Consider the following 57,334-nt stretch of genomic DNA (forward strand, 5'->3'; position numbering starts at 1 on the left):
ATGACGGCGATAACGACTTGCCAAAGGGGCGCACGTTGGATGTGTTTGTAATGCATGGCGGCCAGACGAAAATCGTTAAGAACCTCAAAAATCTATCAATTTCCTCAATAAATTGATGAAATTAATAATTGATATTCTCTTGATTCTCAACACGTTCGTCTATCCGCCACGTGGCGTACGCCTTATGGCATATGGCGCTCGGCTTATGCCGCTTGTTTATGCATTGGGGGAGGCGGGGTCCCCGTTTCAGGCTCAGGCCTCGTTGCGCTTCAATCGCTCGCTTTTCCAATACGCATCATCGCCACCATTCAAGCGGTTAAGCACGCGGGCCAAGACGAACATGAGGTCGCTCAGTCGATTTAGGTATTGGCGGGGGGCTTCGCCTATGGCTTCTTCGTTGCCTAAGGCCACCACCGCACGTTCGGCACGCCTTGCCACGGTGCGGCAGACATGAGCATGCGCGGCGCCCCGAGTGCCGGCGGGCAAGATGAACTCTAAAAGTTTGGGCAGTTGGGCGTTGTGAATCTCGAGCGCGTCGTCAAGCGCTTGCACAGCTTCTTCTTTGAGCAGTTCAAAGCCGGGAATGGACAGTTCGCCACCGAGGTTAAATAACTGGTGCTGGATTTCGACCAACAGGTCGCGCACCTCATGAGGCATGTCCTCGCAAAGCAATACGCCAATGTTGGAGTTGAGTTCATCCACCTCGCCCATGGCGTGCACGCGCAGGCTGTTTTTGGACACCCGTTGGTTGTTGCCTAAGCCGGTGGTGCCAGCGTCACCGGTGCGTGTGGCGATTTGTGTAAGTCGGTTGCTCATGTGGTGTGCCTTGTGATGTTTCTAGCTTTAGTTATTTCCACTGCAAGTTCAGCTTGCGATGTGATGCAGCGCAGTCGCGCAAATACAAGTTGATCAGGCTTTGGTATGGAATACCCACCTGATCTGAAATGCCTTTGAAGTACGTAATGGCGTCTTCATCTAAACGTATGGTGATTTGCTTTTTAAGCTGCGATGCGTAAGGGTTCTTACGTGCGTTTGAAAAGTCGTATTCTTTTTTCATGTTGCACCTTATGGGTAAAACTTGGATTCGCTGGCGGTTGCCTTACGTGCGGAGATGAGACGAATGATGTTGCCAGAGCTTCGATTGCAATGACAAACCACCATGACTCGCAAAGAACTACTTAACCCTAGCAAGATGAAACAATCTTCATCTTCTGAGTGTTCAGGATCACCAATCAACTTGGCACGCTCATCAAAAAACACAGTTCGCGCCTCGTCAAAACTAACGCCATGTTTCTTAAGATTTGCTCCTGCCTTGCTTTCATCCCACTCAAACTTCAAAGTATTCATAATTACATTGTATGTATGCTGCGGCTTTTGGCAAGTCATCCATAAAATCAGTGAATACTCAGGAGACACACCGTGAACGCACCTACCCACCCCCACCTTCTCACGCCCGCCGTGTCACAACGCAACGTGCCTGCCGACATGCTTGCTGCATTGCAGGTGCGTTTTGGCGCGAACTGCTCAACCGCACAGGTGATTCGTGAGCAACATGGCCGCGATGAATCGGCGTTCACGCACGTGCCACCACCGGCAGCGGTGGTGTTTGCCGAGAGCACGCAAGATGTGGAGGATGCGGTCAAGCTAGCTGCGCAATTCAAGGTGCCCGTGATTCCGTTTGGTGTGGGATCTTCACTCGAAGGCCACTTGCTGGCGGTGCAAGGCGGCATCAGCGTGGACGTGAGCCGCATGAACCAAGTGCTGAGCATCAACGCCGAGGACTTGACGGTGACGGTGCAGCCCGGTGTGACGCGCAAGCAATTGAACGAAGAGATCAAAAGCACGGGGCTGTTTTTCCCCATTGACCCTGGCGCGGATGCGTCGATTGGCGGCATGAGCGCCACGCGTGCCAGCGGGACGAACGCGGTGCGTTACGGCACGATGCGCGAGAACGTGTTGGCGCTCGAGGTGGTCACAGCCAGCGGCGAGGTGATTCGCACGGGCACGCGGGCCAAAAAATCGGCGGCGGGATACGACTTGACGCGGCTCTTTGTGGGCAGCGAAGGCACGTTGGGCGTGATGACCGAAATTACATTGCGCATTTACCCGCTGCCCGAGGCGGTGTCTGCGGCGGTGTGTTCGTTCCCCAGTATCGAGGCTGCCGTGCACACCACCATTGCCATCATTCAAATGGGCGTGCCTATCGCACGGGTAGAGCTGTTGGACGGCAACACCATTGGCATGGTGAACAAGTACGCCAAACTGAATTTGGCCGAAAAGCCGATGTTGTTGATGGAGTTTCACGGCTCACCCGCGGGCGTGAAAGAGCAAGCCGAAACGGTACAAGAAATTGCGGCCGACCATGGCGGTCTTTCGTTTGAGTGGGCCACCACGCCGGAAGAACGCACACGGTTGTGGACTGCGCGACACAACGCCTACTTTGCAGCCATTCAAAGCAAGCCCGGATGCCGCGCGATCAGCACCGACACCTGTGTGCCGATCAGCAGGCTGGCCGATTGTTTGCTCGACTCCATCGTCGAGGCAGATGCCACAGGCCTGCCCTACTTTTTGGTAGGACATGTGGGTGATGGCAATTTCCATTTTGGGTATTTGATTGACCCCAACAACCCCACCGAGTGCGCCACCGCAGAAGACTTAAACCACAAACTGGTGATGCGCGCCTTGGCCTTGGGCGGCACCTGCACTGGCGAACACGGAATAGGTTTGCACAAGATGGATTTCTTGCGCGCCGAAACGGGTGAAGGCGCGGTGGACATGATGCGCACCATCAAACGGGCATTGGACCCGCACAACATCATGAACCCAGGGAAGATTTTTTCTCTCTAAGCATTTCGTCAACCTGTACGCAGAGTTTGTTTGCATCAAATGGTTTGAGCACAACAGAGTTCACACCGGCTGCGGCAAAACGCTCTAGGTCCAGAGGGTTCACGTTGGCGGTGAGGCCCAACACTGGCGTGTCGCGCGTGGGCTGATCAAAGGTCAGCCGCAAGGAAGTGGTGGCTTCGATGCCGTCCATCTCGGGCATGACCATGTCCATCAAGATCACGTCAAAGTCTTGTTGACGCAAAGCTTCTAACGCTTTAAGTCCGTTCTCGGCCTCAACAAGCTCGCAGTTTTTCCAATGGTTTTTAAGGATTTGGCGAACCAACAAACGGTTGATGGGGTGATCGTCCACCACCAAAAATCGCTGTACAGCTTCCACTGGCGTGCTGCGCTGGACCGAGTGTGACACGTCCGCTGGCGGCGGCGCCACCTCTACCAAAGGCAAGGTAAACCAAAAAATTGAACCCACGCCTAATTTGCTTTCAAAGCCGACGTGACCCCCCATGATCTCCACCAAACGCTGGGTGATGGACAGCCCTAAGCCGTTGCCCCCGTAGCGCGATTGAATGTCATCATCGGCTTGTACAAAGCGCTGAAAAATTTTGGGCTGCTGTGCTTGTGAAATACCAATGCCGCTATCGCGGACCGAAAAATGCACGCACAAGGGCTGCTGACGCACATGCAATGTGACATGCCCTTGGTGCGTGAATTTGATGGCGTTGCCCAGCAGGTTGACCAAAACTTGCATCAAGCGATGGCGGTCCGCATACACCCATTGCGGCACGGTGTCGTCGATGGTGCAGGTGTAGTTCAGGTGCATGCTCTCAACGCGTTGGGCGAATAGGTCGAACGCTGTGTGAACCGTATCGCGAAGCGCAAAGGTTTCGCTTTGCACCTTGATCTTGCCTGCTTGCAACTGTGAGTAGTCCAACACGTCGTTGATAACAGTCAACAGGTGGTCCGCTGACTGACGGGTGTGGTTTAAGATTTTGAGTGCCTGCGGGTTGTCTGTCGATCGTGCGAGCAGCAGATTGTTGAAACCCAAAATGGCGTTCATCGGTGTGCGCAATTCGTGGCTGACCGTGGCGATAAATTGCTCTCGCAAGGCCAAGGTGCGTAAGAGCTCTTTGCGGTTTTCGTCGAGTTCTAGGTTGCGTTGCGCGCTGGCTTTGTAGGCTTGGCGAAACAAATTGTCGAACAGAAACGGAACCGTGAAAACGATCAACGTAACCACCGTATAACTGGCGTACGCCGACATGACTTGCGCCGCACCCATGTTGGGGTTGTGGGGCAGCCAACCCTGCCACGTGACATAGGCCATGGCAAGATCAGTCAACATTACCAACACAAACCATACCAAGCCAGACTTGCGGCTGACGGCATAAAAGGGAATCATGGGAATGGCCACCATCCAGGCCATACGCGGCGAAAAAATACCACCCGACATCGACGCTGCGTAACACACCTGCAACAAGGCGGCCAATAAACCGATATTGACCGCAACTGAAAACGGCAAACCCAAAATGAACAAGACTTGCAACACCAACAGCACACCGGCAAAGAATAAAGGAACAGGCACGCCATTGGGATAGGGCGTGATCAAGGCCAAGATGACCATGGCAACAATCAGCAACCAAATCACAAAGAAAAGGTAGGGCATGCGCCCATCCCTGAATTTGACAGGCAACCTTGGCACGGTCCAAGCGGTTACGCGATAAAGCAGCCCGCGACTCATAACTGGTCCCTTAGAGTGTGCTGTGCGAGTGCGTGGGAGATTTTTGAAATTAGTTGCTGCTCATCCAAGGGTTTGTGCAGCACATCGTTCATACCCGAAGCCAAACAACGGTCATGGTCGACCGGGTTGGCACTGGCAGTGAGTGCCAGCACGGGCGTGTGGCAGGTGGGCGCCGCATAGTCGCGTCGCAGCCGCTCGGTTGCTTGCATGCCGTCCATCTCTGGCATGACCATGTCCATGAGACATAAATCAAAGTGTTGTGTGCGCAATTTTTCTAAGGCAATGGCGCCACTGCTTGCCTCGACAATCTTCGCTTCGGGAAAGCATTTTTTTAGCATCATGCGAGCGACCAACAAGTTCACCGCGTTGTCGTCAACCAACAAAATGTGAAAAGGCTGATCCACCAACTGACGCGCCATTTGTGCTGCAGCTTGTGCCTCTTTGACGGCGATGCTGCGCAATGGCAGCGAAAACCAAAACCGCGAGCCTTGCCCCTGCACGCTACTCACACCAAGGCTGCCTCCTTGCAGGCTGACCAAACGTTCGCAAATGGACAAGCCCAAACCCGTGCCACCGTATTGGCGATTGGTTTGTACATCGGCATATTCAAACCCAGCAAAAATTTGCTTTTGTCTGTCTACGGCGATGCCGATGCCAGAGTCTTGCACTTCAAACAAAACACCGCCGCCTAAGCTTTGCGCACGGATTGCCACCGTGCCTTGGGCCGTGAACTTGATGGCGTTGTCTAACAAGTTCTTGAGCACTTGCAGCAAGCGCCGGCGATCGGCTTTGACCCACATGTTGTGCACAGCCGAGGCTTCTAGATTGAGCGTCAGGCCTTTGGCTTGAGCCTGTTTGTCATAGCTTGCAACGAGCGCGGTCAGGGTTTCGCGCAAGGCAAAGTCTTCAAGGTGAAGCGTCAGGCGCCCGGCTTGCAGCTGTGAGAAATCTAAAATATCGTTAACCACTTGCAAGAGCTGTTCGGTCGATTGGCGAATGTGGTCTACCACTTCTGCGTCTTCTGGGCGGGCCGCCAGTTCGGCACGCAAGATGCCGTTGAGCCCCAATATCGCATTCATAGGGGTGCGAAGCTCGTGGCCCACAGAGGCAATAAATTCTTCTTTGTGTGCCTGTGCCCGAATAAGCGCTTGCTGCGTTTGCTCTAGCTCGGCATTGCTTTGGTCCATTTCCTCTGCTTGGCTGCGGTGCATGCGCTCGGTCACAAACACTACATACATCGCCAAGCTGATGACAAACAATTTATTGGCCAGCGTCCAAGCCATGACGTCGTTGGCCATGTTGATGTCGCTGTTAACCAAACCATACTTGCTAACAAGTAGCAGCAATAGATTGGCACACAAAACGGCCACCATCCAAAACATGGCACCCGCTCGCTCGAGAAACAAAATTCCGGGCAGGACCACAGCAACCATCCACACCATCATGGGCGAGTTGATGCCGCCCGTCATGGCCGCTAAATAAGCGACATATGAAATTGACCACAGCAGTGTCCCGTGTGCAACCAGCACCAAAGGGGCGTGGCACAAAAGCAATACCAACAACCACCAATAACCCAACGTGCCCACCAAATTAGCAACGTGGTCGTAGTCCGGCTGATAAATATAATAAAACGGCAATGAACAGGCGCCCACCACAAACAACATAAACATCAACAAACTGCGACGACGCTCTAACTGAGAGCCTTGAAAAAAGCTCTTGGGCAAGAAGACGTTGTGCAGTTTGTCAAGCATGTTTTTTTATGGCCTGCGCAGTTTGTCAATCAGTCCGTTGAGTTCGTCGATGGAGCCAAATTGAATGGCTAGCTCTCCCAACTCCTCTACTCTGCCATGACGCTTGACGCGTTTTTTAACGCGCACTTCCACTTGTGCGGTGAGCAAGTCGGAAAGTTCTTCTTCCACGCGTTTAATGTCGCGTGACTTTTCGCTCTTAGGCTTTTGCGGCACGAGGTTGAACTCGGCGCTGAGTTTTTTGACCAAGCTTTCGGCTTCGCGCACCGACATTTTTTTGGCGCTAATTTGATTGGCCGCGGTAATTTGCGTGCCACGGTCAAGCGACAACAAGGCACGGGCGTGGCCCATGTCGATGTCGCCAGCCATCAGCATGGACTGCACGGGCTCGGCCAAATTAAGCAAGCGCAGCAAGTTGCTAGCGGCACTGCGTGAGCGGCCCACGGCTTGAGCGGCCAGCTCGTGCGTGAGCCCAAATTCTTTGATGAGGCGTTGCAGGCCTTGGGCTTCTTCGAGCGGGTTGAGGTCTTCGCGCTGAATGTTTTCAATCAACGCCATGGCCGCGGCGGATTCGTTGGGCACGTTGCGCACCAACACGGGCACGCTGTCTAGGCCCGCTATTTTGGCGGCGCGGCTGCGGCGTTCGCCCGCGATGATTTCGTATTTGCCAGCGTTGGGCCCATCGGTGAGTTGACGCACAAGAATAGGTTGCATGATGCCTTGTGCTTTGATGCTTTCGGCCAGCTCATACAAAGCGCCCTCGTCCATGCGTGTGCGTGGCTGATACATGCCAGGCACAAGTTGGCTAAGCAATAAGGCATTTGGAAGACCATCCGCAGCCGCGGCTTGAGCGGCAACGCTGTCGTCCACTTTGGGGCCGAGCAAGGCTTCAAGGCCGCGTCCTAAACCTTTTGTTTTTTTAGTGACCATGGGGAGTTTCTTCTTTCAATAAATCTTGTAAAAGGGCAAAGCCTTCGGGCCAATCGCCTAGGCGTGAATCGGTGTTGATGTGGCCGCACATGCCACAGTCGACCAAGCTCGAACCCCAGGCGTGGGCCATCGCGCTGGCTCTCATGAGGGAGCAATAGGGGTCATTGCGGCTGACGGCGACGGTGCTTTGAAACGGCAAACGCTCGCGCACGATGGGGCTCCAACTGTGCAGCAAATGTTGCATTTCGGAGCGCTCAACATCTGCAGGGGCCACCAACAAAGCACCTTTAACCTTGTGTGCATGCTGAGAATGGGCGGCCCAAGCAGCCACCAACACGCAGCTTAAGCTGTGCGCGACCAGAACAACGCCAGGGCTTTTGAGCACGGTTTCTTCGAGTTGCATCATCCAGTCACCGCGCAACGGGAAATCCCAGTTGTGCTGCTCGATTCGAGCGTACCCGTGCGTGCTCTGCCACAGGCTTTGCCAGTGGTCAGGCCCGCTGTTGTGCCAACCGGGGAGGATGAGGGCGGTAGATGCCACGGCTAGGGTTAAAGCGTTTTGACGCGCTCAACCATTTCTTGCGCAAAGTCCACAAAGGCATGGCTGCCTTTGGCTGTTGGATCAAACACCACGCCCGGCAAACCGTAGCTTGGCGCTTCGGCCAAACGGACGTTGCGAGGTATAACGGCGGCAAAGACTTTGTCACCAAAGTGATCCATGAGCTGATCGCTCACTTGCTGTTGAAGGGTGATGCGGGGGTCAAACATCACGCGCAACAAGCCAATGATTTTGAGTTCGCGGTTGAGGTTGGCATGCACTTGTTTGATGGTGTTGACCAAGTCGGTCAGCCCTTCAAGTGCAAAGTATTCACACTGCATCGGCACGATCACGCCATGCGCGGCGCACAGGCCGTTGAGTGTGAGCATGGAAAGCGAGGGCGGGCAATCGATCAACACAAAGTCATATTCGGCGTCCACCACAGCCAAGGCTTGCTTGAGGCGCGCTTCCCGCCTCTCCAAAGACACCAGCTCAACTTCGGCTCCAGCCAAATCGCGGTTGGCGCCCAGCACGTCGTAAGTGGGGATTTTGGCGCGTACACCATCTGTGCCCCAATTGCTTCGGAGGCGGGCTTCGGCGATCGTGGCTTCTTCTAACAGCACATCGTAGATAGAAAGTTCCATTTCGCGCTTGTCCACGCCCGAGCTCATGGTGGCGTTACCTTGTGGGTCCAGGTCAATCATCAAAACGCGCTGACCCACAAAGGCCAAACCAGCCGCCAAGTTGACGGTGGTGGTGGTTTTACCAACGCCACCTTTTTGGTTGGCTACGCAAAATATTTTGGCCATTCAGAGCTTTCGAAAGAGACAGAAAATAATTAAAACAAGGCCAGCTTGATGGCAAAGCCCATCAACAAGGCGCCCGCAACTTTGTTAAGCATGGTGGTTGCTAGCGGGTTGGCGCGCACACGCTCGGCCAGATGATGGGCCAACAACACGACGACCAAACCATACGCCAAAGTGAGCGCCGCAATGGTGGCCGCCATCACAGCGAACGTGATGAGCCCTTGATGGATTTTTGGATCCACAAACAAGGGAAAGAATGCCATGTAAAACACAATCGCCTTGGGGTTGAGCACGGTGATGAGCAAGCCCTGGCGAATGTACTGCTCGGACTTCATTTCCAGCACAGGTGCATCGCCCGGCTTGGCATTGAATAAGGAGTAGCCCAATCCCATCAAATAAGCAGCGCCCACCCATTTGAGCGAGCTGTACAAACTGGGATAGTTAATCAACACCGCCGACAAGCCCGCCACCGCCAACCACAGTAACACCTGGTCGCCGACGATCACACCCAGCGTAGCGGCCATTCCCGCACGAATACCGCCCTTGCCTGTTGCGGTGAGCAAAGCCAAGTTACCGGGGCCGGGTATGGCCAAAAAGACAATGATGGCCACGACGAAGGCGCCGTAGTCCGCGATACCAAACATAGATGACTCAGATGTAAAACTGAGAGGAGTTTAACCGCGCATCCAAACGATACAGCGCTCGGCATCCAAGCCGGGCACATGGAGCTGTTCCACGTGAAACACATTGACGCTTTCGGGCAGCGCGGCCAGCTCTTGATCTGGATGCCTGCCTTTCATGGCCATCCAAACACCATGTTTGGTCAAGGCGTGTTGAGACCAACAAGTGAAGTCGTGCAGCGAAGCGAATGCGCGTGAGCACACCACGTCATAGGGATGGGTCAAGCTTTCAACCCGGGCGTGCAGCCCTTTGAGATTAGGCAGCTTAATGGCGGCCGCCACCTGTTGGACAAAGGCTGCCTTTTTGGCCACCGCATCGACGCATGTCACCGAGACTTCGGGGCAGGTGATGGCAATGACTATGCCGGGCAGGCCGGCGCCGGCGCCGACATCGAGCAAGGAAAATTTGTCTTCTCGGCCTTTGGCGTCACCCAAAGCTTCGACGGCCACAGAGCTTGCAGCCAAATCCGAAGTGGGCCGGCTTAACTTTGCCAACTCTCGTCGCAACGGCGCAACAACGGCCAAGCTGTCGAGCAAGTGATGCGTGAGCATCTCGTTGGCATCACGAACTGCGGTCAAGTTGTAAACCTTGTTCCACTTACCGATCAAATCCATGTAGGCCAACAACTGAACTTGCTGAGTTTCGGTCAAAGACAAGCCCAAAGCGTCTAAGCCTTTTTGCAAGGCTGGCAACAGCAAATGCATCAGACAGCCTCGGCCGAATTGTTGGCTGAGACCGGTTGAGCAAAGCCTTTGACGCGGGCGCGCTTCAAATGAATAAGCAACAAAGAAATAGCAGCCGGCGTGATGCCCGACATTCGCGACGCCTGGCCCAAAGTTTCGGGCCGCTGGCGGCTCAGACGTTGTCGCGACTCAATCGAAAGCGCGGCGACTTGGTTGTAATCTAAATCTTCGGGCAGCTTGAGGTTTTCATAATGCGCCGCCCTCTCTACTTCGTCGCGCTGCCGATCGATGTAGCCAGAGTATTTGGCGGTTATCTCAATCTGCTCAATAATGGCGCGAGTGGTTTCACGTGAAACATCGTCGCCCGCAAAACCTTCGACCACCTCTTGGCTTTGATATTTGGCGCCATCCAAAGACATCAGGCCTTGGTAGCTTACGTCAGGGCGGCGAAGCAAGTCGGCCAGGTTGTACTCGCGGTCAATCGCCTTACCCATCACGCGCTCGGACTCGGCAGCAGGCAGGTTGCGCGGGCTGACCCAGGTGGATTTAAGCCGTTCTGTTTCACGTGAAACAGCCTCTTGCTTGCGGCTGAAGGCCTCCCATCGGGCGTCGTCCACCAGACCCATTTGGCGGCCCGCTTCGGTCAAGCGAACGTCGGCATTGTCTTCGCGTAGCTGCAGGCGAAATTCTGCTCGGCTGGTGAACATGCGGTAGGGCTCTGTCACGCCCTTGGTGGTGAGGTCGTCCACCAACACGCCCAAGTAGGCCTGGTCGCGGCCCGGCGTCCAAACGCCACCAAAATCGTTGGCCGCGCCAACCAAACTGCGGCATTGCAGGGCGGCGTTGATACCGGCATACAAACCTTGGGCGGCGGCCTCTTCATAACCCGTGGTGCCATTGATCTGGCCGGCAAAGAACAGGCCTTCGATGGCGCGAGTTTCAAAGCTACGCTTAAGCTCGCGCGGATCAAAGTAGTCGTATTCGATGGCGTAACCGGGACGAATAATGTGTGCGTTTTCCAAACCCTTCATGGAGCGAACCAAGTCGTACTGAATATCAAATGGCAGGCTGGTGCTGATGCCGTTGGGGTAGTACTCGTGAGTTGTTAAGCCTTCGGGCTCTAAGAAAATTTGATGGCTGTCTTTGTCGGCAAACCGATTGATCTTGTCCTCCACGCTAGGGCAATAACGCGGGCCCACGCCTTCGATTTTGCCGGTGAACATGGGGCTGCGATCAAAGCCAGAACGAATGATGTCGTGCGTGCGCTGATTGGTGTGGGTGATCCAGCACGGCATGTGTTGTGGGTGCATAGACGCACGACCCATAAAGCTAAACACAGGCACCTCGCCCAACACGCCCGCCGAACGCGCACCTGTTTCGGTTTGATTCGCCACGCCGTCACCCGGTTGCTCAGTGCATTGGTTGAAGTCAATCGTACGGCCGTCAATGCGCGGGGGCGTGCCAGTTTTTAAGCGGCCTTGAGGCAACTTGAGTTCTTTAAGTCTTGCCGACAGGCTAAGTGCGGGCGGATCACCGGCGCGACCCCCTGCGAAGTTACTCATGCCCACATGGATCTTGCCGTCCAAGAACGTACCCGCCGTTAGCACCACCGTCCGGCTGCGGAAACGAATGCCTGCTTGGGTGCAAGCGCCGACCACGCGACCGCCCTCCACCATCAAGTCGTCCACTGCTTGTTGAAAGAGCCACAAGTTGGGCTGATTTTCCAGCATGCGACGAATGGCCGCCTTGTACAAAATGCGGTCCGCTTGAGCGCGCGTTGCTCGCACGGCAGGCCCTTTGGAGCTATTGAGAATGCGGAACTGAATGCCCGACTCGTCCGTGGCCAAAGCCATGCCTCCACCCAAAGCGTCAATCTCCTTGACTAGGTGACCTTTGCCAATGCCGCCTATGGACGGGTTGCAGCTCATCTGGCCTAAGGTTTCGATGTTGTGGCTTAAAAGTAGCGTTTTGGCGCCCATACGTGCCGCAGCCAATGCGGCTTCGGTGCCTGCGTGGCCACCACCGACAACGATGACATCAAACTCTTGGGGATACAACATATAAACCAACCTTTGATGTGCCAAACACAAATATGCAGTGGCTATACGCAGCACTGCTTAACAGCAGGCGATTTTACTAGGGCGCTCTTGCGAATGAAGCGAGTGCGGTTTCTAGGTCAGAATTAAAGCCTTGACCCAGAAGTTAAAAGCATAAACAGCAGCAGACTTCGCCAATATAGCGACGCAGAGGTTACATCTTTCAAAGGACCACTTCATGGACAAGACAAGCCAAATGAACACAATCAATCACGCGCGCGGCGTCGAGCGGCTGGTGGTGGGGTTCGATACACAGGACGGTGCGGGTGTGCGACTAACGCGATTACTCACCCAAGATTTACAAAAACGCCTCGACCCGTTTTTGATGCTAGATGCATTTGGAAGCGACAAGCCCGGCGACTACATTGCCGGCTTTCCTAACCACCCACACCGAGGTTTCGAGACAATCACATACATGATCGCGGGTCGCATGCGCCACAAAGACAGCGGCGGACATGAGGGCCTTCTACAAAACGGCGGCGTGCAGTGGATGACCGCAGGTCGTGGACTGACACACAGCGAAATGCCCGAACAAGAGGAAGGTGTGATGGAAGGTTTTCAGCTGTGGCTGAACCTCCCAGCTAAAAACAAACTGTGCGCCCCAGGTTACCGCGACATTCAGAGTGAAAACATTCCTGAAGTCACCACCAAGAGTGGTGTGCTGGTGCGGGTCATTGCTGGCACCACACATGGCACAGACGGTGCCATGCTGAAAGAAGACACAGACCCACAGTTCTTTGACCTGCACTTTCCCGAAAGGACGGGTGCTATTTTTGAGCAGACATTACCGACCGACTACAACGCCTTTGTGTATGTGTACCGAGGTAGCTTAGATGTGATGCAAGGGGACGTGACGACCGCTGTCCCCTGCAAGCGCATGGCGATACTTTCAAATGAAGGCGACGGCATCAAGCTACGTGCAAATGAAAACTCTCGCGCAATCTTGATTGCGGGGAGGCCCTTAAACGAGCCCATCGCACAACACGGGCCCTTCGTGATGAACACACGAAAAGAACTGATGCAGGCGATGGACGATTTTCGTGCGGGCCTGATGGGCTGAACCCTATCGATTAAATATCGATGTTAGCGGCGCGCAGGGCGTTGCTTTCAATGAAGTTGCGGCGGGGCTCGACCTCGTCGCCCATCAGCATGGTAAAGACACGATCCGCTTCAATAGCGTCGTCAATTTGCACGCGCAACAAACGTCGTACCGTAGGGTCCATGGTGGTTTCCCAAAGTTGCGCAGGGTTCATCTCGCCCAGGCCCTTGTAACGTTGACGCGCCGTGGCATTTTCGGCTTGCCCAATCAGCCACTTCATAGCTTGGCGAAAGTCAGACACTTTTTCTTCTTTGGCTTTCTCACCTTCGCCGCGATGCACCTTTGAGCCCTCACCCACCAGATCACGAAAAGTCAAGGCAGCCTCGGCCAAGGCTGCGTAATCAGCACCGTGAACAAAGTCTTGACTAATCACACTACTCTTGACGTTGCCGTGATGGCGACGGCTAATGCGCAAAATAGGTTTGTCAGTGCGCACATCAAACTCACCCGTGGCTTCTGAACCACTACCAAGTTCGCGCAATTTTTCTTGCATAGCTGCCGCAGATACTTCAGCATCTGCCACGGTGTCAAGGTTCACCGACACGCCATCAGCCATGGCACGTAATGCCTCGGCATCCATAAAGCCACTCAAACGAGAAATGACAGCTTCTGCTACTTGGTGTTTGCGGGCTAACTCGTTCAAAGTATCACCACTCAAAACTTGAGCGCTGGCACCACCTGTTGTGATACTGGCGTCTTTCATAGCAATGCGCAGAAGGAAACCATCAAGCGCCGACGCGTCTTTGAGATACAACTCTTCCTTGCCGGCTTTTACCTTGTACAAAGGAGGTTGAGCAATGTAGATGTGACCGCGCTCAACCAACTCTGGCATTTGACGATAAAAGAAAGTGAGCAACAAGGTTCGAATATGGGCTCCGTCAACGTCCGCGTCAGTCATGATGATGATGCGGTGATAACGGAGCTTTTCAACATTGAAGTCATCGCTTGCGGCTTTACCTGATTCAGCGCTAACCTTACCAATGCCCGTTCCTAAAGCTGTGATTAGCGTCAAAATTTCATTGCTAGTGAGCAATTTTTCATAGCGCGCTTTTTCAACGTTCAAGATCTTGCCACGTAAGGGCAAAATAGCTTGAAATTTACGATCGCGACCTTGTTTGGCTGAGCCGCCGGCGGAGTCACCCTCAACGATATAAATTTCACAAAGGGCTGGGTCTTTTTCTTGGCAATCGGCCAACTTACCGGGTAAGCCCATACCGTCGAGCACACCTTTGCGGCGCGTCATTTCTCGGGCCTTACGAGCTGCCTCACGGGCGCGTGCTGCATCCACAATCTTGCCGCAAATAATCTTGGCATCATTAGGGCGTTCTTGCAAATAGTCGGTCAATGTTTTGGCCACGATGTCTTCAACGGGTGCACGCACCTCACTCGAAACTAATTTGTCTTTCGTTTGGCTGCTGAACTTTGGTTCTGGCACTTTTACCGACAACACACAGCACAAGCCTTCTCGCATATCGTCACCCGTGACCTCGACTTTGGCTTTTTTAGCAAAGTCGTTTTCTTCGATGTACTTGTTGATGACGCGTGTCATGGCCGCACGCAGGCCTGTCAGATGAGTCCCGCCGTCACGTTGAGGAATGTTGTTGGTAAAACAAAGCACGTTTTCGTTGTATCCATCATTCCATTGCATAGCCACTTCGACGCCAATGTGTGTCCCTGGAATACCACCATAGGTCTCAGCAGGACGCTCCCCTTCCGAGTAGAAAGCGTTGGGGTGCAAGACTTTTTTTCCTGAATTGATGAAGTCAACAAAACCCTTTACACCACCAGCGCCGGAAAAATCATCTTCTTTACCTGTGCGTTCGTCGATCAAACGAATACGGACACCATTGTTCAAAAAGCTAAGCTCACGCAAACGTTTGCTTAAAATTTCATAGTGAAAATCTGTGTTCTGAGTGAAGATTTCTGTGTCGGGCAAAAAATGAACTTCGGTGCCGCGTTTTTCGGTTGTTCCAGTTACGCGCATGGGAGAAACTTCAACACCATTAACCACTTCGATCAATCGGTTCTGAACAAAACCTCTGGAAAACTCAAGTGTGTGCACCTTGCCATCACGTCGCACAACTAATCTCAATGATTTAGAAAGCGCGTTAACGCAAGACACACCCACACCATGCAGGCCACCAGAAACTTTATAGCTGTTTTGATTGAACTTACCGCCCGCATGTAGCTCAGTTAACGCAATCTCAGCGGCACTTCGCTTGGGCTCATGCTTATCATCCATCTTCACGCCAGTAGGAATGCCACGACCGTTGTCAGTAACGCTAATGGAGTTATCGCTATGAATGGTCACAACGATGTCATCACAGTGCCCTGCTAAGGCTTCATCGATAGAATTGTCAACGACCTCAAAAACTAAATGATGCAAACCTGAACCATCCGATGTATCACCGATGTACATGCCGGGACGCTTACGGACAGCTTCTAATCCTTCTAGAATTTGAATTGACCCTTCACCATAGCCTTCGCCTGCAGGAAGTGTTAATGATGTTTCAGGCATTTGTATCGGTTCAGTCATAGCAAGTTATCGTACGAGGGAAAAAAGTTTCCCACGATTTCAATCAGGAAAAAAAAGAGAAAAAGCAAAGCGTTAAATACGCATTGGCATCACCACATATTTGAAGGTGGTGTTATCTGGAATAGTAATGAGCGCTGAACTATTGGAATCAGCCAAATCAACTTGAACCATCTCCTGATCCATATTAGTCAAAGCATCAATGAGGTAAGTAACATTAAAACCAATTTCAATAGCGTCGCCGTTGTAGTCAATTTCAAGCTCGTCAACAGCTTCTTCTTGTTCAGCATTGTTTGATGCTACGCGCAACACACCTGGCTCCAAATTAAGGCGAACACCTTTAAATTTTTCGCTGGTCAAAATTGCTGTGCGCTGAAGGGTGGCCAACAATGCGGTGCGACCCATGGTGATGGTGTTTTTGTGATTCTTTGGAATCACACGGTTGTAATCTGGGAACTTACCTTCCACTAACTTGGTCACGAATTCCATGCCATCAAAAGTAAATTTTGCCTGATTGCCAGCAAACTGCATTTCAATGGCGCCTTCTTTATCGCTCAACAAACGCTGCATTTCCAGAACTGTTTTGCGGGGCAATATGACTTCTTGACGAGGAACCTCAACATCAAGTGTGGCCGAAGAGAAAGCTAAGCGATGGCCGTCTGTAGCAACTAAGCTGAGTTGCTTACCTTCAGCTACAAACAAAATACCGTTCAGGTAATAACGAATATCGTGCACCGCCATAGCAAATGAAACCTGGTGCAACAACTCTTTCAAAGTCTTTTGAGGAACACTAAAAGAGGGCCCAAAATTAGCAGCTTCTTGAACCAACGGAAAATCTTCTGCAGGTAAGCTTTGTAAAGTAAAACGACTTTTACCGCCTTTCAGAATTAATTTATTTTGGTTCGATTCCAAACTCACGGTTTGATCTGCGGGCATAGTGCGCAAAATGTCAATCAACTTGCGCGCACCCACTGTAGTGGTGAAGTTACCTGCATCACCCCCTAATTCAGCGGTAGTACGAATTTGAATTTCTAAATCGCTGGTAGTTAGTTGCAAAAAACTATCTGTTTTTCGAATCAACACATTTGCCAAGATTGGCAATGTATGGCGACGTTCTACGATACCTGCAACAGACTGCAGAACTGACAAAACCTTGTCTTGTGTTGCTTTCAGTACGATCATCTCTTCCTCTTGTTTTCTTTATTTAAAGTAGTAGTAGTAGATAAGCAAAGCATCTTTCTGTGGACAACAGCATTTTCCTCTTTTTTTTCAAGTACTTGTAGCCGCGACGAAGATGTTGGTAAGCTTGGTTTTTGCTGTCATTCAAATGTGGACAACTTCTGGCTTTCTACTTTTCTGTGGATAACTCTGGTGTTATCCAGAAACTATCCCCAAAGTTGTTAAGTTTGTTTTTTAGCCTTTGAGTGTTTGTTCTAGGACATGCAATTGTTGGTTTAAATCAGCCATCTGCTGTCGCTCCGCAGTAATTTTGCGTACCGCATGTAGAACCGTGGTGTGATCACGGCCACCAAACAGCTCACCGATCTCCGGAAGGCTCTTTTGTGTGAGCTCTTTGGCTAGATACATAGCGATTTGCCGTGGCCTTGCAATCGATGCAGGACGCTTCTTGGAGTACATGTCTGCTACTTTGATCTTGTAATAGTCAGCGACAGTTTTTTGGATGTTCTCTACGGAAATCTGACGATTTTGAATAGAAAGCAGGTCGCGCAGGGCATCACGTGCCAGTTGAATTGAAATTTCTTTTTGGTTGAAGCGTGAATAAGCCAAGATTTTACGTAGCGCTCCTTCAAGTTCCCGCACGTTAGACCTTACGTTCTTGGCCACGAAAAAAGCCACCTCTTCTGGCATTTCAGATCCTTCAGCGCGTGACTTACTGATCAAAATCGCAACCCGCATTTCGAGTTCTGGTGGCTCAATGGCCACGGTTAAACCAGCATCAAAGCGAGATACCAGACGTTCATGAATATCGGTAAGACCCTTAGGATAGGTATCACTCGTCATGATGATGTGAGACTTTTTGGCCAGCAGCGCCTCAAATGCGTTGAAAAACTCTTCCTGAGTCCGCTCTTTGTTAGCAAAGAACTGAACATCATCGATCAAAAGCAGATCAAGAGAGTGATAACGCTCTTTGAACTCATCAAAAGTTTTACGCTGATACGCTTTAACCACATCCGAAACAAATTGTTCCGCATGGATGTAGAGAACTTTGGCATCTGGCCGCTCTGACAGTAGCCTGTTACCAACGGCGTGCATCAAATGCGTTTTGCCTAAACCAACGCCGCCGTAGATGAACAAGGGGTTATAAAGTTGCCCTGGCATTGTGCCGACATGCATTGCCGCTGCGCGTGCCATTCGGTTTGCCGTACCCTCAACCAAAGAATCAAAAGTCAGGGCGGTGTTAAGGCGTGTACGGGGCCCACTAGGTATGCCCTCTTCAAGGCCCACAAAACTTTCTGGCAAGGACTCAAGCTCTTGAGAGAATGAGATAGGTTTACTCCTAACAGGCGATTCTTTGGGAGTGATCGCTAACTCAACCAGAATAGGTTGACCATGTAGTTGTTGAAGCAAGCCAGCCATACGATTGGCATATTGAGCGCGAATCCAGTCTAATTTGAATCGATTGCCGACAAAAATAATAACCTTGCTGAAGTCATCAGCCACGTTCACAACAAGCGGCTTGATCCATGTATTGAACTGTTGTTCTGGCAACTCTTGTGCCAATTGATCAACGCAAGCCTGCCACAAGCCTTCACCCGAAGGGGTATTTAGGCCGTCAACGGCAGAGAAAGGCAAGCCCTGATTCATGAGATATTTTTCTGTGGATAGCCACCTTTAAAAGGTGAGCAATAGAGCACTTTATCAAAAAATTATCCACAGGACGCAGATATTTGTAAGTCTTTTGCCGAAGCTGAACAAAAATTTGAGATAATCATTGGTTTCCCTGATCTCTCAGGGCATAGTTTTTTGGAAACATCATGAAACGCACTTACCAGCCATCTAAAACCCGTCGCGCCCGTACTCACGGCTTTTTGGTTCGCATGAAAACACGCGGTGGCCGCGCTGTAATCAATGCGCGTCGCGCCAAAGGGCGTAAACGTCTGGCTGTCTAATTTTTGACCGGCAACCAGACCCGCGACCCGAGCGCCGTGGAACGTCTGAAACAGTGGTCAGATTTTAAGGCGGTTATGTCTGCAGAATCTATAGCCCGAACACCGCACTTCGTGCTGCACCAGTGGCAACCCGTAGCCAAAGTGTCATTAGATTCTGAGCTTCCAGAAAGGCCGTCTTTGTTTATTGACGGCGTGCTGATGTTGGGTGCACTTACCCCTAAACGATGGGCCAAGCATGCGGTTACGCGCAATCTGATTCGCCGACAAATTCATGCGGTATCGCGAGAATTTGAAAACGCCTTAGCGCCTACCGCTTATGTAGTTCGATTACGAGCCACTTTTCACCCGCAAAAGTTTGTCAGCGCGTCTTCAGACTTGCTCAAAAAAACAGTTCGTGAAGAACTGAAACAATTGTTTAACAAAGTAAGCGCTGCATGATGCAGACTGTATTAATGACATTGGTGCGGGGTTATCGGCTGCTGCTAAGCCCTTGGCTTGGTTCGTCGTGTCGCTTTGAACCCACATGTTCTGTGTATTCACTTCAAGCTTTAGAACTTCATGGCGCAACAAAGGGAAGCTACTTAACCTTACGCCGGTTAGCCCGTTGCCATCCCTGGTGCGCCGGTGGGCATGATCCTGTGCCCGCTGCTTTGTTTAACGCTTTGACCTCTTCCACCTCAGGAAAGAAAACTTCATGAATGACATTCGCCGCACCATTTTGTGGGTGATCTTTGGTTTCTCTATGGTTCTTTTGTGGGACCAATGGCAAGTTCACAACGGGAACAAAGCTACATTTTTCCCAACACCTGCTCTACCCGCCAAAGTTGAAGCGGATGCGAGATCTGCAGCGCCTCAGGCAGCGGGAGTGCCGGCGGCAGTTTTGCCACCAGGTACAACAGCGGTTGTGCCCGTCGTTGAAACACGCTCACCCACCAAAGAGTGGATTCAAGTCGAAACTGATGTGGCCAAGCTCAGCTTTGACACAGAAGGCGGCACCTTGGTGCGCGTTGAGTTGTTGAACCACGCGGATGAGCACAAACCCGGCAGCAATATTGTCTTGCTGGATGACAGCAAAGACCGAATCTACACCGCTCAAACGGGTTTAATTTCAAGTGTCGCAAACGTGGCCTTGCCCACGCACAAGACGCTCATGAACGTACGTCCTGGAGTTCGCAAGCTAAAACAAGGCACTGACGAGCTCAACATCACCTTTGACTCACCCGTTCTGGGCGGTGTGAAATTGGTCAAAACCTACACCATCAAACGTGGCGCCTATGACATGGTGGTCAAGCACGACATCGTGAATATGGGTCAGCAAGACTTGATGCCACAGTTGTATTTCCAGTTGGTGCGAGACGGCAACAAACTGGCCGGTGAGTCGTCCTTTTATTCCACTTTCACGGGCCCGGCGGTGTACACCGAAGCACAGAAATACCAAAAGGTGGAGTTCGCTGACATTAAGAAGAAAAAAGTTGAGATTGAAAAACAATCCACAACGGGCTACATCGCTATGGTGCAGCATTACTTTGCAAGCGCCTGGATTCTGCCTGATGGCATGAGCCGCAACATTTCAATGGATGCTGTGGACATTGGTTCTAACATGGCCGACTGCTGCTACCGCGCCACCTTGATTGCTCCTTTGGACGTCATCAAACCAGGCCAAACACAAAGCGTGACTGCCAAACTTTTTGCAGGCCCACAAGAAGAAAAGAAACTAGAAGCGCTCTATCCAGGCTTGGATTTGGTTAAAGACTATGGCTGGTTGACTATTCTGGCCAAGCCATTGTTTTGGTTGTTGGACCAACTCTTCAAGATCTTGAACAACTGGGGCTGGTCAATCGTGGCGTTGGTGGTGTTGCTAAAAGCGGCTTTTTATTGGTTGAACGCACACGCTTACAAAAGCATGGCCAAGATGAAAGCCATCAATCCAAAAATCATGGACATGCGTGAGCGTCTCAAAGATAACCCACAGCAAATGCAAACTGAGATGATGAAAATGTACCGCGAGGAAAAAGTCAACCCCATGGGCGGTTGCGTTCCTATTGCGCTTCAAATTCCTGTGTTCATTGCCTTGTATTGGGTGTTGTTGTCTACCGTTGAAATTCGCAATGCACCATGGGTGGGTTGGATTCACGACTTGTCTGCACCCGATCCTTTCTTCATTTTGCCTTTGGTCATGACGCTGACTACCATGTTGCAAACCGCATTGAACCCGGCTCCACCCGACCCGATGCAAGCCAAGTTGATGTGGATCATGCCGCTGGCCTTCAGCGTGATGTTCTTCTTCTTCCCTGCGGGTTTGGTGCTCTACTGGATCACCAACAACGTGTTATCAATTGCGCAGCAATGGCTCATCAACGTGCGCATGGGCGTACCACCTCAATTCAACTTGCCCAAGTTTTAATTTAGAAATATGGTCAAACAAAACCCGCCACCCTTGGATGGCGGGTTTTTTTCTGGACAATCAAATCATGCTAACTCTTCAAGACGCACCCATCATTGCCATCGCCACAGCCCCCGGTCGTGGTGCCGTGGGCATTGTGCGCGTCAGCGGTAAAAGCTTAGGCAACTTGGTCGTCGCTTTGTGTGGCCGGCCCCTCAAACCGCGCGAAGCTTCTTACTTACCGCTGTTAGATGAAACAGGCGCCCCTATCGATCATGTGCTAGCCCTTCACTTTCCGGGCCCCAACAGCTACACAGGCGAAGACGTATTGGAGTTGCAAGCCCACGGAGGGCCAGTGGTGCTGCAACTCATCGTGGCGCGGTGCCTAAGTGTGGCGGCTGTGGGGAGCGAACACCACAAACCACTGCTCAGTGGCTTGCGGTTGGCGCAACCGGGCGAGTTTACGCAGCGTGCGTTCTTGAACCACAAACTCGATTTGGCTCAAGCTGAAGCCGTAGCAGATTTGATCGATGCGAGTACCGAAGCGGCGGCACGTGGTGCAAGTCGATCATTGGCCGGTGCTTTTTCAAATGAAATTCATCAACTGCGCGATTCATTGATTCACTTGCGCATGTTGGTCGAAGCAACGCTGGATTTTCCTGAAGAAGACATCGACTTTTTAAAGCAAGCCGACGCGCAAGGTCAACTGGATCGTTTGCAGCAAAATCTCGCACGCGTGATGGCGCAAACCAAGCAGGGCGCGCTATTGCGGGAGGGTATTCGCGTGGTCATAGCGGGTCAGCCTAATGCAGGCAAAAGCTCGTTGCTCAATGCATTAGCAGGCGCAGAGCTAGCCATCGTCACGTCCATTGCGGGTACGACAAGAGATGTGGTGCAACAAACCATTCAGATTGAGGGCGTGCCCCTGCATGTGGTGGATACGGCAGGCTTGCGCGATCACCCCGATGTGGACGAAGTAGAGCGCATCGGAATTGCCCGCGCGTGGAACCAAATTGGGCAGGCCGACGCAGTGCTGCTCTTGCATGACCTCACACGCAAAGACGATGCTGCCTATGCCGCCGCCGACGCGCAAATTGAAAAGACTCTGAAACAAAAACTCGACAGCCATGTGCCTGTGTTGCACCTGTGGAATAAAGCCGATGCATGCAGCCTAACAACACCTACAAGGACGACTAGTAAAAAATCCACAGCCCTTTCAGTTGGGCAGGGCAACACAAACGAAACAACCCACCTCACTTTGTCCGCCAAAACCGGCGATGGTCTGCCAGCCCTGCGACAACAACTGTTGCAGATGGTGGGCTGGCAGGGCGGCAGTGCCGAGGGTATGTTTATGGCCCGCGAACGTCATGTGCAAGCGTTGCTCGAGGTCGACGAGCACTTGATGCAAGCCAACGCTAGCCTGCAAGCCCAAGTGCCAGCCCTTGACTTGTTGGCTGAAGAATTGCGCTTGAGTCAAAACGCCCTCAACACCATCACGGGCGAGTTTTCGTCTGACGATTTGCTGGGTGTGATTTTCTCTAGCTTTTGCATTGGCAAATAAGCCAGCACCACCGATAAAATGAACAAATGACTCAAAACCAAGCTCATACCGCCAGCGCTGCTGCGCAGGTGGACGACCAGCGCATTTTGCAACTGGCCCACGAGACTTTAGAAATCGAAGCGGACGCTGTGCGTCACTTGCGCAACGGTTTGTCACCAAGTTTTGTGCAAGCGGTGCATGCAATTCTCAAAGTCACAGGTCGCGTGGTGGTAATGGGCATGGGAAAAAGTGGCCATGTAGGCCGCAAGATTACGGCCACTCTTGCCTCAACGGGCACACCCGCTATCTTTGTGCATCCCGCCGAAGCCAGTCATGGCGACCTAGGTATGGTCAAAGACACCGACCTGGTAATAGCAATTTCCAACAGCGGTGAAAGTGACGAACTCGCTGCTATCTTGCCTGTTCTCAAGCGCCAAGGCGTGCCTTTGGTGGCGCTTACCGGCGGCGCGCAATCCACGCTGGCCAGTCATGCGGACATCGTGCTCAACACGGGCGTGCTGAAAGAAGCATGCCCACTCAACCTTGCCCCAACGGCCAGCACCACCGCACAAATGGCGATGGGAGACGCCTTGGCCGTTGCCTTGCTTGATGCACGTGGTTTCAAGGCCGAAGACTTTGCACGTTCACATCCAGGAGGCTCATTGGGCCGTCGACTGCTGACGCATGTCAGCGATGTCATGCGCAGTGGCAACGAGGTGCCCAGCGTGTTGCTAACAGCCAGCTTTAGCGACTTGATGCGTGAGATGAGCGCCAAAGGCTTGGGCGCATCCGCCGTTGTGGATATGAACCAAAAAGTGCTGGGCATCTTCACCGATGGTGACCTGCGCCGCTTGATCGAAACCGGCACGGACATGCGACAACTCACGGCGCAGCAGGTCATGCATGCCAGTCCTCGCACCGTGCGTGCCAGCGCCTTGGCAGCCGAAGCGGCAGAACTGATGGAGCTGTACCGCATCACCAGCGTGCTTGTGGTGGATGAGCAAGGCACATTGAACGGTGCCATCAATACCAACGACTTGATGCGTGCGAAAGTTATTTGATGCAGAACCAGACCTTGAACTTTGATCCCGCGTTGCTGCACAAAGCACAAGGCGTACGCGTGGTTTTTTTCGATGTGGACGGTGTGCTCACCGATGGTGGCTTGTTATTCACAGAAGATGGCGAAACCATCAAACGCTTTAGCACCCTTGATGGACATGGCTTGAAGATGTTGCAAAAAGCAGGCATCACCCCCGCAGTCATCACCGGTCGCGACAGTGAGCCTTTGCGTGTGCGCCTCAAAGCGTTGGGTATTAACCATGCACGATACGGTACCGAAGATAAAGCACCGGCGGCACAAGAAATACTCAACGAACTAGGCCTTGATTGGTCACAGGCCGCCCATATGGGCGACGACTGGCCCGACATAGCCGTGATGACGAGGGCCGCGTTTGCCTGTGCGCCCAGCAATGCACATATCGAAGTGAAAGCTATTGCACATTACGTGACCCAGCGCGAAGGCGGCAATGGCGCAGCCCGTGAGTTCTGCGATTTATTGCTAATGGCTTGCGGTCGCTATGCCGAACTCTTACAAAGCTATCGTGTATGAGTGCAGCCGAGGGCTTGAATTTGTGGACAAAACTTCGGCGATGGTTAGATCGTTTTGCGGCTTATTTGCCCATCTTATTGATGGGGCTGATGGCCATGACCACGTATTGGTTGCTTCGCAATGCCCCGGTGATACCAGAGGCGACATCTGAGCTCGCCCCGCGACATGTGCCTGATTACTTCATGCACGATTTTTCGGTCAAAGTCTTTGGTGCTGATGGCAGGCTCAAAAGTGAGGTGGTGGGAAAGGAAGGCCGGCATTTTCCTGATACGGACACCCTAGAGATTGACGAGCCGCGCATCCGCATCCTCAACACGGACGGACGTCTTACAACGGCGGTTGCAAAGCGCGGTTTGATCAATGCCGACGGGTCAGAGGCGCAGCTGTTTGAAAAAGCGGTGGTTGTACGCGAAGCCACCACCAATAAACAAGGCACATCGGTTCCGCGCACAGAACTTCAAAGCGATTTTTTGCATTTGTTTTCTAACACCGAAGAAGTGCGCTCGCACTTACCCGTGGTTCTCGTGCAAGGTGCAGGCAATCGTTTTACGGGCGATGGGCTGTCCTATGACAACTTGGCACAAGTCATTCAGCTGACGGGACGTGTGCGCGGCACACTGCCACCACGGCAAGACAAAGAAAAGAAATGAAATGAAAAAGGCTCCCGCGGGAGCCTTTTGATTTGCAGTGAAGCGCGTCGATCAGTAGCTATTGCCGCCACCAAAACCGCCACGACCACCACCGTCGCCTCGGCCGCCGCCACCGCCGCCGCCTTCACGACGCCCGCCGCCGCCATCACGGCCACCACCACCACCACCGCCGTAAGGACTGCGAAAGCCGCCGCCACCGCCGCCGCCACCTTCACGTCCGCCACCATAGCCGCCACCGCCGCCTTCACGGCCACCGCCGCCACCGTAGCCGCCACCACCACCGCCACCGCCAAAACCGCCAGAGCGAGGAGGGCGTGCTTCCATGGGCCGTGCTTCGTTCACAACCAAATTACGACCACCCAAAGGCGCGCCATTCATGCCTTCAACGGCCGCCAGAGCTTCGGCATCGCTGCCCATCTCGACAAAACCAAAACCTTTGGAGCGACCTGTTTCGCGCTCCATCATGACTTTCGCGCTGGTCACCGTGCCGAACTGTCCAAATGACTGCTCGAGATCGCTATCGCGCACTTGATATGGCAAATTGCCGACGTACAGTTTGTTGCCCATGAATGGGACTCCTTAAAACACATAAACAAAGCGATGGAGTCCCGAACCGAAACTGACCGATCACCAAACACGACCCTTTAAATGACGTGCATTTAGAAAGTCTAAAATATTATGGAGCACAAGTTAAGTAAATATCCAAGCGTTTACCTGTATTTAGGGCAACTCATGCCCGAAAAACCACACTTGATGTGGCTTACCAGCTAGCTTCGCGATCGGGGGATGACGTGATTCTGTGAATGGTTAGATCGGCCCCTTCAAACTCTTCTTCTTGGCTCATGCGCAAACCCATGGTCATTTTGAGCACGCCATAAACCACAAAACCACCCAATAATGCCCACGCCACACCTAGCAAGGTGCCGGCCAATTGGGCCATTAAGTTGATGCCGCCAAGGCCACCGAGAGCCTGGGAGCCAAAAATACCAGCGGCAATGCCGCCCCAAGTACCGCACAAACCATGCAGCGGCCACACGCCAAGCACGTCGTCAATGCGCCACTTGTTTTGTGTGAGCGTGAACATCACCACAAAAATACCACCTGCCACGGCGCCGACCACCAGCGCACCCATGGGGTGCATCAAGTCAGAGCCCGCGCACACCGCCACCAAACCAGCCAAGGGGCCGTTGTGCACAAAGCCTGGATCATTGCGGCCGGCAATCAGGGCCACCAAAGTACCCCCCACCATGGCCATCAAAGAGTTCACGGCAACGAGGCCAGAAATTTTGTCTAGGGTTTGTGCGCTCATGACGTTAAAGCCAAACCAGCCCACGATCAAAATCCATGCGCCCAAGGCAAGGAAGGGAATGCTGGATGGTGGATGTGCAGAAATCGCACCGTCTTTGCGGTAACGGTTGCTACGAGCGCCCAGCAGCAGCACGGCAGGCAAAGCAATCCAGCCGCCCAGGGCATGCACCACTACCGAGCCCGCAAAATCGTGAAACTCATCACCTGTTACTTCTTTGAGCCAGGCTTGAAAACCGAAATGTTGGTTCCATGCGATCCCCTCAAAGAAAGGGTAGACAAAACCAACAATCACAGCAGTCGCAATCAGCTGGGGCCAAAATTTTGCGCGTTCTGCAATGCCGCCCGAAATGATGGCGGGAATAGCGGCAGCAAATGTAAGTAAGAAAAAGAACTTGACCAGTTCATAGCCATTTTTCGCAGCCAACGACTCCGCACCGATCATGAAGCTTGCACCGTATGCCACGCCGTAACCCACCACAAAGTAGGCGAGCGCCGACACACAAAAGTCCACCAAAATTTTGACCAGAGCATTGACTTGGTTTTTGCGGCGAACGGTGCCCAGTTCTAAAAATGCGAAACCCGCATGCATGGCAAGCACCATGATGGCGCCTAGCAGAATGAACAAAGCATCTGCGCCCTGTTTGTGTGCATCCATAAATCTAATCCTTGGAAAATGAACTTATTTGGTGCGGCCGTGCACCATTTATTTGTATGACACCAGAATTAAGCAAAAAATGCACCAAATCAAATTGAAGGTCGAAAGGCAAAGCCATTAGGATAAACCCATGGAAGCATTTCTGATCTCAACGGGCATCGTCGCCCTCGCCGAAATGGGCGACAAGACGCAACTTTTATCGCTCGTACTCGCCGCTCGTTTTCGCAAACCTTGGCCTATCGTGTGGGGCATTTTGGTGGCGACTTTGGCCAACCATGCCTTGGCCGGTGGCTTTGGGACATGGGTGACCAGTTTCATGGGCCCAACCGTTTTGCGTTGGGTGCTAGGTGTGTCGTTCTTGGCCATGGCCGTATGGATGCTGGTGCCCGACAAGTTGGACGAGAACGATGCCAATGTGGCACCTAAATTCGGCGTGTTTGGCACAACTGTTGTGGCATTTTTCTTGGCAGAAATGGGCGACAAAACGCAAATTGCTACTGTGATGCTGGCGGCAGAATACCAATCGTGGCTATGGGTGGTGATGGGTACCACCTTGGGCATGATGTTGGCCAACGCGCCAGTGGTGTGGTTTGGCGAACGTATCACGCAACTGGTGCCTCTCCCTTGGGTGCACCGCATCAGCGCGGCGGTATTCGTGGTCTTGGGTCTGTTGGTGTTATTTGGCGAGGACGCGCACCATCTCCAAACACTTGTTTGAGTAGCCCCACTCGTTGTCATACCAGCTGACGATTTTGACGAAGGTGCTGTCCAGCGCCAAACCAGCACCCGCGTCAAACACCGAGGTGCAAGGCTCGCCACGGAAGTCGGTGGACACCACTTTGTCTTCGGTGTAGCCCAGCACGCCCTTCATCGCGCCTTCGCTTTGTGCTTTCATTTCGGCACAAATCTCGGCGTAACTGGCTTCGTTGATCAACTCCACAGTCAGGTCAATCACGGACACGTCAGAGGTGGGCACGCGAAACGCCATGCCTGTGAGTTTGCCTTTGATGCTTGGAATCACCTCGCCCACAGCTTTGGCGGCGCCCGTGCTGGACGGAATGATGTTTTCCAAAATGCCGCGTCCTCCGCGCCAGTCTTTGTTGCTTGGGCTGTCCACGGTTTTCTGTGTGGCGGTGGTGGCATGCACGGTGGTCATCAGTCCGCGCTTGATGCCCCACTTGTCGTTCAACACTTTGGCAATGGGGGCCAAGCAGTTGGTGGTGCATGAGGCGTTCGAGATGATGGCCTGGCCCGCGTAGCTGGCGTGGTTCACGCCGTACACAAACATGGGTGTGTCGTCTTTGGATGGCGCGGATAGCAACACTTTCTTGGCGCCTGCAGCCAAGTGCTTTTCAGCGGTGGCTTGGTCTAGGAACAAACCCGTGGCTTCAACCACCACGTCTGCACCGATCTCGTGCCACTTTAAAGCCGCTGGGTCGCGCTCTTGGGTGAGTCGAATTTGTTTGCCGTTCACCACTAGTTGGCCGCTGACCACGGACACCTCGCCTTGGAATCGGCCGTGAACGCTGTCGAACTTGAGCATGTAAGCCAAGTAATCGGGCTCTAGCAAGTCGTTAATGGCCACGACTTCGATGTCATGGAAATTTTGAATGGCGGCGCGAAACACCATGCGTCCGATGCGGCCAAAGCCGTTGATGCCAATTTTGATGGTCATGTCAGTCTCCTAAAGTGGCTTAATTCTATGAAACTTTATTACATGATTTAAAGAGAATTGATGTATTTTTTTTACAATGAACAAGCGTAAAAAAAGCGCCCTAAGGCGCTTTTGGCACAACGCATAGAAAATTATTTCTTCTTAGCCACCACGCGAACCATCTCAAGGCACTGCTTGGCATAGCCCCATTCGTTGTCATACCACGCCACAATTTTGACAAACGTCTTGTCCAAGGCGATGCCAGCTGTAGCGTCGAACACAGATGCGCATGATTCGCCTCGGAAATCGGTGGACACCACTTTTTCGTCGGTGTAGCCCAGCACGCCCTTCATCGCGCCTTCGCTTTGTGCTTTCATTTCGGCACAAATCTCGGCGTAACTGGCTTCGTTGATCAACTCCACAGTCAGGTCAATCACGGACACGTCGGACGTGGGCACACGAAACGCCATACCCGTGATCTTGCCCTTGATTTCTGGAATCACCACGCCCACGGCCTTAGCAGCACCCGTGCTGGACGGGATGATGTTTTCTAAAATACCTCGGCCGCCGCGCCAGTCTTTGCGGGACGAGCTATCCACTGTGGCTTGACTGGCCGTGGCTGCATGCACGGTGGTCATCAAACCGCGCTTGATGCCCCACTTGTCGTTCAACACTTTGACCACGGGGGCCAAACAGTTGGTGGTGCAGGACGCGTTAGACACGATGGTTTCACCTGCGTATTTTTTGTGGTTCACACCGTACACAAACATGGGGATGGTGTCTTTGGAGGGCGCAGAAATGACCACCTTTTTAGCGCCTGCCGCGATGTGCATTTGGCTGGTGGGCTCGGTCAGATAGTGACCCGTGCATTCGAGCACGATGTCTACGCCCATGGCGCCCCATTGGAGGTTGTGTGCGTCGCGCTCATGGGAGAGTTTGATTTTCTTTCCATTGACGATAAGCGCATCTTCGGTGTGCTCCACCGTGCCATCAAATCGTCCGTGCACGCTGTCGTACTTGAGCATGTAAGCCAAGTAGTCAGAAGATTTGGGGTCATTGATGCCGACGATTTGGATATCGGTGTAGCCGTGCTTCAGCGCAGCGCGCAAAGCCAAGCGACCGATACGGCCGAAACCGTTGATACCTAATTTGATGGTCATGGAAGTGTCTCAGGAGGAAGTTAAAAACTTGTTTGGCTTAAGCCTGCTTTTGCAAGGCGGCTTGAACCGTGTCGGCCACGTTTTCTGGTGTGAAGCCAAAGTGTTTGAATAAAACAGGTGCTGGTGCAGATTCGCCGTAGGTGTCAATGCCCACCACGGCAGACACGCCGTATTTCCACCAGCCATCGGTCGAGCCCATTTCCACCGCAATGCGGGGCACGCCAGCGGGCAACACAGCCGCTTTATAGGCCACGCTTTGACGGTCAAAGGTGGTGGTGCTAGGCACAGACACCACACGAACCGCAATCTGGCGCTCGGCCAACAAGGCCTGAGCCTTCATCGCCAAATGCACTTCAGAGCCGGTGGCCATGATGATGGCTTGCGCCTTCTTCTTCATGCCCACTTCGCTTGGCTCGGCCAACACGTAAGCACCTTTGTTGATGGCGTCCAAGCCCGAGATGTCGCCAGCGGCCAAGGTAGCCTTGCTGTGCACGGCTTCGCCTTTTGGCAAGTAAGGCAGGTTTTGGCGGCTCAGCAACAGCGCTGTTGGGCGGTTGGCGTTTTGCAAAGCCACAGCCCAAGCCACAGCGGTTTCAGCGGTGTCAGCGGGGCGCCACACATCGAGGTTTGGAATTAAGCGCAACGAAGCCGCATGCTCAATAGACTGGTGTGTTGGGCCATCTTCGCCCAAGCCAATCGAGTCGTGGGTGAACACATGAATGATGCGTTGCTTCATCAACGCGGCCATGCGGATGGCGTTGCGCGAGTAGTCGCTGAACGTCAGAAATGTGCCGCCGTAAGGAATGAAACCACCGTGCAAAGCTACGCCGTTCATGATGGCGGCCATGCCAAACTCGCGCACGCCGTAGTTGATGTGACGGCCACCGACACCGGCTTCGTTTTTCACCACATGGCCTGCTGCGTCAAAGCGCAGGTTGGGGGTAGATTTGGTGTTGGTCAGGTTAGAGCCTGTTAAGTCGGCGCTTCCACCCAAGAGCTCGGGCAAGGCGGCGGTGAAGGCCTCCAAAGCCAATTGGCTGGCTTTGCGGCTGGCTACAGTTTCGGCTTGGGTGTGGGCGCCAATGACGGTGTCGACCACGGTCTGGGCAAAGTTCTTGGGCAACTCGCCAGCCATGCGGCGCAGCAACTCTTTGGCCAAGGCGGGATGAGCTGCTTTGTAAGCGGCAAACGCCGTCTTCCATTCAGCTTCTTGGAGTTTGCCTTTGGCTGCGGCGCTCCAATCGGCGTACACCTGTTTGGGCATCTCAAACGGCGCGTGTGTCCAATGGATGGCTGCGCGGGTCAAGGCAATTTCTTCAGCGCCCAAAGGTTCGCCGTGGGCCTTGGCGGTGTCGGCGCGGTTGGGGCTGCCTTTGCCGATGCTGGTTTTGCAAACGATCAGCGTTGGTTTGTCAGTGCTCCGCTTGGCTGATGCAATGGCGTTGCTCACAACAGCGACGTCATGTCCGTCGATCGGGCCCATCACGTTCCAGCCGTAGGCTTTGAAGCGCTCGGGCGTGTTGTCGGCAAACCAAGGGGCCACTTGGCCGTCGATGGAAATCCCGTTGTCGTCGTACAAAGCAATGAGTTTGTTCAGCTTCCAAGCGCCTGCCAAAGAGCACGCTTCGTGGCTGATACCTTCCATCAAACAGCCGTCGCCCATGAAGGCGTAGGTGTGGTGGTCAACGATGTTGTGGATCACATCACCATCGATGCGGTTGAATTCAGATGCCAACAGCTTTTCCGCCAATGCCATGCCCACTGCGTTCGTGATGCCTTGCCCCAAGGGGCCGGTCGTTGTTTCGACGCCTGGTGTCACGCCCACTTCTGGGTGGCCGGCAGTTTTGCTGTGCAGCACGCGGAAGTTTTTTAACTCGTCCATGGGCAAGTCGTAGCCGGTGAGGTGCAACAAAGCGTAAATCAACATCGAGCCGTGTCCGTTGGACAGCACAAAACGGTCCCGATTCAACCAATGGGGGTTCTTGGGGTTATGACGCAAGTGGTCGCCCCACAATGCCACGGCCATGTCGGCCATGCCCATGGGCGCGCCGGGGTGGCCGGAGTTGGCTTGTTGAACAGCGTCCATTGCCAAGGCGCGAATTGCGCTGGCCATTTGTTGGGTGTTTGCCATGTCAGGCGGCTCCGGTGGGTGATGAGGGAAAACCACGATTTTAGCGAGCCTGACGCATCGCGCCCAAGGAGGTTCAGGACTTTGCAAAAAGTCAGCGTGTAGAAGCGTAATCGCCATGACCCACACCAGCGCCGCGAGCGCCTAGCTACACTGACACGTGATGACAAAACGCCTTATTTCAGACCCCGCCGCGCAACCATTGGCCTTGGCCACCGCCTTGCTTTTGGCCGCAGGACGCGGCGAGCGCATGCGCCCATTGACCGACACCACGCCGAAACCGCTGCTAGCTGTGCGCGGCCAACCCCTCATGGAGTGGGTTATGCAAGGTTTGCAGCGCAGCGGTGTTTCTGATTTGGTTATCAACACCGCGTGGTTGGGCCAGCAAATCTCTCAACACTTTGGCGACGTGTTTGAAGCAGAGGGCCGAGCGCCTATGCGCTTGCATTACTCGCAAGAGGGCTTGGACTTTGGGGGCGCATTGGAAACAGCAGGCGGCATTGTGCGCGCGCTGCCCCAATTGGCCGATGTGTTTTGGGTCGCGGCAGGCGATGTGTTTGCGCCAGATTTTGTGTTCTCGCCAGAGGCCTATGAGCATTTTGAAGCGAGCCCCCAACTCGCCCACATTTGGTTGGTACCTAACCCTGAGCACAATTTGGGTGGCGACTTTGGTTTGTCTCAGGATGGGCTGGCGCTTAACTTACCCCAGCAGGCGGTTACCCAGGCGCATGATGATTTGCTTTCAAAAGCTGCCACCGCAGGCGCTGCCAGCCAGCAACTGCTTTACACCTTCAGCACCATTGCACTTTACAAACGCGCATTTTTCGAAGCTGCCTGGTGCGATATTCCATCCGGCAACCCCGCAGGCGTCAAAGCCCCACTCGCCGCCATGCTGCGAGCCGCCATGGACAATGGTGCTGTAAGTGCGTCGCTCTACACAGGCGCGTGGACCGATGTCGGGACGCCTGAGCGTTTGGCGCAACTCAACGCCGCCTAAATAAAAAAGGTTTGACATGACAGAAGCAATTCCACAAGCCCATATTTACGCCGCGCGCCGCGCCTATTTGGCTTCCCAGTTAGGTAACGGTGGCGTGGCCATCATCCCCACTGCACCCGAGCACGCGCGTAACCGCGACAGCGGCTTTGCTTACCGTCACGACAGCTACTTTTATTACCTGACTGGCTTCACTGAACCTAACGCTTGGTTGGTGCTAGATGCCACAGGGCGCAGCACCGTGTTTTGCCAGCCCAAAGACTTGGAGCGCGAAATTTGGGATGGCTTTCGTTTGGGGCCCGATGCCGCCGTGTCAGCACTGGGTGTGACCTCCGCCCTGTCAGTGTCCGAGTTGGACAAACACTTGCCCAAGTTGCTGGAGAATCAACACACGGTTTGGTATCCCTTCGCCACACACAAAGGGCTGGAGACGCGTGTGGCCGACTGGCTCAATGCTGTGCGCGCCCGCGTGCGCTTGGGTGCGCAGTGCCCGTCCCAGCAGCGAGACGCCTGTGGCCCCTTGGACGAAATGCGCCTCATCAAAGACGCGCATGAGCAAGATGTGATGCGACGCGCTGCGCAAATCAGCGCCCAAGCGCACATCCGCGCCATGCAAACCAGCGCGCGCATGTTGCGTGCGGGCCAAGACGTGCGCGAGTACCACTTAGAAGCCGAGTTGCTGCACGAGTTCCGTAGGCACGGCTCGCAGTTTCCGGCCTACACCTCCATTGTGGCGGCGGGCGCGAATGCCTGTGTTCTGCACTACCGCGCCGATGCTGCACCGGTTCGCGACGGCCAGTTGGTGTTGATTGATGCGGGTTGCGAATTGGACGGTTATGCAAGTGACATCACCCGCACCTTCCCCGCCAATGGCAAGTTCACTGGCCCGCAGCGCGACCTTTACAACTTGGTGTTAGCCAGTCAAAACGCAGCCGTTGAAGCCACCAAACCAGGTGCGCGTTTTGTAAATCCGCATGACGCCTCCGTCAAGGTGTTGGCGCAAGGTTTGTTAGATCTAGGTTTATTGAGCAAAGCCAAACACGGCAGCGCACAAGACGTGACTGAAAAGCGCGCCTACTTTCCGTTTTACATGCACCGCACCAGCCACTGGATAGGCATGGATGTGCATGATTGCGGCAGCTATGTAGAGCCCACCGAGTTAGGACAAACCAGCGAACGCAAAGACCCGTTGTCGGGCGAGGCCATCGTTAACCGCCCCAGCCGCATCTTGCTTGAGGGCATGGCGCTGACGATTGAGCCAGGCCTGTATGTGCGCCCCGCAGACGATGTGCCAGAAGCGTTTTGGAACATCGGCATTCGCATCGAGGACGATGCCATCGTCACGGCTGAGGGTTGCGAGCTTATTAGCAGAGGTGTGCCAGTTTCAGTAGATGAGATTGAAGCCTTGATGCGCTTGTAAAGTAGTGAGCGCACCTTAGCAAAAGCTACCACCACGTGCCTACGCACATCCACGCACAACCCAGGCTATTCGCAAGCCTAAAATGAATCTACAAACTAAGGCGGCGTGCTTTTGTCAGCACCCCGCCTTTTGCACAACCAGGAGATTTGAATGAGTTCCAACGCCTCACACAACAGCCCAGAAGCGCGCGCCGAATTGCGCCGTGCAGCCTTGGAGTACCACGAGTTTCCAACCCCTGGAAAAGTGTCGATTCAAGCGACCAAGCAGCTGGTGAACCAACACGATTTGGCGCTGGCTTATTCGCCCGGCGTGGCTGCGCCATGTGAAGAAATTGTCAAAGACCCCAACAACGCGTTCAAGTACACCAGCCGTGGCAACTTGGTGGCGGTCATCACCAACGGCACAGCGGTGCTGGGCTTGGGCGACATTGGCCCCTTGGCGTCTAAGCCTGTGATGGAGGGCAAGGGCGTTTTGTTCAAGAAGTTTGCCGGCATTGATGTGTTCGACTTGGAAATTGACGAGAAGAACCTAGACAAGTTGGTGGACATCATTGCGTCGCTCGAGCCTACTTTTGGCGGCATCAACCTTGAAGATATCAAGGCTCCTGATTGCTTTTACGTCGAGCGCAAACTGCGCGAGCGCATGAAGATCCCCGTCTTCCACGACGACCAACATGGCACGGCCATTACCGTGGGCGCGGCTATTTTGAACGGCCTCAAGGTTGCTGGCAAAGACATCAAAACCGTCAAGCTCGTGACCTCGGGTGCGGGCGCAGCGGCGTTGGCTTGTTTGGGCTTGTTGCTCAAAATGGGCATGCCTCGCAAAAACATTTTCGTGACCGACTTAGCCGGCGTGGTGTTTGAGGGCCGCACCGAGTTAATGGACGAAGACAAAATTCAATTTGCACAAGCCACCGCTGCACGCACCTTGCACGATGTCATCGAAGGCGCTGATGTGTTTTTGGGTCTGTCCGCGGGCGGTGTTTTAAAGCCAGAGATGGTCAAGAAGATGGCGGCCAATCCCATCATCATGGCCTTGGCCAACCCCAATCCAGAAATCACACCCGAAGAAGTCAAGGCCGTGCGCGATGACGCCATCATCGCCACAGGTCGCAGCGACTATCACAACCAAGTGAACAACGTGCTGTGCTTCCCCTACATCTTCCGCGGCGCGTTGGATGCAGGCGCCTCCACCATCACAGACGAGATGGAAATTGCAGCGGTTTACGCCATTGCCGAATTGGCACAAGCTGAGCAGAGCGAAGTGGTCGCAGCCGCCTACGCGGGAGAGACCTTGGCCTTTGGCCCTGAATACCTAATTCCCAAGCCCTTCGACCCGCGCTTGATGATGAAGATCGCCCCAGCCGTGGCAAAAGCCGCCGCAGACAGTGGCGTGGCCACGCGCCCCATCCAAGACATGGATGCCTACATTGAAAAGTTGCAAGGCTTTGTGTATGCCTCGGGCTCCATCATGAAACCCATCTACGCCGCTGCTAAGCGTGCCAGCAAAAAGCGCGTGTGCTTTGCCGAGGGCGAAGAAGAGCGCGTTCTGCGTGCGGTACAAATTGTGGTTGACGAAGGCTTGGCCCAGCCTACATTGATTGGCCGCCCCGCTGTGATTGCCCAGCGCATTGAGAAATTTGGCTTGCGTTTGAAAGAGGGCGTGGACTATCAAGTGGTCAACGTGGAACAAGACCACCGTTACCGTGATTTTTGGCAAACCTATTACAAGATGACGTCGCGCAAAGGCGTGACCGAGCAGCTGGCCAAGATCGACATGCGTCGTCGTTTGTCTCTCATTGGCACCATGATGTTGCACAAAGGCGAGGTAGACGGCTTGATCTGCGGCACTTGGAGCACGCCGCTCACCCACTTGAAGTATGTGGACGAAGTGATCGGCAACCGCAAGGGCGTGAGTACGTATGCCGCCATGAATGGCCTTATCCTGCCCGACCGCCAAGTGTTCTTGGTCGACACGCATATCAACTACGACCCCACGGCCGAGCAGTTGGCCGAAATCACGGTGATGGCAGCTGAAGAAATGCGTCGCTTTGGTATTCAACCCAAGGCCGCCTTGCTCTCGCACTCCAACTTTGGCAGCAGCGACATGCCCTCGGCCATCAAGATGCGCGAAACTTTGGCCTTGGTGAAGCAAAAAGCACCTTGGCTTGAAATTGACGGCGAAATGCACGGCGACGTGGCCCTCGATGGCCATGCCCGCGAAGCGCAAATGGCAGACACCACCCTGATTGGCGATGCCAATTTGCTGGTTTTGCCTAATTTGGACTCGGCCAACATTGCCTACAACCTGCTTAAAACGGCGGCTGGCGGCAACATTGCGATTGGTCCCGTGTTGCTGGGTGCCGCCAAACCGGTGCATATTTTGACGGCGAGCACCACGGTGCGTCGTATTGTCAACATGACAGCATTGACCGTGGCAGACGCCAGCGCGGTGCGATAAAGAGGGTTTTTTTAGCCAAATATTAGCTAATTTAGGTTAATAACCTTTCAAGGGGCAGCCAAAAACGGGATGCCCCTTGCTTTTTTGTTTCAGTTCGAAGACACTACCGATTCCAAATTTTCGGGTTAACCCGAAGATTCAATGATCTATTTGAAGCTTTAAGAACGGCTTATTTCCATGCCTTTGCGTACCATCAAAACCAATATCGTTCAGTCAATACGGGCCTTTCGCGTGCCTGATTTGCAAGAGGCCGCCCAAGGCCTTGGCCATCACTTTTTGTATGTCAATTTGGCCCAAGCCCAAAGCAAGCAGGACATTTTGGACATCATTTCCAAAGAGTTCAACTTGGCGGGTACAGCCAGCAAGAACTTTGATTCTTTATATGACGGCATGACCGACCCTCTGCACAAGTCGGGTCCTCAGCCTGGCTTTATCTTGGTGTTGGAGCACATTCCTGCCCACGCCAAGTTTGACAAAGAAGCCCGCGAGCAACTGTTGGACATCTTCCGCGAAGCAGCCGACTATTGGTCTGACCGCAAAGTGGCGTTCCGCTGTTTCTACTCGTTCTCGGTAGCCCGTGCGCCATCGGTCGAAAAAGCAGGCTTGGGTGCGGACGGCATTGCGTTGTTGGAAGATGGCGAAAAAATGCCAACCGACAAGCTGGTGGATGTGTCACCGATGGCGTTGCGCATGAGCAGCCCCTTCAACGCAGGCTATTGGCAAACAGCCGCTTAATTGGCGCGCTGCTTCGGCGCAGCTCCAAAAGCAAAACCCGTCGCAGTCAATTGCAGACGGGTTTTTTGTTTTCCAATGACTTTACAGGCTTTGTACCAGTGCCACGTATTCAGCCACCGGCACTTCTTCGGCGCGGCGCTGCACATTAAAAGTTCCTGCAAAGTTGCGGCCTTCCAGCCAGCGACCCAAAGTATGGCGGAGTAATTTGCGGCGCTGGCTGAAAGCCACCTTCACCATGTCTTCCATCAGCTTGACGTTGATTTGTGGAGGTTCAGCCAGTGGCACCATGCGCACCACAGCACTGTCCACGCGCGGCGGAGGATCAAATGATTTGGGTGGCACAAACAACACGTCTTGCATGTCGTACCGCCACTGCAGCATCACGCTCAAGCGGCTGTAGTCACTGGTGCTGGGCTTGGCCACCATTCGGTCAACCACCTCTTTTTGCAACATGAAGTGCTGGTCTTGTACGACAGCCACATGCGTAAGCAAATGAAACAGGATGGGCGATGAAATGTTGTATGGCAGGTTGCCCACCACGCGCAGCTTTGCAACATTCAAGTCGGCCGCCAATTGGGTGAAGTCCACCCGCAGCACGTCGGACTCAATCACGTTCAAGTGTGGGTGTTCGCGCAGGCGCAGCGCCAAGTCGCGGTCGAGTTCGATGACGTTGAGCTTGCCTAGCCTTTCGACCAACGGTTGTGTGAGCGCGGCCAAACCTGGGCCGATTTCAACCATGGGGTCGTTGGGTTGCGGGTTGATGGCATCCACAATGTCCTCAATGATCGCGCCATCTGTTAAAAAATGTTGGCCGAAGCGCTTTCTTGCAATGTGTTTCAAGATGGGCTTTGCTTATTGCGGTGCATCGCGGTATTCCACATAGGCGCGGCCGCGCACTTCTTGGGCCCAAAGTTGGTAGGTTTCGTCAAACTTTTTGTCCCGTAGGCCGTTACGAGCCAGATCACGCAATTCGCGCTCGCTGATGGGCGCATCGCGGCGCTCCAGCACCTGAATCAGATGCACACCAAAGCGCGATACAACCGGGTCTGCAATTTGGCTAATTTGCAGCTTGTTCATGACTTCTTCAAACTCGGGCACAAACATGCCAAGGGAAACCCAGCCTAAATCGCCACCATCGGGGCCGCTGGCATCTTGTGAGTGCGCGCGCGCGAGTTTGGCAAAGTCGGCTTTACCCGCCTCGATTTGGCGCTTGTATTCAGCCAGTTGCGCGCGCGCAGCCGTTTGGCTCAGTTGGCCACCGGGGCGCAGCAAAATGTGACGCGGGCGGGTTTGCGTAACGGTCAAAATGCTGCTGGCGCGTTTGGTGATGAGCTTAAGCACATGAAACCCAGCGCCAGAACGGACCAAGGTAATCTCACCTTCGCTTAGGCTTTTGGTCGCGTCGACAAACAAGCTGGGGTATCGGTTGGCAGGGCGTAAGCCCATCAAGCCGCCCGTGTCGCGCTCGGCGGCGTTGGAGAACTCTTTGGCCACGCGGCTTAAGTCGTCACCACGTTTGAGGTGGTTCAATGCGGTTTGTGCTTTGCTTTGTAGCGCCGCAATTTCTGCTGGACTGGCTTTTTCAGGTACGGCGACCAAGATGTGGCCCAGCTCCATGTCGGGGTTGGTGTCGATGCTGGCGTTTTGGCGCTGACGCACGGCTTGGTCAATTTCGATATCGCTGATTTTGATGCGACCTGGCACGTTGCGGTCGGTTAGGCGTTGCAAGATCAACTGTTCGCGTAGGTTTTGCCGCAAGCGCTCGGCGCTAGAGCCTTCCGCTTTCACTTTCTTGTGCAGCCCATCCACGCTGAGTTGGCTTTGAGCTGCCAAGCGCTGTTCTGCTTGGTCAACGGCATCGTCTTCTACCGTGATGCCGGTTTCTTTGGCATGTTGCAGCAGCGCTTTTTCAACCACCAAGCGGTCCAGCGTTGCTTTTAGCAAAGCCTCGCCCTCTGGCGCAAGGCGGCCTTGTTGTTTGAGTTGTTCGCGCAGCAGAGGCACACGTAACACCACCTCGTGGTTGGTGATGGGTACAGAGTCGACAACCGCCACGATGAAATCGCGGTTGCTGGATTTGGGGGGTGCGTTTGTTTGCGCGGTGGAAGACAGGGCAAAGGCCAAGAGTGCCGAAGCAAGATAAAAATGAAGTTTTGAGTAAAACATGGTGACCATCAATCGTAATTGCCGAAACGGCTAGCAGGCATGGCGGGTTGGCGCAAAGGTTGGTAGCGAGGAACATTGGTGCGAAGGGATCCAATGGCATTGGTGCCCAAGCGAGACAGACCCACAAATTCAAGCTGAAACAAAATGCGTTGGCGCGCCAAGCCGTCAGCAATGAGCTGGCGCTCAATGACGGTACGGCTGAGCCAGCAGCCTGCATCGTATTCGAAGCCGATGATGGATTCGACAGGCTTATGGGTCTTCATGTCCACGTTCACGCGAGCCACGCTGTACCAGCGGCCTTCGCCTAAGCCTCGTCCTAGCCCGTCATCACTGTCCGCGCCTCTCCATATGTCATGCAAGGGCCACTGCCAGCCAAGATCGAGTTGTTGCGAAACAGAGTTTCCCGACGCATCGTTTTCTGTGCGCCAAGCGGCATTGATGACGCGGTAGGGCCCAGGGTTGTATCGCCCACCGACGACTCGGCGACGAAAGTTGTCGGTGGTGGGGTCGTACTGCACGGTGGAATCTAGGGCCCAGCTACGCGAAAGGTTCAAGGTTGCACCTGCCAAAATGTCGCTCAAGCCCGTTTGTGCCGTAGGGTCGTCAGGCAAGGTGACACGTTGCTCTTTCAAGCGCAGGCGCTGAGCCACGCCAAAGCGAGCGGCTTCAGCGCCAGTGTCTGGATCAATAAAGCGGGAGGTGGCACCAAAGGTGAGCAAGTTGCTGTCAGAAATTCGGTCGTGACCACCAAACGCGTTCTCAGTAAAGATGCTGGCGAAGTTAAATGAGTTGCCGCCGGAATCGTAGTTGGGCAAGTAGTTTTGCTGGCGGTAGGGCGTGTTCACATAAAACACACGCGGCTCAAGGGTTTGCGTCCAAGTTCGATCAAACAAACGGTTGCTGCGTTCAAAAGCCATGCCCGCATCCAAGCTGAAGGTGGGAACCGCTACGCTGGCAGATGTTTGCCCTTGACGGCCGTTGTAGAACTGCGTGTTGGGCAAGCCGCCCTCAAATTGGTAGCTGCGCCCGTGCAGTTGCATTTTGGGCGTCACGTAGCCATAGGGCGTGAGGAACGGGCGGCTCAATTGCGCCCACGTGACTGCGCGGTCGGCGTTGGGGGCGCAGTTGTAAAAAAGCTTGCTGGTGTTGTTGGCAGCGGCATTTGCGCAGTCTATGGCTCGGGCAGAACTAAAGCGCGTGAAGTCCCCGTCGAGGCTGAAATCAAAGCCGCCGGCAAGGTCGTAGCGCTGAAATCGAGCTGTAATTTGTGGAAGACGGTCGAAGGGGGGCGTGATTCGGTTGTTGACGTTGGCCAAGTCTTGCAAAGTTTGCCACTTTTGCACGCGCATGCCAGTGGTGATGAGACCATTGGTCCACGAGACACCCACGTCGCTAGACAACAACCGCTGAATACCCGTGGTGCTGCCCACGGAGAAGTCTTTCCAGTAGTTGTCGTCGCTGACGCGATTCACGTTCATCGTGAAGCCCAAACCGCCTCCCGCGTAGCCAGGGTTAATCAAGCCCGTGTGAGCGTAGTTGATGCCCCAGCGCATCTTGTCCTCTCGCAGTTTGTCGCTTTGCATGTAGTCAAAGCGCATCAAACCTTGAAACGGGGGTTGAGGCGCAAGGCCTTCCAAGTAGCGAAACTCTGTGCTCAGCTTAATGCCGCGTTGGCTCCAATAGGTGGGCGTAAACGTGATGTCGCGGTTGGGCGCCAAGCTCCAGTAATAAGGCTGGGAAATTTCTAAGCCGCCAATGTTGTCAGCGCCAAAACTGGGCGGTAACAAGCCTGATTTGCGTTCATCATTCAGTGGGAACTCAATTTCGGGGTAGGGCAGGATAGGCACACCCTTGAAACGCAACGAGCCGCCCTCCACTACGCCAAGGTGACGGTCGGCATCCGTCGAAATTTTGTCGCCGCTGAAGAACCAATCGGGCACCCAGTTGGGCCCAGGCTTGCGTTGGCAGGTGGTGAAATTTGCGTTGTGCATCACCGTCTTCGAGGGATCGACAAAATCGATGCGTGAGGCGTTGCCGTAGGCGTTGTTCTTTAACAGTCGGTAGCTGGGTTGCGTAAAAAAACCTTCAAACGCGTCCATTTGCAAATCAAGTGCTGGACCTTGGTAGACATTGCCTGCGCGGTTGATGTACACATTGCCGCGCGCCTTGGCAAAGTCATTGGCGGGGTCGTATTCAACCTGGTCTGCTTTGAGAAAAATCTCGCCACGGCGCAGCACCACCTGGCCTTCGAGCGTGGTGAGTTGGTTGACGCTTTCAGTCAGCGAATTGCTTTCTAAGAACGTGGGCAGTTGCTTACGCGCGTCGGGTGAAATGATCTCTTGCAGCAAACTGCTGGAGCGCAAAATCAAAGATGGGCTGCTATCGGCTTGCGCTTGAGCGGCGGCATGGACGCCCAGCATGCCTATCACCAGCCACGACAGGGCGCAAGTTTGGCGGTGAAAATGAGGCAACAGCATGAAAACGAGAAGACCTTCAATTGAGCAGCCCCATCAATCAAGCGCCCGAAAAGTCGGGGCCCTTGGGGCTATTTGTAGAATTTAGATTATCCATGAGCACACCCTTCATTTCGCAGCCTTCGGGCACATCGCCCCAAGCATCAGCCTATGCCCCGCTCGACTGGGCACAGCCCGAGCGCCAAGCGGCCTTTCATCAGTGGCTAGAAGCCCAAGCCAGCGCCCACGGTGTGCAGCCCGCCACAGTTCGGGCTGCCTCGGCGGACGCCAGCTTTAGGCGCTACTTTCGTGTCGACACCTCAGAAGGTTCGTGCATCGTCATGGATGCTCCACCCGACAAAGAAAACTGCGAGCCCTTTGTGCGCATCGCACGCCTGATGCTCGATGCGGGTCTGTATGCGCCGCGCATCTTGGCGTGGGACGAGCCGCAAGGCTTTATGTTGTTGGACGACATCGGTACGCACACCATGATGGATGCCATCAACCGTGATGATGCGCAAGCCAACCACGGGCTTTACATGCGTGCGTTAGATGCCTTGCTGGCGCTGCAACAAAGCAGTCGCCCCGGCATGCTGCCAGCTTATGACGAAGCCTTGCTTCAACGCGAACTGTCGTTGTTCCCCGATTGGTACCTCACCCAACACCGCCAGCTGAACATCGACACCACCCAGCGCGCGATGTTGGACAAGACATTCAAAACCATCGTCCAGCGCAACTTGGTTGCGCCCAGCGTTTACGTGCACCGCGACTTCATGCCGCGCAATTTGATGATGCCGCATGACCAGACTGAAGCACGACTAGGCGTTTTAGACTTCCAAGACGCCGTTTATGGCCCCATGACCTACGACATTGCCAGCCTCATGCGCGACGCATTTTTGACATGGGACGAAGACTTTGTGCTGGACGTCACCGTCCGCTACTGGGAGCGCGCCCGCAAGCTTGGCCTGATGGATTTTGAAGACTGGCACAGCGACTTTGGCGCGTTTTACCGAGCTGTGGAGTGGATGGGCCTGCAGCGCCACCTCAAAGTGGCTGGCATTTTTGCGCGCCTCACGCTGCGCGATGGCAAGCCCAAATACTTGGCTGATGCACCGCGCTTCGTTAACTACATCCGCACCACCGCCAGCCGCTATAGCGAGCTCACGCCTTTGCTGCGTTTGATCGACAAGATTGAAGGCACAGAACCCGCTATCAGCTTGGCCTTTCCAAGGCTCACGCCCGGCGGACGGGGCTAGAAATGGCGCGTTTTTATTGCCCCCTGCCCTTGGTGTCTGGTCAAGTGTTGGATCTGCCGCCCACTGCCGCACGACATGTGCAGGTGCTGCGCATGCAGCCGGGCCATACCCTGACCCTGTTTAACGGACAAGGCGGCCAGTTCAGCGCCGAAGTGCAACACATGGGCCGCAGCGATGTGCGCGTCGTGGTGGGTGAGCACCGTGACGTGGAATGCGAAGCCATGTGCCAAGTGCACTTGGCCGTCGGCATGCCCGCCAACGAGCGGATGGATTGGCTGGTCGAAAAAGCCACCGAACTGGGCGTGCACCGCATCACCCCCCTGATGACCGAGCGCAGCGTGATCCGCCTGACAGGCGAGCGTGCCGAGAAAAAGCAAGCGCATTGGCAGGCCATCGCCGCCAGCGCGAGCGAGCAATGTGGGCGCAACCGCGTGCCTGTCATTGATCTGCCCGAGCGCTTAGAGACCTGGCTGGCGCGTCAAACCCTAGAAACAGGGGTGGTGCACGGTGTGTTGTCATTGCATGCCAGCACACAGCCTTTACAGGCCTTGCGTGATGGTGCGGCAGCTGCGCCTAAGACATGGGTGTTGCTCAACGGCCCAGAAGGTGGGCTGACCGATGCCGAGGACGCGGCAGCCCGTGCCAAAGGCTTTGTGGCGTTGAGCTTGGGTGCGCGCGTGTTGCGCGCTGAAACGGCGGCGCTAGCAGCGCTGAGCTTGCTTTCCTTGGGATAAGCGCCAAGCTGGGCTAGGCTTTTGCGTCAGGTCCGTTCGAACTTAAACACCGCTGTGCCCGCCATCAGGTTGGGCCACACATCGACACGTCGGCCATCTTGCAAGCCAAACGAATCGGTCACATGCAGACCGTTCTTTTGTGCGAGCACCTCAAAGTCTTTGAACGTGCCCACGCGAATATTGGGCGTGTCATACCACTGGTAAGGCAGACGCTTGGTCACGGGCATGCGCCCTTGCAAAACGCTCAGGCGATTGGGCCAGTGGCCAAAGTTGGGGAAGGCAACGATGCCCGTTTTGCCTACGCGAGCGGTTTCGCGCAGCATGGTTTCGGCGTTGCGCAAATGTTGCAAGGTGTCAATTTGCAGCACCACATCAAAGGATTGATCGGCAAACACGCTCAGCCCCAAATCGAGGTTGAGCTGCAGCACGTTTACGCCGCGTTGCACGCACGCGTGCACATTGGTGTCGTCGAGTTCTACCCCGTAGCCGGTGCAAGCTTTGTGTTGTTGCAAATGGGCCAGCAGTGCACCGTCGCCGCAACCAAGGTCAAGCACCTGGCTGCCTTGAGGCACAAGGGCGGCAACGGCCAGCAAGTTGTCGTGGGTCATGCGGCACCACCGGCGTTTGCGACCCAGGTGGTTTGCGTGCCGTTTTTGGAACGGTCCGAGGCAAGCTCGCTGTGAATGCGCGCAAAGTAAGAGCGCACCACGTTCATGTAGCGTGCATCGTCTAGCAAGAAGGCATCGTGGCCGTGTGGCGCGTCTATTTCGGCGTAGCTCACATCTCGCTGGTTGTCTAACAAGGCTTGCACCATCTCGTGGCTGCGCGCGGGAGAAAAACGCCAATCGGTGGTGAAGCTGATCAGCAAAAACTTGGCCGCTGTGCGCGCAAACGCCGCCGATAAGTCTCCGCCGTAGGTGCGTGCTGGGTCGAAGTAGTCGAGCGCACGGGTGATGAGCAAATAGGTGTTGGCGTCAAAGTACTCGCTGAACTTGTCGCCTTGGTAGCGCAGATAGCTCTCGATTTGAAACTCCACGTCTTGGGTTGTGTACAGATAGTCGCGCGTGTCACCATCTGAATCAGAGACGCCTAGCGCTTGACCTGCGCCTTGGGCCACAGATGAGGGGCGCAACTTGCGACCAAATTTTTCGTTCATCACATCGTCGCTCAGATATGTAATGTGGCCCACCATGCGGGCGATGCGTAAACCGCGTTGCGGCACCACGCCGTGCTCGTAAAAGTGGCCGCCATGAAAGTCGGGGTCGGTCACGATGGCGCGACGCGCCACTTCGTTGAAGGCGATGTTCTCAGCCGTGAGGTTGGGCGCACTGGCCACCACTACGGCATGACGCACGCGGTTGGGGTATTGCAGCGTCCAGCTGAGGGCTTGCATGCCGCCCAAGCTGCCGCCCAAAACTGCGGCGAGTTGGGAGATGCCCAAACGGTCAAGCAACAAGGCTTGCGCATTTACCCAATCTTCTACCGTCACGACAGGGAAGTCTGCGCCGTAAACCTTGCCTGTGTCAGGGTGGATGTGCATGGGCCCGGTAGAGCCAAAGCAAGAGCCGAGGTTGTTCACGCCGATCACAAAGAAGTGGTGGGTGTCCACGGGTTTGCCGGGGCCAATCATGTTGTCCCACCAGCCCACGCTTTTGTTTTGGCATTCGTACACGCCTGCCACATGGTGCGAGGCGTTGAGCGCGTGGCACACCAGCACCGCGTTGGAGCGGTCGGCGTTGAGCGTGCCGTAGGTTTCATAGGCCAAGGTGTAGTCGCGCAGGCTGGCGCCGCTTTGCAGAGGCAGCACTTGCTCGAAGTGCATGGCCTGCGGCGTGGCGATCATCGGCGCGTGGTGAGGGGTTGCATTCAAAGGCATGCGGTTACTCTTGTTTATTCACCAATAGGGCGCAGATGTTTGCCGGCGATGCCCGCCAGTTCAAACATGGTCACTTGGTCTTTGCCGAAGACAGGCTTGAGCTTGGCGTCGGCATTGATGGCGCGTTTGTTGGTGGCGTCTTGCAAGCCATTGGCCTTGATGTAGTCCCACAGCTTTTTGATCACTTCGGTGCGAGCTACGGCTTCAGCGCCAATCACGTTGGCCAAATCAGCACTGGGCAAATAGCCCGCAGTAACTTTACGTGGCACTTTGGGCTTGGCCACTTTCTCGGTTTTGACTTTCGTGGCCTTTGTTGCTTTGGTGGTTTTGGCGGGCACTTTTTTGCCAGCGGCTTTGATGAGTGCGTTGGTTGTGGGCGTTTTGCCGCCTTTTGGCGGGTACTTGCTCACGCGGGGCTCGAACGCAAAGTTCACCTTGCCCGCTTCGGCATCCCACTGCAAAAAGGCCTTGAACGAGCGGCGTGTGCGCATGGACACAAACTTGTCCAGTAAGTCTGTTTTGCCCTCCGACAAGAGCTTGGTCATTTGCTCGCGTTCGACCGGTTGCTGCAAGATGACCTTGCCGCTCTTGAAGTCGCAGCTTGGCGTGGCTTGCGCGTGCGTGGGCACGGTTTTGCTGCACAGGTAGTTGCTGCCGTGCTCGTGCACAGGGCTGCCGCACTTGGGGCAGTTGCCCAATGGGGGCGCGTCGCTGAACTCCACGATTTCGCCGGAGTCTGCGCCGTCATCGCCAAAGTCGAATTCGAGCTTCCAGTTTTGGTCTTCCTCGCTGTACTTGAGCGCAATTTCGGCGGTGAACGGCCAGCCTGCTTTGGAGCGAAAGCCGTCGAGTGGGCCGATCTTTTTGTGAGTCAGAAACTGCTCGACTTCGGCCGCTTCAAAGGTCCGGCCGCCTGGTATTTTGCTAATCGAGAATCCGCAACCTGCACCGCTTTCGCCAGAGTCAGATGCTGCGCCGTCTTTGCCCACGCAGGCGTAGCGGCGGTAGTTTTCTTTCACCACGCCGCCGCACTTAGGGCAGGGAGTTGTCAGGGTGGCGTAGTCGCCGGGGATGGTGTCGCGGTCAAACTCTTTGGCCTTTTTGACGATGTGCTCGGTCATCTCGGCAATTTCACGCATGAACGCTTCGCGGCTCAACTCGCCGTGTTCCATCAAGGCTAGTTTGTGCTCCCAGCCGCCGGTGAGCTCAGGCTTGGACAACTCTTCCACACCCAATCCGCGCAGCAAGGTGAACAACTGAAATGCTTTGGCGGTGGGCACCAATTCCCGCAGGTCACGAATCATGTATTTTTCGTTGAGCAAACCTTCAATGGTGGCCGCGCGCGTGGCAGGCGTGCCCAAGCCCTTTTCTTGCATGGCTTCGCGGAACTCGTCGTCTTCCACCAGTTTGCCTGCACCTTCCATTGCGCCCAGCAATGTGGCTTCGCTGTACCGTGCCGGTGGACGAGTTTTCAGGCCTTTGGCGTCGGCGAATTCGTTCTTGGCGGCTTCGCCCGCTTTCAAGGCGACGAGGGTCTTGCCGTCTTCTTCGTTGTCAGAGGCTTCTTGCGCGGCGTCTTTGCCGTACACGGCCATCCATCCAGCGTTGACCAACACTTTGCCTTCGGTGCGGAAGTGGTGGTCTTTGCCGGCGGCTTTGACGGTGCTGATGCGTGTGGTCACCATGTATTCGGCGCTAGGGAAGAACACCGCCATGAAGCGGCGCACCACCAAGTCGTATAGCTTTTGCTCTGCTTCAGACAAACCGCTGGGCGCTTGCAAGGTGGGGATGATCGCAAAGTGATCGCTGACCTTTTTGTTGTCAAACACGCGTGGCAGTTTGCGCACGTAGTTGTTGTTCAGCGCCACGGTGGCGTGCTGTTCGAGGTGTTTCATGCCGCTGTCGGCGAGCATGGTGAAGGTGTCTTTCACCACAGCCACGTAGTCTTCAGGCAAGTGGCGTGAATCGGTACGAGGGTAGGTCAGCGCCTTGTGGCGCTCGTACAAGCTTTGCGCCAAAGCCAAGGTGGTTTTGGCCGAGAAGCCAAAGCGGCCGTTGGCTTCGCGTTGCAGCGAGGTGAGGTCAAACAAACCAGGGCTGGCCTTGGTGGTGGGCTTGCTCTCTTCGGTCACGTTCGCTTGTTGATTGCGCACGGCGTCGGCTATGGCCAAGGCCTCGGCTTCGCTCCACACGCGATCGTGTTTTTTCTCTGCGTCTTCTGCCACTTTTTTGTGTTCGGGGTTGAACCACTTGGCGGGGTAAGCGCCGGCTTCAATCTGAAAGCTGCCATGAATCTCCCAATAGTCACGGCTGATGAATTTGCGGATTTGCTCTTCGCGCTCCACTACCACCGACAACGTGGGCGTTTGCACGCGGCCCACGGTGGTCAAGAAGAAGCCACCTTCGCGTGAGTTGAACGCGGTCAAGGCGCGCGTGCCGTTGATGCCCACCAACCAGTCGGCCTCAGAGCGGCTGCGGGCAGCATCTGCCAAGCCTTGCATTTGTTTCTCTGAACGCAACGAATCAAAACCATCGCGAATCGCTTGCGGTGTCATGGACTGCAACCACAGGCGCTTCACAGGTTTGTCGAGTGGTTTCTTGCCGCCCGCGTATTGCTCGATCAAGCGGAAGATCAGCTCACCCTCACGGCCCGCGTCACAGGCGTTGATGAGGGCTGTCACGTCTTTGCGTTTAGCCAGCTTCACCACGGCGTTCAAGCGTGTCTTGGTTTTCTCCACAGGCTTTAAGTCGAAGTAAGGCGGAATCACGGGCAAGTTGGCAAAGCTCCATTTGCCGCGCTTGACGTCAAACTCTTCGGGCGCTTGGATTTCTACCAAATGACCTACGGCACTGGAGACCACATAGGTGTCGCTTTCAAAGTGATCGTCGTGTTTTTCGAACTTCCCCGCCACAGGCGTGAGTGCGCGCACGATGTCTTGCGCGACCGAAGGTTTTTCGGCAATCACGAGGGTTTTGCTCATTTCAAAGTTCCTTAAAAACTGACCACTACAATTTGCATCTCTCGCGTGCGCACGCGCGCCCATACGCGCGCACGCACATGCGTACGTATCAAAGTTAACAGAAAAAAAACCTTGCCTAAAAAAACTACTGCCCAACCCCACGCGCCCATCAAAGGACGTCGCATTCAAACACGTCGCTCAGGTGTGCATGGCAAAGGTGTTTTTGCGCTGACGGATTTTGCCAAGGGCGAGATCATCATTGAGTACGTCGGCGAGATCATCAGCTGGAAAGAGGCGCTGCGCCGCCACCCGCACGACCCCACCGACCCCAACCACACGTTTTACTTTCACATCGACGAGAAGCATGTGATTGACGCGCTATACGGCGGCAACTCGTCGCGCTGGATCAACCACTCGTGCAAGCCTAGCTGTCAGCCTGATGAAGAAAACGGCCGCGTGTTCATCAAAGCCATCCGCGACATCAAGGCCGGCGAAGAGCTGAACTACGACTACGGTTTGGTCATTGATGCGCCCATGACCAAAGAGCTCAAGCTTGAATATCCGTGCTGGTGCGGCGCAAAGAAGTGCCGCGGAACTTTGTTGTCTTCCACGTCTGAATTTCCCAAAGGCAAAGACGCCAAAGCCAAGAAGTCCGACAAAAAGAAGTCGGATAAAAAGTCAGACAAGAAATCCGAAAAGACCAAAGCCAAAAAAGGCTAAGCCGCATGATCTGGCCTGCTGAAGACCTCTGGCTTGCGATGGTTGCTTTGCACCCGGGCTTGACGGTCGAGGTGCTGCCAGCGATTGACTCCACCAACACCGAGCTGATGCGTCGCGCCCGCGCTGGCCACGCCGAGTCCACGCTGTTGGTGGCCGAAACCCAAACCGCGGGCCGTGGCCGCCTAGGCCGCCCTTGGCACGGCGAAGCGGGCCATGCCCTCACCTTCTCATTGGGCCTCATGCTCAAGCCCGCCGATTGGTCTGGCTTGTCATTGGCGGTGGGTTTGTCGCTGGCGCGTAGTTTGGACCCGCAGGGCGAGCTGGGGGTGCGCTTAAAGTGGCCCAATGATTTGTGGGTGAAGCGCCCTCCTGTGTCCACCGGTACGCCATCTGGCTGGGGTAAATTGGCGGGTATTTTGATCGAGACAGCCTTGCCAACGGGCATCGGCCACAGCGGTGACGAAGGCCGAAGCCATGGCCAAGAGCCAGGCAGATATTGCGTGGTGGGCGTGGGCATCAACATCGCCCCGCCCGTGGCCGAGGGCTTGTCTACCGCGCCATTAGGCCTGCAAGACCTGCAAAGCGCCGTTACCGCGCCCGAGGTCTTAACCAAAGTGGCCGAGCCCTTGCTGGCTACTTTGTTGGCGTTTGAACGCGCAGGCTTTGCGCCGCTGCAAAACGCCTTCAATGCCCGAGATGCGTTGCATAACCTAAACGTCACGCTCAGTGATGGTCGCTACGGCGTGGCTAGGGGTGTAGATGCGACCGGCGCAATGCTGGTGGATACGGATCAAGGCCAAGAGGCTATCAGCAGCGCAGAGGTCAGCGTGAGGCCGGTTTAGCGTCAATTCAACCAACAAAGGTGGTGTTTATGAATTCAAAATTTTTGCTGCGCAACGTGGTGTATGTCTTGGCCGTGGCCAATCTTCTTTTTTGGCTGTGGAACGACGGCAGCTTGCGCTTTTTGGGCCTCGGTCCTAAGCCCGTGCAAGAACCGCAGCGCTTAGAAAACCAAGTGGACCCAGAGCTACTGAAGATCAAGCCAGCAGCTTCTGAGTCCAAATAAAAAAGCAACCCCCTCGTTTTGAGTAACGAAGGGGCGCTGGAGTTACTTCAAGTCGAAGCGGTCGAGATTCATCACCTTGGTCCATGCGGCGACGAAATCGTGCACGAACTTGCCCGCGTTGTCGTCTTGGGCATACACCTCGGAGATGGCGCGCAGCTGTGAGTTCGAGCCAAACACCAAGTCCACACGCGTCCCTGTCCATTTGACAGCGCCCGTTTTGCGGTCATGGGCCGCAAAGGCCTCTTCGCTCGCATCGGTAGGCGCCCACGCAACGCTCATGTCGGTGAGGGTGACAAAAAAGTCGTTGGTCAACTGGCCTACACGTTGTGTGAACACACCATGCTTGCCGCCGCCTGTGTTGGCGCCCAAGACGCGCAAGCCACCGACCAGCACCGTCATTTCTGGTGCGCTCAAGGTCAGCAGCTGCGCTTTGTCGATCAACATTTCTTCGGCGCGCATGCGATAGGTCTTCTTTTGGTAGTTGCGGAAACCATCGGCGACGGGCTCCATCACACCAAAAGACTCGGCATCGGTGTGCTCGGCCGTGGCATCTGTACGACCTGGGGCAAAAGGCACCACCACGGTGTGGCCAGCGGCTTTGGCTGCGGCCTCAACCGCTGCGCCGCCACCCAACACGATCAGATCGGCCAAAGAGACTTGTTTGCCGCCTGCGGCGCTGGCGTTGAAGTCTTTTTGGATTTTTTCCAGGGCAGACAACACTTTGGCCAGATGAGCAGGGTCGTTGGCTTCCCAGTCCTTTTGTGGGGCCAGACGCACGCGAGCACCGTTTGCTCCGCCGCGCTTGTCGGAACCGCGGAAGCTACTGGCCGAAGCCCACGCAGCTGCCACCAATTCAGAAACGCTGACGCCGCTTGCCAAAATTTTGGCTTTCAGGCTGGCAATGTCGTTGCCGTCAACCACGGCGTGCTTGAGTGCGGGCACAGGGTCTTGCCAAATCAGGTCTTCGGCGGGCACTTCTGGGCCGAGGTACAGGTTTTTAGGTCCCATGTCGCGGTGAGTCAGCTTGAACCAAGCGCGAGCATAGGCATCGGCAAACTCGTCGGGGTTGGCATGGAAGTGACGTGAGACTTTTTCGTAAGCGGGGTCGAAGCGCAGCGAAAGGTCAGCCGTGGTCATCATGGGCGCGTGCTTCTTGCTGGGGTCGTGCGCGTCGGGAATCATGTCTTCAGGCGCGCAGTTCTTGGCCGTCCACTGGATAGCGCCCGCTGGGCTGTTGACTTTTTCCCATTCGTATTTAAAGAGCACTTTGAAATAACCCATGTCCCACTGTGTTGGGTTGGGTTTCCAGGCGCCTTCAAAGCCGCTGGTGGTGGTGTCGCCGCCTTTGCCTGTGCCGTGGCTGTTGATCCAGCCAAAGCCCATCTCTTGCAAAGGTGCGCCTTCTGGCTCGGGCCCGACTTTGGCGGGGTCGCCCGCGCCGTGCATCTTGCCAAAGGTGTGGCCGCCAGCGACCAAGGCCACGGTTTCGTAGTCGTTCATGGCCATGCGGGCGAAGGTTTCGCGCACGTCTTTGCCCGACAACAAGGGGTCAGGGTTGCCATCTGGGCCTTGTGGGTTCACATAGATCAGGCCCATTTGCACCGCAGCCAGAGGGCTTTCAAGTTCGCGGTCGCCACTGTATCGGCTGTTGGGCTTGTCGCTGGTGGCCAGCCATTCTTTTTCTGCGCCCCAAAACACATCCTCTTCGGGAGCCCAAATGTCAGCGCGGCCGCCGCCGAAACCGAATGTCTTGAAACCCATGGTCTCCATGGCCACGTTGCCGCACAACACGAACAAGTCGGCCCATGAAATTTTGTTGCCGTACTTTTTCTTGATGGGCCACAACAAGCGGCGACCTTTGTCAAGGTTGCCGTTGTCGGGCCAGCTGTTGATGGGGGCAAAACGTTGATTGCCTGTGTTCGCACCGCCGCGTCCGTCCGCCGTGCGATAGGTGCCGGCAGCGTGCCATGAGAGACGAATGAACAAACCACCGTAGTGGCCCCAGTCGGCCGGCCACCATTCTTGGGACTCGGTCATGAGCGCAGCCAAATCTTTTTTGAGCGCCGCGTAATCTAGCTTTTTGAACTCCTTGTGGTAGTCAAAACCTGCATCCATTGGGCTTGACGCCGGCTGGTGTTGGTGCAGGATGGCAAGGTTGATCTGGTTGGGCCACCAATGCGCATTGGACTGGGCACCGCTGGTGCTCCGAGCGCCTGGGCTTGCGTTGAAAGGGCATTTTCCAGCCGCTGAACTTTGACTCATGTCGTATCTCCTGGTGAAGTGAATGATGGAAACAAACCTCTGTGCTCATTAGGCCAACGCTGTAGGAGCGAGCATTTCTTCTAGGGGCGAGACGGCGCATGTGTTTTTAGTTTGCTGCATAACCGCCCCTTGGAAAATCAAGGTGCATCCATTATTGGATGGACTATCAACACATTCCACATGATTGTTTCTATCTATGCAATAGCGAATGCTAATCAGGTTGCGTGCGTTTATAAGGGTTATCCATCGTGGGAAGCCGGACTTGGTTTTTTTAGCATGGGCATGTCTATTTTTTGCAGGAGCGAATGCGATGAACGACATTGATCACCTGCCCGCTGTCAGACAAGGTGTTTGGTTTTATGGCGGCCTAACTGCATGCCCCGTTCGCATTGTTCAGCACGATATGCTGTGCGGCACGCATGACCCAGAGGACCCACATGAGCTTGCCGACGACCGCATGACTGATTGCTTTTATATCCGCTACCAGCCGCCTGGTCGGGGAAAGGATTGGCACGATGGGGGCACTGCGCTGAGTTTGCGCGAGGCCCTATTTTTGGCGCAGCGTAAATTGGGGCCGGTTTTGCAATGGGCTGATGAGGCCCCTCGCCCATAAGCTTTGACGCCAGACCCGCGGGTGAGTCTGGCGGGCTGGACTTGGGGTTTTTAAGCCATTACAGGCTGGCGAATCAAGTAATCAAACGCAGACAAAGCCGCCTTTGAGCCTTCACCCGCAGCGATGATGATTTGCTTGAAGGGCACGGTGGTGCAGTCACCCGCCGCAAATACGCCGGGTATGCTGGTGTGGCCTTTGTCATCAATCTCGATTTCACCGAACTTGCTTAAGTCCAACGCGCCTTTTAAAAACTCGGTGTTGGGTATCAAGCCGATTTGCACAAAGACGCCCTCCAGCTCAATGTGATGCACGCTGTCAGTGGCGCGGTCTTTGTAGCTCAGGCCATTGACCTTGCCACCCTCGCCCGTGATTTCAGTGGTTTGTGCATTGGCGTGAATGGTCACGTTGGGCAAGCTTTTAAGTTTGTTCACCAATACCGCGTCGGCTTTGAGTTGGTCGGCAAACTCAATCAAGGTGACGTGCGCCACCAAGCCCGCCAAATCGATGGCAGCTTCCACGCCTGAGTTGCCGCCACCAATGACGGACACACGTTTGCCTTTGAACAAGGGGCCGTCGCAATGGGGGCAATAGGCCACGCCTTTGTTTTTGTACTCGGCTTCGCCGGGCACGTTCACATTGCGCCAGCGTGCGCCGGTGGACAAGATGACGCTCTTGGCTTTGAGCACGCCCCCGTTTTCTAAGTGCACCTCAGTTAAGCCGCCTTCTTCGGACGCGGGCACGATTTGGCTGGCGCGTTGCATGTTCATCACGTCCACACCGTAGTGGTGCACTTGCGCTTCCAAGTCGGCGGCCAGTTGCGGGCCGTTGGTCTCAAGCACCGAGATGTAGTTTTCAATCGACATGGTGTCGTTCAATTGGCCGCCAAAACGTTCAGCCGCAATACCCACGCGAATGCCTTTTCGTGCGGCGTACACCGCGGCAGCTGCACCGGCAGGGCCGCCGCCCACGATCAACATGTCGTAAGGGGCTTTGTCACTCATCTTTACAGCGTCGCGGGCGGCGGCGTTAGTGTCGAGCTTGGCCACGATTTCTTCCACGCTCATGCGGCCCGAGCCAAACACTTGGCCGTTCAAGAACACCATAGGTACGGCCATGATTTGGCGGTCTTCCACTTCCTTTTGGAACGCGCCGCCTTCAATCACCACGGTCTTGACCTTGGGGTTGACGATGGCCATCAGCGCCAGCGCTTGAACCACATCGGGGCAGTTGTGGCAGCTCAGGGACATGAAGACCTCAAAGTTGAAGTCGCCATCCAGGCCTTTAATGCTGTCGATTACTTCTTGCTCCACCTTGGGTGGGTGCCCGCCCGTCCACAACAAGGCCAACACCAAAGAAGTGAACTCGTGGCCGAGCGGCAAACCAGCAAAGCGCACGCCCTGTGTTTCACTCTCGCGCACCACCGCAAATGATGGCTTGCGTGCATCGTTGCCCGAGGTGTCGAGCGTGACTTTGTCAGACAAGCCGACGATGGTGTTGAGCAGTTCACCCATGTCTTTGCCGGTTTCGCTGTCGTCGAGTGAGGCGACCAAACGAACGGGCTGGCGCAGCATGCCGAGGTACTGTTGAAGTTGTGTTTTGAGTGCGTCGTCGAGCATGGTGTTTTCCTATTTCAGGGTGCAAAACCCTTGGGCCATGGGCTTGTGGCGCTGGCTTGATGGGTTGATCGGGGTGGGGTTCGTTGAGGACAACGCACGGGCTAAAGAAAATGCCCAAGGCCATGCGTTGCGGTCAACGTCCTGCGTCAGCAGGCTTAGACCTTTTTAGCGCCCTGCAAAAGTAGGGCGAGATTAATGTCGAATTAGATCTTGCCGACCAAGTCGATCGATGGAGCCAAAGTCTTCGCGCCTTCTTTCCACTTCGCTGGGCACACTTGGCCTGGGTTAGCGGCGGTGTACTGAGCGGCAGTCAACTTGCGCAGTGTTTCAGATACGTCACGCGCGATTTCGTTGGAATGGACTTCCATGGTCTTGATCATGCCTTCTGGGTTGATCACGAAGGTGCCGCGCAAGGCCAAGCCGTCTTCTTCAATGTGCACGCCAAAAGCGCGTGTCAACTTGTGTGTGGGGTCGCCGATCAATGGGAACTTTGCTTTGCCCACAGCAGGTGAAGTCTCGTGCCACACTTTGTGTGAGAAGTGGGTGTCGGTGGTGACGATGTAAACCTCAGCACCGACTTTTTGGAACGCGGCGTAGTTGTCAGCAGCGTCTTCGATTTCTGTGGGGCAGTTGAAGGTAAAAGCGGCTGGCATGAAGATGAACACGTTCCACTTGCCTTTGAGGCTGGCTTCGGTGACTTCGATGAACTTGCCGTTGTGGAAAGCTTGGTTTTTAAATGGCTGAACTTGTGTATTGATCAAAGACATGTGGGTCCCTTTGGGTGGTTGATAAAAACTATCGAATGAGAAAAATTCATTGATAGCAATGGTAAACCCTAAAAGTGAAAACCCTGATTGGTTGTCTCTATGGCTCCGATTGAAGCAGCCATGCCCCAGATGGTCTTGTTGTCACAAGTTAGTCAAACTCTTGCGGATTTTATTTAAACCCCACGCGGTCCAACATTTGTTGCACCTTGATTTGGTTCATGCCCACGGCGCTGATGGGCACCAACTCGCTTTTGAAGTTGCCACCGGTCATGGCTTTGAGGGCTGGGTTGTCCAGCTTCATGTTCTTGACGACGGGCCATTCGTTGTTGCCATTGGCAAAGTGGTTTTGCGCTTCGGGGCTGACGAGGTATTCCAAGAACTTCACGGCGTTGGCTTGGTTCTTTGAATAACGTGCCACTGCGCCACCAGCCACGTTGACATGCGTGCCCCAGCTTTGTTGGTTGGGAAACACCACGCCCACGCGTTCGGCCAGCGCTTTGTCGGCGGGGTTGGTGGAGCGCATCAAGCGCGCCAAGTAATAGGTGTTGGTCACGGCAATGCCGCATTCGCCGCTGGCCACTGCTTTGATTTGGTCGGTGTCGCCACCTTTGGGGGCGCGTGCCATGTTGTCGACCAAGCCTTTGAGCCATGCCTCGGTAGCAGCGGGACCGAGGTGTTCGGTCATCGCGCCAAACAAGCTCAGGTTGTAGGGGTGCGAGCCTGAGCGGATGCACAGCTTGCCTTTGTTCCTGGGGTCAGCCAGCTCTTCGTAGGTGTCCACATCTTCGCGTTTGACTTTGAGTTTGTCGTACACCACCACGCGAGCGCGGGTGGACAAACCAAACCAAGCGGTGCCGCCGTCGTCGGTGGGCTTAGCGCGCAACTGAGCGGGAATGGCTGTTTCTAAGGTTTTGGACTTGATGGGCAAGAACATGCCATCCACCTCGCCGCGCCACAAACGCGCAGCGTCGACCAACAAGATGACGTCAGCTGGCGAAGCACTGCCCTCGGCTTTGAGTCGGGCGATGATGCCTGCGTCGTCTGAATCCACGCGATTGATCTTGATGCCCGTGGCTTTGGTGAAGTCGCTGTAAAGCGCTTCATCTGTGGGGTAGTGACGGGCTGAGTACAGGTTAATGACTTGATCATCAGCCAAGACCAACGAGCTGAACAAGCCAGCGGTGAGAGCAGAAATTGCCAATGACAAAACGGTGAGGGTGCGGCGCATGAAGCGACTCCAAGTAAAAAAAGCTTGGAGTCAGTGTAACCAAATGCGAATCATTATCATTTGATCTAGATCAAATGCCCTTTTCGAATGCACAGGT

The 57,334-nt window shown here is 54.6% G+C and carries 49 protein-coding genes and 1 pseudogene; 21 read left to right on the forward strand and 29 right to left on the reverse strand.

Annotation, left to right across the window (positions count from 1 at the left end):
- Positions 1–252 precede the first annotated feature (252 nt).
- From ABWP81_RS03660 to ABWP81_RS03670, 3 genes are read right to left on the reverse strand one after another with little or no spacing between them, the layout of a single operon-like run.
- Positions 253–816, reverse strand: a complete 564-nt coding sequence (locus ABWP81_RS03660) for a cob(I)yrinic acid a,c-diamide adenosyltransferase (RefSeq protein WP_353135992.1) — start codon at positions 814–816, stop codon at positions 253–255.
- 31 nt (positions 817–847) lie between these two features.
- Entirely contained in the window at positions 848–1,057 is a 210-nt protein-coding gene (locus ABWP81_RS03665) for a BrnA antitoxin family protein (RefSeq protein WP_353135989.1), read from the reverse strand.
- A gap of 8 nt (positions 1,058–1,065) precedes the next feature.
- Positions 1,066–1,347, reverse strand: coding sequence for a BrnT family toxin (locus ABWP81_RS03670; RefSeq protein WP_353139551.1), 282 nt, complete (start codon positions 1,345–1,347; stop codon positions 1,066–1,068).
- Positions 1,348–1,419: 72 nt separating this feature from the next.
- Here ABWP81_RS03670 and ABWP81_RS03675 point away from each other — a divergent pair, with 72 nt between their 5' ends.
- Positions 1,420–2,847 (forward strand): FAD-binding oxidoreductase, encoded by a 1,428-nt coding sequence (locus ABWP81_RS03675; RefSeq protein ID WP_353139554.1) that lies wholly within the window; start codon positions 1,420–1,422, stop codon positions 2,845–2,847.
- Here the strand turns inward: ABWP81_RS03675 and ABWP81_RS03680 are convergent.
- The 8 genes from ABWP81_RS03680 to mnmG all read right to left on the reverse strand — a co-directional run bounded on the left by ABWP81_RS03680 (position 2,816) and on the right by mnmG (position 12,025).
- Positions 2,816–4,504 carry an ATP-binding protein gene (locus ABWP81_RS03680; protein ID WP_353139557.1) on the reverse strand — a complete coding sequence of 563 codons (1,689 nt, stop codon included), beginning with the start codon at positions 4,502–4,504 and terminating at the stop codon, positions 2,816–2,818. The genes ABWP81_RS03675 and ABWP81_RS03680 overlap by 32 nt on opposite strands.
- Positions 4,505–4,575: 71 nt before the next feature.
- The gene (locus tag ABWP81_RS03685) at positions 4,576–6,330 is read right to left on the reverse strand and encodes a hybrid sensor histidine kinase/response regulator (protein ID WP_353139560.1); all 1,755 of its coding nucleotides are present in this window, start codon (positions 6,328–6,330) and stop codon (positions 4,576–4,578) included.
- 6 nt (positions 6,331–6,336) lie between these two features.
- The gene (locus ABWP81_RS03690; RefSeq protein WP_353135974.1) at positions 6,337–7,257 is read right to left on the reverse strand and encodes a ParB/RepB/Spo0J family partition protein; all 921 of its coding nucleotides are present in this window, start codon (positions 7,255–7,257) and stop codon (positions 6,337–6,339) included.
- Positions 7,247–7,798, reverse strand: coding sequence for an RBBP9/YdeN family alpha/beta hydrolase (locus ABWP81_RS03695; RefSeq protein ID WP_353135971.1), 552 nt, complete (start codon positions 7,796–7,798; stop codon positions 7,247–7,249). Before ABWP81_RS03695 ends, ABWP81_RS03690 begins: the two co-directional genes overlap by 11 nt.
- 8 nt (positions 7,799–7,806) lie before the next feature.
- Positions 7,807–8,604, reverse strand: a complete 798-nt coding sequence (locus ABWP81_RS03700) for a ParA family protein (RefSeq protein ID WP_353139563.1) — start codon at positions 8,602–8,604, stop codon at positions 7,807–7,809.
- Between the two features lie 29 nt (positions 8,605–8,633).
- Entirely contained in the window at positions 8,634–9,245 is a 612-nt protein-coding gene (locus tag ABWP81_RS03705; RefSeq protein WP_353139566.1) for a LysE family translocator, read from the reverse strand.
- Between the two features lie 30 nt (positions 9,246–9,275).
- Entirely contained in the window at positions 9,276–9,986 is a 711-nt protein-coding gene (gene rsmG, locus ABWP81_RS03710) for a 16S rRNA (guanine(527)-N(7))-methyltransferase RsmG (protein ID WP_353139569.1), read from the reverse strand.
- On the reverse strand, positions 9,986–12,025 hold the full coding sequence (gene mnmG, locus ABWP81_RS03715; protein ID WP_353139572.1) for a tRNA uridine-5-carboxymethylaminomethyl(34) synthesis enzyme MnmG: 2,040 nt from the start codon (positions 12,023–12,025) through the stop codon (positions 9,986–9,988). Before mnmG ends, rsmG begins: the two co-directional genes overlap by 1 nt.
- Positions 12,026–12,257: 232 nt before the next feature.
- Here mnmG and ABWP81_RS03720 point away from each other — a divergent pair, with 232 nt between their 5' ends.
- A complete protein-coding gene (locus ABWP81_RS03720; protein WP_353139575.1) occupies positions 12,258–13,121 on the forward strand; it encodes a pirin family protein in 864 nt (287 codons plus the stop codon).
- 10 nt (positions 13,122–13,131) lie between these two features.
- On the opposite strand, the gene gyrB is transcribed toward ABWP81_RS03720, so the two are convergent.
- The 3 genes from gyrB to dnaA all read right to left on the reverse strand — a co-directional run bounded on the left by gyrB (position 13,132) and on the right by dnaA (position 18,519).
- Positions 13,132–15,696, reverse strand: a complete 2,565-nt coding sequence (gene gyrB, locus ABWP81_RS03725) for a DNA topoisomerase (ATP-hydrolyzing) subunit B (protein ID WP_353139578.1) — start codon at positions 15,694–15,696, stop codon at positions 13,132–13,134.
- Positions 15,697–15,768: 72 nt separating this feature from the next.
- Positions 15,769–16,875 carry a DNA polymerase III subunit beta gene (gene dnaN, locus ABWP81_RS03730; protein ID WP_353132253.1) on the reverse strand — a complete coding sequence of 369 codons (1,107 nt, stop codon included), beginning with the start codon at positions 16,873–16,875 and terminating at the stop codon, positions 15,769–15,771.
- A 231-nt stretch (positions 16,876–17,106) separates the two neighbouring features.
- The gene (gene dnaA, locus ABWP81_RS03735) at positions 17,107–18,519 is read right to left on the reverse strand and encodes a chromosomal replication initiator protein DnaA (RefSeq protein ID WP_353139581.1); all 1,413 of its coding nucleotides are present in this window, start codon (positions 18,517–18,519) and stop codon (positions 17,107–17,109) included.
- Positions 18,520–18,689: 170 nt separating this feature from the next.
- On the opposite strand from dnaA, the gene rpmH reads away from it, so the two are divergent.
- The 8 genes from rpmH (at position 18,690) to lptC (ending at position 25,006) form a co-directional block, all read left to right on the forward strand.
- The gene (gene rpmH / locus ABWP81_RS03740) at positions 18,690–18,824 is read left to right on the forward strand and encodes a 50S ribosomal protein L34 (RefSeq protein WP_005798102.1); all 135 of its coding nucleotides are present in this window, start codon (positions 18,690–18,692) and stop codon (positions 18,822–18,824) included.
- Positions 18,825–18,860: 36 nt separating this feature from the next.
- A complete protein-coding gene (locus tag ABWP81_RS03745) occupies positions 18,861–19,262 on the forward strand; it encodes a ribonuclease P protein component (protein ID WP_353139584.1) in 402 nt (133 codons plus the stop codon).
- Positions 19,259–19,522, forward strand: a complete 264-nt coding sequence (yidD, locus tag ABWP81_RS03750) for a membrane protein insertion efficiency factor YidD (protein WP_353139587.1) — start codon at positions 19,259–19,261, stop codon at positions 19,520–19,522. The genes ABWP81_RS03745 and yidD overlap by 4 nt, the downstream gene beginning before the upstream one ends.
- Positions 19,519–21,228 (forward strand): membrane protein insertase YidC, encoded by a 1,710-nt coding sequence (gene yidC / locus ABWP81_RS03755; RefSeq protein ID WP_353139590.1) that lies wholly within the window; start codon positions 19,519–19,521, stop codon positions 21,226–21,228. The genes yidD and yidC overlap by 4 nt, the downstream gene beginning before the upstream one ends.
- Positions 21,229–21,295: 67 nt before the next feature.
- Positions 21,296–22,768 (forward strand): tRNA uridine-5-carboxymethylaminomethyl(34) synthesis GTPase MnmE, encoded by a 1,473-nt coding sequence (gene mnmE, locus ABWP81_RS03760; protein WP_353139593.1) that lies wholly within the window; start codon positions 21,296–21,298, stop codon positions 22,766–22,768.
- Positions 22,769–22,794: 26 nt separating this feature from the next.
- The gene (locus tag ABWP81_RS03765; RefSeq protein ID WP_353139596.1) at positions 22,795–23,808 is read left to right on the forward strand and encodes a KpsF/GutQ family sugar-phosphate isomerase; all 1,014 of its coding nucleotides are present in this window, start codon (positions 22,795–22,797) and stop codon (positions 23,806–23,808) included.
- Positions 23,808–24,356 (forward strand): KdsC family phosphatase, encoded by a 549-nt coding sequence (locus ABWP81_RS03770; protein ID WP_353132233.1) that lies wholly within the window; start codon positions 23,808–23,810, stop codon positions 24,354–24,356. The genes ABWP81_RS03765 and ABWP81_RS03770 overlap by 1 nt, the downstream gene beginning before the upstream one ends.
- Entirely contained in the window at positions 24,353–25,006 is a 654-nt protein-coding gene (gene lptC / locus ABWP81_RS03775; protein WP_353139599.1) for an LPS export ABC transporter periplasmic protein LptC, read from the forward strand. Before ABWP81_RS03770 ends, lptC begins: the two co-directional genes overlap by 4 nt.
- A 51-nt stretch (positions 25,007–25,057) precedes the next feature.
- Here the strand turns inward: lptC and rbp are convergent, their stop codons facing one another.
- A complete protein-coding gene (gene rbp / locus ABWP81_RS03780; protein ID WP_353139602.1) occupies positions 25,058–25,573 on the reverse strand; it encodes an RNA-binding regulator in 516 nt (171 codons plus the stop codon).
- Positions 25,574–25,766: 193 nt separating this feature from the next.
- A complete protein-coding gene (locus ABWP81_RS03785; RefSeq protein ID WP_353132227.1) occupies positions 25,767–26,969 on the reverse strand; it encodes an ammonium transporter in 1,203 nt (400 codons plus the stop codon).
- 130 nt (positions 26,970–27,099) lie between these two features.
- Here ABWP81_RS03785 and ABWP81_RS03790 point away from each other — a divergent pair, with 130 nt between their 5' ends.
- The gene (locus ABWP81_RS03790) at positions 27,100–27,687 is read left to right on the forward strand and encodes a TMEM165/GDT1 family protein (protein ID WP_353132225.1); all 588 of its coding nucleotides are present in this window, start codon (positions 27,100–27,102) and stop codon (positions 27,685–27,687) included.
- Here ABWP81_RS03790 and gap (ABWP81_RS03795) read toward each other — a convergent pair.
- The 3 genes from gap (ABWP81_RS03795) to tkt form a co-directional block, all read right to left on the reverse strand.
- On the reverse strand, positions 27,646–28,644 hold the full coding sequence (gene gap / locus ABWP81_RS03795) for a type I glyceraldehyde-3-phosphate dehydrogenase (RefSeq protein ID WP_353139605.1): 999 nt from the start codon (positions 28,642–28,644) through the stop codon (positions 27,646–27,648). The genes ABWP81_RS03790 and gap (ABWP81_RS03795) overlap by 42 nt on opposite strands.
- Before the next feature lie 131 nt (positions 28,645–28,775).
- Positions 28,776–29,783 (reverse strand): type I glyceraldehyde-3-phosphate dehydrogenase, encoded by a 1,008-nt coding sequence (gap, locus tag ABWP81_RS03800; protein WP_353132221.1) that lies wholly within the window; start codon positions 29,781–29,783, stop codon positions 28,776–28,778.
- Positions 29,784–29,820: 37 nt separating this feature from the next.
- A complete protein-coding gene (gene tkt, locus ABWP81_RS03805) occupies positions 29,821–31,914 on the reverse strand; it encodes a transketolase (protein WP_353139608.1) in 2,094 nt (697 codons plus the stop codon).
- A 160-nt stretch (positions 31,915–32,074) separates the two neighbouring features.
- Between tkt and ABWP81_RS03810 the strand changes: the two genes are divergently transcribed.
- From ABWP81_RS03810 to ABWP81_RS03825, 4 genes and pseudogenes are all read left to right on the forward strand, one after another.
- Positions 32,075–32,908, forward strand: coding sequence for a sugar phosphate nucleotidyltransferase (locus ABWP81_RS03810; RefSeq protein WP_353139611.1), 834 nt, complete (start codon positions 32,075–32,077; stop codon positions 32,906–32,908).
- Between the two features lie 16 nt (positions 32,909–32,924).
- The gene (locus tag ABWP81_RS03815) at positions 32,925–34,325 is read left to right on the forward strand and encodes an aminopeptidase P N-terminal domain-containing protein (protein WP_353139614.1); all 1,401 of its coding nucleotides are present in this window, start codon (positions 32,925–32,927) and stop codon (positions 34,323–34,325) included.
- A 150-nt stretch (positions 34,326–34,475) separates the two neighbouring features.
- Positions 34,476–36,785, forward strand: coding sequence for an NADP-dependent malic enzyme (locus ABWP81_RS03820; protein ID WP_353139617.1), 2,310 nt, complete (start codon positions 34,476–34,478; stop codon positions 36,783–36,785).
- A 177-nt stretch (positions 36,786–36,962) separates the two neighbouring features.
- Positions 36,963–37,352 (forward strand): annotated as a pseudogene (locus ABWP81_RS03825) (barstar family protein); the annotation flags it as partial.
- A gap of 249 nt (positions 37,353–37,601) precedes the next feature.
- Here the strand turns inward: ABWP81_RS03825 and rsmA are convergent.
- Genes rsmA through ABWP81_RS03840 form a run of 3 tightly spaced genes read right to left on the reverse strand, consistent with a single transcriptional unit; the run spans position 37,602 to position 42,163 of the window.
- Entirely contained in the window at positions 37,602–38,360 is a 759-nt protein-coding gene (rsmA, locus tag ABWP81_RS03830; protein WP_353139620.1) for a 16S rRNA (adenine(1518)-N(6)/adenine(1519)-N(6))-dimethyltransferase RsmA, read from the reverse strand.
- A gap of 12 nt (positions 38,361–38,372) precedes the next feature.
- A complete protein-coding gene (locus ABWP81_RS03835; RefSeq protein WP_353139623.1) occupies positions 38,373–39,686 on the reverse strand; it encodes a peptidylprolyl isomerase in 1,314 nt (437 codons plus the stop codon).
- A gap of 8 nt (positions 39,687–39,694) precedes the next feature.
- Positions 39,695–42,163 carry an LPS-assembly protein LptD gene (locus tag ABWP81_RS03840; protein ID WP_353139626.1) on the reverse strand — a complete coding sequence of 823 codons (2,469 nt, stop codon included), beginning with the start codon at positions 42,161–42,163 and terminating at the stop codon, positions 39,695–39,697.
- Between the two features lie 92 nt (positions 42,164–42,255).
- On the opposite strand from ABWP81_RS03840, the gene ABWP81_RS03845 reads away from it, so the two are divergent.
- The gene (locus ABWP81_RS03845; RefSeq protein WP_353139629.1) at positions 42,256–43,395 is read left to right on the forward strand and encodes an aminoglycoside phosphotransferase family protein; all 1,140 of its coding nucleotides are present in this window, start codon (positions 42,256–42,258) and stop codon (positions 43,393–43,395) included.
- 2 nt (positions 43,396–43,397) lie between these two features.
- A complete protein-coding gene (locus ABWP81_RS03850) occupies positions 43,398–44,129 on the forward strand; it encodes a 16S rRNA (uracil(1498)-N(3))-methyltransferase (protein WP_353139632.1) in 732 nt (243 codons plus the stop codon).
- A 26-nt stretch (positions 44,130–44,155) separates the two neighbouring features.
- Here ABWP81_RS03850 and metW read toward each other — a convergent pair whose 3' ends face one another.
- Genes metW through ABWP81_RS03865 form a run of 3 tightly spaced genes read right to left on the reverse strand, consistent with a single transcriptional unit; the run spans position 44,156 to position 48,986 of the window.
- Positions 44,156–44,737 carry a methionine biosynthesis protein MetW gene (metW, locus tag ABWP81_RS03855; RefSeq protein WP_353132202.1) on the reverse strand — a complete coding sequence of 194 codons (582 nt, stop codon included), beginning with the start codon at positions 44,735–44,737 and terminating at the stop codon, positions 44,156–44,158.
- The gene (gene metX, locus ABWP81_RS03860) at positions 44,734–46,005 is read right to left on the reverse strand and encodes a homoserine O-succinyltransferase MetX (RefSeq protein WP_353139635.1); all 1,272 of its coding nucleotides are present in this window, start codon (positions 46,003–46,005) and stop codon (positions 44,734–44,736) included. Before metX ends, metW begins: the two co-directional genes overlap by 4 nt.
- Positions 46,006–46,019: 14 nt before the next feature.
- On the reverse strand, positions 46,020–48,986 hold the full coding sequence (locus ABWP81_RS03865; protein WP_353139638.1) for a DNA topoisomerase III: 2,967 nt from the start codon (positions 48,984–48,986) through the stop codon (positions 46,020–46,022).
- Between the two features lie 111 nt (positions 48,987–49,097).
- Here ABWP81_RS03865 and ABWP81_RS03870 point away from each other — a divergent pair, with 111 nt between their 5' ends.
- The 3 genes from ABWP81_RS03870 to ABWP81_RS03880 are packed head-to-tail and all read left to right on the forward strand — an operon-like array spanning position 49,098 to position 50,751.
- Positions 49,098–49,685, forward strand: a complete 588-nt coding sequence (locus tag ABWP81_RS03870; protein WP_353139641.1) for an SET domain-containing protein — start codon at positions 49,098–49,100, stop codon at positions 49,683–49,685.
- Positions 49,686–49,690: 5 nt separating this feature from the next.
- Complete coding sequence (locus ABWP81_RS03875) at positions 49,691–50,527, forward strand: biotin--[acetyl-CoA-carboxylase] ligase (RefSeq protein WP_353139644.1); 837 nt, start codon at positions 49,691–49,693, stop codon at positions 50,525–50,527.
- A gap of 29 nt (positions 50,528–50,556) precedes the next feature.
- Positions 50,557–50,751, forward strand: coding sequence for a hypothetical protein (locus tag ABWP81_RS03880; RefSeq protein ID WP_353132192.1), 195 nt, complete (start codon positions 50,557–50,559; stop codon positions 50,749–50,751).
- Between the two features lie 42 nt (positions 50,752–50,793).
- Here the strand turns inward: ABWP81_RS03880 and katG are convergent, their stop codons facing one another.
- Positions 50,794–53,013 carry a catalase/peroxidase HPI gene (gene katG, locus ABWP81_RS03885; protein ID WP_353139647.1) on the reverse strand — a complete coding sequence of 740 codons (2,220 nt, stop codon included), beginning with the start codon at positions 53,011–53,013 and terminating at the stop codon, positions 50,794–50,796.
- A gap of 310 nt (positions 53,014–53,323) precedes the next feature.
- Between katG and ABWP81_RS03890 the strand changes: the two genes are divergently transcribed.
- Complete coding sequence (locus ABWP81_RS03890; RefSeq protein ID WP_353139650.1) at positions 53,324–53,626, forward strand: hypothetical protein; 303 nt, start codon at positions 53,324–53,326, stop codon at positions 53,624–53,626.
- A gap of 50 nt (positions 53,627–53,676) precedes the next feature.
- On the opposite strand, the gene ahpF is transcribed toward ABWP81_RS03890, so the two are convergent.
- The 3 genes from ahpF to ABWP81_RS03905 form a co-directional block, all read right to left on the reverse strand.
- Positions 53,677–55,242 (reverse strand): alkyl hydroperoxide reductase subunit F, encoded by a 1,566-nt coding sequence (gene ahpF, locus ABWP81_RS03895; protein ID WP_353139653.1) that lies wholly within the window; start codon positions 55,240–55,242, stop codon positions 53,677–53,679.
- 203 nt (positions 55,243–55,445) lie between these two features.
- Positions 55,446–56,009 carry an alkyl hydroperoxide reductase subunit C gene (gene ahpC / locus ABWP81_RS03900; RefSeq protein WP_353132184.1) on the reverse strand — a complete coding sequence of 188 codons (564 nt, stop codon included), beginning with the start codon at positions 56,007–56,009 and terminating at the stop codon, positions 55,446–55,448.
- A gap of 169 nt (positions 56,010–56,178) precedes the next feature.
- The gene (locus ABWP81_RS03905) at positions 56,179–57,237 is read right to left on the reverse strand and encodes an extracellular solute-binding protein (RefSeq protein ID WP_353139656.1); all 1,059 of its coding nucleotides are present in this window, start codon (positions 57,235–57,237) and stop codon (positions 56,179–56,181) included.
- Between the last annotated feature and the right edge of the window lie 97 nt (positions 57,238–57,334).

The organism is Limnohabitans sp. (assembly GCF_040401135.1).
Taxonomy (GTDB): Bacteria; Pseudomonadota; Gammaproteobacteria; order Burkholderiales; family Burkholderiaceae_C; genus Limnohabitans.

Bases quoted from the DNA above. Each gene is read 5' to 3' on its own strand.
- ABWP81_RS03660 (WP_353135992.1), bottom strand. From the start codon at position 816: ATGAGCAACCGACTTACACAAATCGCCACACGCACCGGTGACGCTGGC.
- ABWP81_RS03665 (WP_353135989.1), bottom strand. From the start codon at position 1,057: ATGAAAAAAGAATACGACTTTTCAAACGCACGTAAGAACCCTTACGCA.
- ABWP81_RS03670 (WP_353139551.1), bottom strand. From the start codon at position 1,347: ATGAATACTTTGAAGTTTGAGTGGGATGAAAGCAAGGCAGGAGCAAAT.
- ABWP81_RS03680 (WP_353139557.1), bottom strand. From the start codon at position 4,504: ATGCCCTACCTTTTCTTTGTGATTTGGTTGCTGATTGTTGCCATGGTC.
- ABWP81_RS03685 (WP_353139560.1), bottom strand. From the start codon at position 6,330: ATGCTTGACAAACTGCACAACGTCTTCTTGCCCAAGAGCTTTTTTCAA.
- ABWP81_RS03690 (WP_353135974.1), bottom strand. From the start codon at position 7,257: ATGGTCACTAAAAAAACAAAAGGTTTAGGACGCGGCCTTGAAGCCTTG.
- ABWP81_RS03700 (WP_353139563.1), bottom strand. From the start codon at position 8,604: ATGGCCAAAATATTTTGCGTAGCCAACCAAAAAGGTGGCGTTGGTAAA.
- ABWP81_RS03705 (WP_353139566.1), bottom strand. From the start codon at position 9,245: ATGTTTGGTATCGCGGACTACGGCGCCTTCGTCGTGGCCATCATTGTC.
- rsmG (WP_353139569.1), bottom strand. From the start codon at position 9,986: ATGCATTTGCTGTTGCCAGCCTTGCAAAAAGGCTTAGACGCTTTGGGC.
- mnmG (WP_353139572.1), bottom strand. From the start codon at position 12,025: ATGTTGTATCCCCAAGAGTTTGATGTCATCGTTGTCGGTGGTGGCCAC.
- ABWP81_RS03720 (WP_353139575.1), top strand. From the start codon at position 12,258: ATGAACACAATCAATCACGCGCGCGGCGTCGAGCGGCTGGTGGTGGGG.
- gyrB (WP_353139578.1), bottom strand. From the start codon at position 15,696: ATGACTGAACCGATACAAATGCCTGAAACATCATTAACACTTCCTGCA.
- dnaN (WP_353132253.1), bottom strand. From the start codon at position 16,875: ATGATCGTACTGAAAGCAACACAAGACAAGGTTTTGTCAGTTCTGCAG.
- dnaA (WP_353139581.1), bottom strand. From the start codon at position 18,519: ATGAATCAGGGCTTGCCTTTCTCTGCCGTTGACGGCCTAAATACCCCT.
- rpmH (WP_005798102.1), top strand. From the start codon at position 18,690: ATGAAACGCACTTACCAGCCATCTAAAACCCGTCGCGCCCGTACTCAC.
- yidD (WP_353139587.1), top strand. From the start codon at position 19,259: ATGATGCAGACTGTATTAATGACATTGGTGCGGGGTTATCGGCTGCTG.
- yidC (WP_353139590.1), top strand. From the start codon at position 19,519: ATGAATGACATTCGCCGCACCATTTTGTGGGTGATCTTTGGTTTCTCT.
- mnmE (WP_353139593.1), top strand. From the start codon at position 21,296: ATGCTAACTCTTCAAGACGCACCCATCATTGCCATCGCCACAGCCCCC.
- ABWP81_RS03765 (WP_353139596.1), top strand. From the start codon at position 22,795: ATGACTCAAAACCAAGCTCATACCGCCAGCGCTGCTGCGCAGGTGGAC.
- ABWP81_RS03770 (WP_353132233.1), top strand. From the start codon at position 23,808: ATGCAGAACCAGACCTTGAACTTTGATCCCGCGTTGCTGCACAAAGCA.
- lptC (WP_353139599.1), top strand. From the start codon at position 24,353: ATGAGTGCAGCCGAGGGCTTGAATTTGTGGACAAAACTTCGGCGATGG.
- rbp (WP_353139602.1), bottom strand. From the start codon at position 25,573: ATGGGCAACAAACTGTACGTCGGCAATTTGCCATATCAAGTGCGCGAT.
- ABWP81_RS03785 (WP_353132227.1), bottom strand. From the start codon at position 26,969: ATGGATGCACACAAACAGGGCGCAGATGCTTTGTTCATTCTGCTAGGC.
- ABWP81_RS03790 (WP_353132225.1), top strand. From the start codon at position 27,100: ATGGAAGCATTTCTGATCTCAACGGGCATCGTCGCCCTCGCCGAAATG.
- gap (WP_353139605.1), bottom strand. From the start codon at position 28,644: ATGACCATCAAAATTGGCATCAACGGCTTTGGCCGCATCGGACGCATG.
- gap (WP_353132221.1), bottom strand. From the start codon at position 29,783: ATGACCATCAAATTAGGTATCAACGGTTTCGGCCGTATCGGTCGCTTG.
- tkt (WP_353139608.1), bottom strand. From the start codon at position 31,914: ATGGCAAACACCCAACAAATGGCCAGCGCAATTCGCGCCTTGGCAATG.
- ABWP81_RS03810 (WP_353139611.1), top strand. From the start codon at position 32,075: ATGACAAAACGCCTTATTTCAGACCCCGCCGCGCAACCATTGGCCTTG.
- ABWP81_RS03815 (WP_353139614.1), top strand. From the start codon at position 32,925: ATGACAGAAGCAATTCCACAAGCCCATATTTACGCCGCGCGCCGCGCC.
- ABWP81_RS03820 (WP_353139617.1), top strand. From the start codon at position 34,476: ATGAGTTCCAACGCCTCACACAACAGCCCAGAAGCGCGCGCCGAATTG.
- ABWP81_RS03835 (WP_353139623.1), bottom strand. From the start codon at position 39,686: ATGTTTTACTCAAAACTTCATTTTTATCTTGCTTCGGCACTCTTGGCC.
- ABWP81_RS03840 (WP_353139626.1), bottom strand. From the start codon at position 42,163: ATGCTGTTGCCTCATTTTCACCGCCAAACTTGCGCCCTGTCGTGGCTG.
- ABWP81_RS03845 (WP_353139629.1), top strand. From the start codon at position 42,256: ATGAGCACACCCTTCATTTCGCAGCCTTCGGGCACATCGCCCCAAGCA.
- ABWP81_RS03850 (WP_353139632.1), top strand. From the start codon at position 43,398: ATGGCGCGTTTTTATTGCCCCCTGCCCTTGGTGTCTGGTCAAGTGTTG.
- metW (WP_353132202.1), bottom strand. From the start codon at position 44,737: ATGACCCACGACAACTTGCTGGCCGTTGCCGCCCTTGTGCCTCAAGGC.
- metX (WP_353139635.1), bottom strand. From the start codon at position 46,005: ATGCCTTTGAATGCAACCCCTCACCACGCGCCGATGATCGCCACGCCG.
- ABWP81_RS03865 (WP_353139638.1), bottom strand. From the start codon at position 48,986: ATGAGCAAAACCCTCGTGATTGCCGAAAAACCTTCGGTCGCGCAAGAC.
- ABWP81_RS03875 (WP_353139644.1), top strand. From the start codon at position 49,691: ATGATCTGGCCTGCTGAAGACCTCTGGCTTGCGATGGTTGCTTTGCAC.
- ABWP81_RS03880 (WP_353132192.1), top strand. From the start codon at position 50,557: ATGAATTCAAAATTTTTGCTGCGCAACGTGGTGTATGTCTTGGCCGTG.
- katG (WP_353139647.1), bottom strand. From the start codon at position 53,013: ATGAGTCAAAGTTCAGCGGCTGGAAAATGCCCTTTCAACGCAAGCCCA.
- ABWP81_RS03890 (WP_353139650.1), top strand. From the start codon at position 53,324: ATGAACGACATTGATCACCTGCCCGCTGTCAGACAAGGTGTTTGGTTT.
- ahpF (WP_353139653.1), bottom strand. From the start codon at position 55,242: ATGCTCGACGACGCACTCAAAACACAACTTCAACAGTACCTCGGCATG.
- ahpC (WP_353132184.1), bottom strand. From the start codon at position 56,009: ATGTCTTTGATCAATACACAAGTTCAGCCATTTAAAAACCAAGCTTTC.
- ABWP81_RS03905 (WP_353139656.1), bottom strand. From the start codon at position 57,237: ATGCGCCGCACCCTCACCGTTTTGTCATTGGCAATTTCTGCTCTCACC.